Source organism: Thauera aromatica, from assembly GCF_023093595.1.
Lineage (GTDB): Bacteria > Pseudomonadota > Gammaproteobacteria > Burkholderiales > Rhodocyclaceae > Thauera > Thauera aromatica_A.
This window is the reverse complement of record NZ_JALLIK010000084.1, coordinates 1-43,731: the sequence shown is the minus strand read 5'-3', so window position 1 is coordinate 43,731 and position 43,731 is coordinate 1. Positions and strand designations below refer to the sequence as shown.

Below are 43,731 nucleotides of genomic sequence, written 5' to 3'. Positions count from 1 at the left end.
CGAAAGACGGCAGGAAAGCGCTTCATGCCAAACCACGCCGGGGTTCTTCAGAGTCGATTTTTTCCAGCCAAGCTGGAAGCCGAAGGTGATGACGCAATTTTCAACACCCTGCTAGACACCGCCGCAGACAGCGTGCGCCGCAAGGTTGCACCCGTACCGCGCAGTAACACAAAGCCGAGTTCGGCCAGTTCATGACGCCTTCGAGCGCGGCCTGCTTCATGGCGTCCGTTTTTCGGGGGCAAGCTCATAGCTATTTCATGGAGGCATCATGCCAAAAAAGAAAATGCTCAAAACAAATGGCAACTCAATTCAGAGTTTTAAGGTTTCTGAAAGCAAAATTAAGAGCACCCACTCAGACGCAAACATTGATGTAATTCTCTTGCACGTGAGCATAAATGACGACGAATACAGTTATCAAATACGCCGTGACACACGAGCACCTGACTTAAATCAGATAAAAACTCATATTGAAAGCTCTCTCCAAAGGGCAAAAGAAGAATTTCTAGACATTGAAATTTCAGAATATTCTGAACGGAATTACCTATTCTTCATAGTTCAAAGTATCGGGCAACAACAATACACAGGTCGACGCATCTGAAATAGCCGACCCTGCAGTCGAGTGGGCCAGCCAAAAAACTGCGCTTTTTTGTTCCCTCCGCGCCTCTACGTCAGGCGGCAAAGTATTTTCCTTCGCGGTCGCGTTGCCCGCTTTGCTTTCCGGCTTCGCGTGAGCTGCGCGCGTTGTGTTGCTTCTCTCTCGGTCTCCCGATGCGGCCGAAGTAAGTGCCATTCCTGTTGAGGCCAAGTAAAGTTGGGGCCGAAAAGCGGGTGCCGCTTGGTGTTCAACAATGGATAAGATAAGCGAATAAAAACCGCCAGTCCCATTGTCGGGAGTGGCGGTTTTTTGCCAGCCCTACTCCCTGTAAAACGACCAGGGAGCAGTTGCAGTGACTGCGAATTAACGCAGCAGCGACAGCACGCCCTGCGGCACTTGGTTGGCCTGGGCCAGCACCGAGGTACCGGCTTGCTGCAGGATCTGGGCGCGGGTCATGTTGGCCACTTCCACCGCGTAGTCGGCGTCTTCGATACGCGAACGGGCGGCGGACAGGTTGGTTTCGTTGGTCTTCAGGTTGGTGATCGCCGAATCGAAACGGTTCTGGATCGCGCCGAGGTCGGAGCGCAGCTCGTCGACGATCTTCAGCGCATCGTCGAGGGCGGCGAGCGGATCGGCCGTCGCGGTGCCGGCGGTCGCGGCATCGAAGGTCAGCGTGCCGCCAGCATCCTTGTACAGCTGTGCGCCCTGGCCGTCGGTGATCATGCCGTTAGCCTGCTCGTAATAGGTGGTGGTGACGGTGGTGTTGGCGTCGGTGGTCAGGGTGCTGTCGGAGGCACGGAACTTGACCGCAGCAGCATTGGCGGTCAGGGTCACGGCGCCACCGGCGGCGACAGAGTAGCCGTTGCTGGTGGAGTAGCCGGTGCCGGCCTGAGCCGCATTGAAAGCCGTAGCGCTGACGCTGGCGCCGGTCACGTCGATAGCTGCGCCACTATCAGTGAAGGTAGTGCCGCCCATGGTGATCGTGTCGGCATCGCTGGCATCAGCCGCAATTGCAGTGGCCAAGGTCAAGGTAGTCGCCTGGACCAGACCTCCGGCATTGTTGGTGGTCAGGTTGCCACTGCCATCAAGGTACAAGACTTGACCATCTTCGGAGGTCAGGTTGCCGGTTGCACCATCTACTACTGCATTGGCTTGGGCGCCACCGATCGTCGCGGTGATGGTGATGCTGCCGCCTGCCGCAGTCGCGGCGGCATTGATGTAAGTGGCTACACCAGCCGCCCCCGCCCCGGCAGCATTGAAAGTGAAGGAGTCCGATGCGGCATTATAGATGTAGTTGTTGCTATCGGCAACAACGCCCAGACCAGTGTTGGTGCCGGTATAGGTCACGGAGTTGGTGTCGACCAGGCTGGCCAGCACGTTTGCCGAAGTCGCTGCCACGTTGGCAGTGATCACATCCTTGCTCCATACGGTGGTGCCGTTGGCACCAGCGGCGGAGGTGAAGGTGGCTGCAGTCAGGTCGGTGCTGGTGGCGGCGGCATTGGCCACGTCGGCGTCGTTGATGTTGAAGCCGGTCAGACCGAGGGCGGTCTGGTTGATTTCCTTGAGCGAAATATTGATCGCTTCGCCGTCGTTGGCGCCGACCTGGATCTTGAGGTCCTGGGTGGAGGCGAGCACCTTGGTGCCGTTGAAGCTGGTTTCTTCGGAGATGCGGTTGACCTCGTTCAGGCGCTGGCCGATTTCGGCCTGGATCGAATCGAGGTCTTCCTGGCTGTTGGTGCCGTTCTGCGACTGCACGCTCAGTTCGCGGATGCGCTGCAGGTTGTCGTTGATCTGGTTGAGCGCGCCTTCGGCGGTCTGGGCGGCGGAGATGCCGTCGTTGGCGTTGCGCTGGGCCTGAACAAGGCCCTTGATCTGGCTGCTCATGCGGTTGGCGATGGCCTGGCCGGCGGCGTCGTCCTTGGCGCTGTTGATACGCATGCCGGAGGACAGGCGCTCCATGGCGGTGGTCAGCGCGTTCTGCGACTTGCTCAGGTTGGCCTGGCCGATCAGCGAGGTGATGTTGGTATTGATGACGGACATGTTGAATCCCCTGTGTTGGTAAGTCCAAAGTTGGCTGGTGCCGTGCCGCGGCTGCGCCGCATCTGCCCGCCCTGCCGCAACGGCGGTAACCACCGTTGCTAGGTGTATCGGGCGGCGGCGGGAAAGCTTTAGGGCGGGGGGCGAAAAATCTTGCGCGGCGGGCGCGGGGACGCAGGGGAGAGCCGGCGGGTCGCCCCTGCCGGGCCCGGGTCGGTTTGGGTGAACGGCAACGGGCGGATGAGCTTCAGCTTCGAGGGCGAGAACACTGTTTTGGTCGATATCCGCTTTTAGCGTACAATCTTGCGCATGGTCTTCGTTGAACTCCCCGTTTTCGTTCGCTGCACTCAAGGGCTGTTTCGGACGATGATCTGCGCGAGCTACAGACGACCTTGCAGGAGAACCCAGCTGCCGGGGATCTGATTCCCGGTGGTCACGGCCTTCGCAAACTGCGCGTGCCGTTGCCTGGACGAGGAAAGCGAGGCGGGGCACGGGTGATCTACTACCACTGGGGCCGCCATGGTCAGTGCTATCTGGTCTACGCCTATGCCAAAAATGTGGCGGCCGACCTGACCAAGGACCAGCTACGGCGGCTGGCCGATGTAATCGACGCGGAGGTGAGCCATGGACGATAAGCAATTCGACGCGCTGCTGGAGAGCGTTCGCGACATGGGGCGCCACATGCGTGGCGAAACGGTCGCGGAAGTGAAGGTGCACGAGTTTCCGGAACCCGACGTCAAGGCCATCCGGGAACGTACCGGCCTGAGCCAGACCCGTTTCGCCTACCTGATCGGGGTCAAGCCCAAGACCCTGCAGAACTGGGAACAGCACCGGGTTCGCCCGGCAGGGCCAGCCCGCGCTCTGTTGAGGATCGTCGAGGCCAATCCCGGCGCCCTGTCAGTGCTGCATACCTGACGGCTACCCATTCCGGGAGGGAAAAGGGGTCAGACCCCTGTTCCTCTACGAGTGCGGGGGGCGAAAAATCTTGCACGGCGTGCGCCGGTGGCCGGCGTCCGCCGGCGAAGACTTCCTTTACTCATTTTTGGGGGGGAAAGGGGTCAGACCCCTATTTCACCCTCTCTGGGGGTCGCATTCCCGGGCCGCAGATCGAAGGCCCCGCCCGACACCAAATAAGGGAAGGGGGAAAGGGGTCGCCCCCCTATTCACCTGGGTCGTGAGGGCGGTGTCAGCCATGCGGTGATACGCCAACTAGCGGTTTGAACTTCCGCCAGCCCCCGACCAAGAGGGTGGGCGGAGCCGAGCGGGTTGGTCGACCGGTAGTTGGCACCGGCAGGGCTTGCGCCCTCCCGCCCGGCCCGCCCATAAGAGCAACACCGAGCACGCACAAAAAAGCCGCGGAGAGAGGCGCGGCTGTGCGCCGACGTTTCCGGGCGACCAAGCCCGCACGCTGCTTGTTCGGCAGCGATGGCGCAAAGGTACGCTCGGGCGGAGGCACGTGCCAAGGATGTAGTTACAAAAATCACTTGATCCTCCTTTTGTTGTAACTACAATAATTCGTATGGAAATCGAGTTCGACTCCGACAAGCGCGACAAAACCCTGACCGAGCGGGGCATGGATTTCGCCCGAGCCGGCGAGGTGTTCGCAGGCAGGCACTTCACCGCCGAGGACACCCGCGAGGATTACAGCGAGCCGCGCTACATCACCGTCGGCAAGCTGGATGGCCGGATGGTGGTCATGGTCTGGACGCCCCGCGGCGAAGCCCGCCGCATCATCAGCATGAGGAAAGCCAATGAACGCGAACAAGCGCGCTACGCACACCGACTGGATTGACCCGGACGATGCGCCGGAGTTGACCGACGAGTTCTTCGAGCAGGCAGACGAGTATGTCGGCGACAAGCGGGTCCGCCGGGGCCGCCCGAAAGCTGGCAGCCCTAAGCTGGCCCTGACGGTCCGGTACGATGCCGAGGTCGTGGAAGCCTTCAGGGCCACCGGCAAGGGCTGGCAGACGCGCATGAACGCCGCCCTGAAGGACTGGCTCAAGACGCACTCCCCGGCGTAAGCCGTCGGCCTCATCAACCGGAAGTTCCGAAGAAATAGGAAAGGGGTAGGAGAGAAAAGGGGTCAGACCCCTGTTTCAGGGACGTAGGGGCGACCCACCGGGTCGCCCCTACCGCGCCCGAGTCGGTTTGGGTGCGCGGTGGAAAGGGGCGCGGACACTGACGATTGCGTCATTGATTTCAATCCACTAGATTGCAAGCGCCTACATCATAAAGAGGTTTTGAAAGATGCGATCCGTTACCGTCCGAAATGTGCCCGATGAAGTGCATCGCGCCATCCGTGTGCGGGCCGCTCAACACGGCCGCAGCATCGAAGCGGAGATGCGCGACATTCTGGAATCCGCTGTGAAGCCGCAAGGCCGGGTCAAGCTCGGTTCGATGCTGGCCGAGATCGGCCGCAAGCTGAAGCTGACCGAAGAAGAGTTCGCCATCTTCGAGAGCGTGCGAGACAAAACCCCGGCCCGGGCGGCAAGTTTCGAATGATCCTGCTCGACGCCAACGTCGTTTCGGAGCCGCTGCGGCCAGTACCCGGGGCCCGCGTCATTGAATGGATCGATGCGCAACCGCTGGAAACACTTTACCTGTCCGCACTGACCGTGGCCGAACTGCGCGCCGGCGTGGCGCTGCTGCCGGAGGGAAAGCGCCGGAACAACCTGCATGAGTACCTGGAGAAGCGCGTGCTGCCCATGTTCGTCGGGCGTGTGCTGCCGTTCGACCTGGCTTGCACGAACGCCTATGCCGAATTGCTCGCGACCGTGCGCAAGTCGGGCAGCGGGATCGAGACTGCCGACGCCTGCATTGCGGCGGTCGCCGTCGCCAACGGGTTTATCGTTGCCACACGCGATACAAGCCCCTTCCAGGCCGCCGGCGTGACCGTTATCAACCCGTGGGAGGCCGCATAGGGGCCACGAACAGAGCATGACTGTGGATGCAAGCTGCGTACCGCAGTGAGTGCGGGACGGAAGCCGGCACAAGACATTCGCCGCCGAACGATGCTACAGTTGTGTCGTCAGATTCAAAGCCGCCACCAGTGCGGCTTTTGCATGACTGGAGGTAAACATGAACCACCTGATGAACTGGATTGATGGCTTCGCCAGCGTCATCGAAAGCTACCTCTTTACAGGCCGCCGTTACGTTCGGCCCCGCAAGGGGAAAGGCTTCAAGGACGACAGAATGCGCTTGCGCGGCGACGTTCGACGCATAAGCACCGACATCAAGGCGAGCACCGCAGCATATGGCAACAAAGGCAGTTCAGGCGAAGGCTACAAATCGCAACGGTGACCAGCTGACGGTGCAATCGCATGAGTCTGATGCTCTGCTGCTGCCTGTTGAACAGTTGGAGCGCCTTCACCACTTTCGCCCCGATCTGGTTGATTTCGTCATCGAGCAAACCAGAACCGAAGCCGAGCACCGCAGGCGGCAGGACGTGATCGTCAACCGATTCATTTTTGTCGAGCGCGTGATCGGGCAGCTTTCGGCCATTGTCGTGGCCTCGCTCGGCATCGCCGGCGGCATTTATGCCGGGCTCAACGGCCAGCCTTGGCTGGGCGGCACGATCGCAACTGTCACGATCGGCACCCTGGGGGTCGCATTCCTGGGCCGCAGGTCGAAGGCCCCGCCCGACACCAAATAAGGGAAGGGGAAAAAGGGTCAGCTCCCTATTTCCTGTTCGCCGGGACGTAGGGGCGACCCGGTGTTCGACCTGGCTTGCACGAACGCCTATGCCGAATTGCTCGCGACCGTGCGCAAGTCGGGCAGCGGGATCGAGACTGCCGACGCCTGCATTGCGGCGGTCGCCGTCGCCAACGGGTTTATCGTTGCCACACGCGATACAAGCCCCTTCCAGGCCGCCGGCGTGACCGTTATCAACCCGTGGGAGGCCGCATAGGGGCCACGAACAGAATCACCGAAGCCCGAGAAGGGGGAAAGGGGTCGGGCACCTGTTTCACCTGGGTCGTGGGGGCAATTCACCGGGACGTAGGGGCGACCCGGCGGGTCGCCCCTACAGCCATGACTGTCGATCCGGGAGCCCTTCTCGACGCCAGGCGCAGCAGTTTCCATGGCGTGAGTTGAGTTGAAATCGACGTCCATTCGTAAGAATCGGACTAGAATTGAATTCCTTACTTCATTACTTTCCGAGATCGCCATGCTGGCCAAGCGCACGAGCAAGAACCAGATCACCCTGCCCAAGGCCATCGTCCAGACCGTTGGCGAGGCCGACTACTATGACGTCGCAGTTGAGGACGGCAAGATCGTGCTGACGCCGGTTCGTCTGCAGCAGGCCGATGCTGTGCGGGCAAAGCTGGAAGAACTGGGCATCACCCAGGACGATGTGGGTGACGCCATCGCCTGGGCCAGAAAGCGCGCATGAGCGTTCCGCGCGTTGTTCTCGACACCAACTGCCTAGTCTCCGCGCTGATCTTCTCGCGGGGCCGCTTCACCTGGTTGAGAGAGGCGTGGCAGGCCAAGCGCTTCGTCGCCCTGGCCAGCCGCGACACCGTCAGCGAACTGCTGCGGGTGCTGAGCTACCCGAAGTTCAAGCTCCGCCGCGAAGAGCAGGAATGCCTTCTGGCCGAATTCCTGCCCTACGTCGAGACCGTGGAGGTGGACGCCGCACCGCAAGGCCTGCCCGACGTGCGTGATGCGGACGACATCGTCTTCCTGGCGCTCGCTGCCGCTGCCTGTGCCGATGCCCTGGTCAGCGGCGATGGCGACATTCAGGCGGTCAGATCACAGTTTCACATCCCGATCCTCACCGTAGCGGAGTTCAGCGATTGGCTGCAGCGGAATTGATCTGGCATACGCCAAGTCTCGACCTGGACATGGAAAAAAGGGGCCAGCCCCCTACTTCCTGCAGCTTGTTGAGCTGCGGGATTCCCGTATAATTAGAGCATGCGCACCGTGATCGAAACCCCGACCTTCCAGAAGCAGGCCGACAAACTGTGGACCGAAGGTGAGCGGCTGGACTTCATCGTCTGGATTGCCGGGCACCCCGAGGCAGGCGACGTGATCCCCGGCGCAGAAGGAGCGCGCAAAGTGCGCTGGCAGCGCCAGGGGGCCGGCAAATCGGGCGGCGCCCGGGTCATTTACTTCAACCTGGCGGCCAACGAAGTACTGCTGCTGGTGGCGGTCTACGCCAAGTCAGCGCGTGAAAACCTGTTACCGAAAGACATTCGGAAAGGGCTGTGACATGAAAGACATCGACAAGATCGCCCGTGCCATCGAGGCCGACGCCGGCGAGGCACTGCCCGACTTGCGCCAGGCGCTGGCAGAGGCCCAGGCCGGGCTGGGACGGGTCACCACGCCGGCGCAGATGCTGCTGCGCCAGGCGCGCCAGGCGTCGGGGCTGACGCAGCAGGCCTTTGCCGAGCGCATCGATACGCCGGTGGCCACCCTGCGCGACTGGGAGCAGGGGCGCTTTGCGCCGCCGGGCGGGGTGCTGTGCCTGCTGCGCCTGATCGTGCGCCACCCCGAGCTGGCGCAGGAGCTGCAAGCAGCTTGACGGCGACTAGAAAAAAGGGGGCAGATCCCTATTTCACCTGGGTCGTAGGGGCGACTCGGCGGGTCGCCCCTACCGCCTTGCGCTGGCATGACTGAGCGGAAAAACCGGGGTCAAGCGGAAAAACCGGGGTCAGACCCCTGTTCCTGCGAGCAGAATCACCGAAGCCCGAGAAGAGGGAAAGGGGTCGGCCCCTGCTTCTGCTGTTTCTGCAGACGGAGGATCTGGCCATAGCCCGGCGGATCTGCGAGCCGAAGACCCTGCGGATGTTGCAGTTTTTTGACGCCTTCATCCTAAAGTTCGGCGCCCGGTTTCCGATAGACCACGAACAGCCTCGTCCGGCCCAGGCCGCACGCGGCGCGTTTTGCCACGGAGACTCCGATCGTCATGAACACGCTGCTGCACCGCCTTCCCCTCGTGTACAAGTTTGTCCTCGCCCTCGTGCTGCCCTTGCTGGCGACGGCGTATTTCGGCCTCGCCGGCATCCTCGAGCGGATGGACGCGATGCGCGCGGCCACCGGCCCGCAGGCCACTACCGCGCTCGCCCAGCAGGCCGCCGCCCTGCTCCACGAACTGCAGCGCGAACGCGGCTACTCCTCGGGGCACGTCGTCACCCAGGACGGTCGCATCCGCCCCAAGCTCGACGCCCAGCGCGTGCTGGTGGACAAGCAGCGCGAACAGTTCACCGTCTTCGTCAATCAGGCCGACCCCGACCTCATCGGCAGCGCGCTGCTCGAGCGGGCACGCGCGCTGCTGCCCTATTTCGCCGAAACGGTGGGGATGCGCAACGAGATCAACGAGCGCAAGATCAGCTCGTACGACGTCGTGCGCCGCTACACCGAACTCATCAGCGAGCTGATCACACTGATCGACGCCGCCACCGGCTTCGGCAGCAGCGACGCCGGGGTGCGCACGCCGGCGGTCTACAACGTCCTGATCCGCCTGAAGGAAACCGCCGGCATCGAACGCGCGGTGATCACCGCCGCACTCAACGCCGACACCATCCACGCCGAAGTCTACGAGCGCCTGGCCGCACTCAGCACCGACGAACGGACGTATTACAAGATGGTGGAGCTGATGGGCGAGTCCGCGGTGCGCGAGCGGCTGGCCGAAGCCTATTCCAGCGGCGAGCTGCAGCGCCGCATCAGCGAGATCCGCAACGCGATCACCCTCCACGGCGACGTGAAGAGCATCGACCCCTTCGAGTGGTTCGACCTCAAATCGCGCCAGATCGGCTTGGTGAAGGAGATCGAGGACGAGATGACCAACGCCCTCATCGCCCGCGCCGGCGAGCTGCATGCCGAAGCGCGCGCGGCGCTGATCAGCTACCTGGCGGTGGTCGTCCTCTCGGCCGTACTCGCCAGCATCGCCACGATCCTGATCGCGCGCAGCATCCTGAGTCCGCTCGCACGCACCCTGCGCGTGCTCGGCAGCGACCAGAACAACCTCACCCGCCGCCTCGACGTGCCCGGCAGCGACGAGTTCTCGCGCCTGAACCGCGCCTTCAACGACTCGCTCGCCAGCACCGAGCAGCTCGTTTCCAGCATCCGCCGCACCGCCCAGTCGGTGGGCATCGCCAGCCGCGAGATCGCCCAGGGCAACGACGATCTCGCCAGCCGCACCGAGCAGCAATCCACCGCGCTGGTCGAGATCGCCTCCAGCCTGGAAGAGATCACCGCCACCGTGCGCAACACCGCCGACCACGCCCGCAGCGCGCAGGCGGTGTCGTCCGAAGTCGCCACCCAGGCCGACGAGGCCACCCGGGTATCGACCGCGGCGCGCGCCGCGATGCAGCGCATCCACGAGGCCAACCAGCGCGTGACTTCGATCGTCGCCGCGATCGACAGCATCGCCTTCCAGACCAACCTGCTCGCACTCAACGCCTCGGTCGAGGCCGCCCGCGCCGGCGAACACGGCCGCGGCTTCGCGGTGGTCGCCGCGGAAGTGCGCAAGCTCTCGAGCCGCAGCGCCAACGAAGCCGAGCAGATCCGCAACCTCGTCGCCGACAACGTCGCCAGCATCGACGAAGGGCAGAAGCTGGTCGCCACCACCGGCGAGACGCTGGAAGCGATCGCCGGCCGGGTCAAGCAGATGGCCACCCAGATCGCGGAAATCTCGACCGCCGCCGACGAGCAGTCCGCCGGCATCGGCCAGATCAACCAGGCGGTGTCGCAGCTCGAGCAGATGATCCAGCAGAACGCCGCGCTGGTCGAAGAAACCGCCGCCGCCAGCCAGTCGCTCGACGACCAGGTCGCAGACATGAGCGACGAGATCGACCGCTTCAAGGTTTCCGACGAGATCACCGCCCACCACCCCGGCGTCGCGGGCGCGGAGGCCTACACCGCGGGGCAGAAGCTGCTGCTTTCCGGCGCGACGGCCTGAGTACGCCACCCGGCCCGCCACTACCGTGATTCGATGATCCTTCACCAGGACCCACGACCATGAGCTCACCGCTGATCGACGCCGGCGCCGCCCCTGCGGGGCCCGCCCTTTACGACCTCACTCCGCGCCAGCGCCTGGAGCAGGTGATGTCGCGCCTGCCACCGGCCACCAGCGTGCTGTCCGAAGACGGCGCCGCCGCACCCAGCCGCGGCGAGCTGGTCGAACCGCTGAAGCGGATCAACGAGGTGATGCGCGGCTACGGCCTCGAATTCAGCCTCGACGAGGACTCCGGGCGCTGGATCACCCGCGTCGTCGACCGCGAATCGGGCGAGCTGCTGCGCCAGATTCCCGCCGAGGAAGTTCTCGCCATTGCCCGCCGGCTCGACCAGAGCCAGGGCCTGATCCTGCGCTCCAGCGCCTGATCCGCCCCTGCCCGTTCACCCCGCAACCGGGTGCTGAGGCGGGGCGGGCAATCTACACCTGCATGTTCATGATGTCGCGGTAGGCCGAGATCAGCCGGTTGCGCACCTGCACGCCCATCTGGAACGCGAGGCTGGCTTTTTGCATGTCGACCATCAGGTCGTCGAGCTCGACGCCGGGGGCGCCGGACTGGAAGGCGAGCCCTTTCGCCCCGGCCTGCTGCTGCAGGCGGTTGATGCGGTCGATCGAGGCCGCCAGTTCGTCGGCAAAGCCGCCCGCGCCCACGCTGGTCTGCACGGATGCGGCCTTCGCCCCGCCCGCAGCCTGGGCAGCGAGCGTTTGCAGGGCCTGCAGGGAAGACTGGATGGGGGAGGACATTGGGTACACCGAAAGAAGAAGGGCCGGAGTGCAGCTTCACCCACCGAGGCGAGGGCTGCACGGGGTGGGCCGAGTCTAGCAGCGCACCCCCCCTGCCGGTGGGCACAATTGGCACCGAAAAGCGGAGCTGTTCCACTCTTTTGCTCTGTCCCCGACCATGATAATGAGCGGTCATCCAAATTCCGCCCTGCCGCCGCTTCCAGCGCAACCGGCACCCGAACATGCAAACACGGCATCCGATCAACCCGTTCCGTCTCCCGCACACGACCGTATCCGGGCCCGCCCATGAGTGACCAGGCCGCAGGCGCCCGCGGCGCGGGCGTGGCGCAGGCGCTCGGCTCGCTGCGTGCCCACCCCATGCTGGCCTTCGCCATTGCCGCCGCCGCCGTGGTGGCGGTGGTGGCGGTATTGCTGATGTGGGCCGGGCGCCCCGAATACCGGGTTCTGTTCAGCAATCTCGGCGAAGCCGACGGCGGGCGCATCATCGCCGCGCTCGACCAGCGCGGCGTGCCCTACCGCTTCAGCGAAGGCGGCCAGGCCCTGATGGTGCCGGCCAGCGAAGTCCACGTGCTGCGCCTGCAACTGGCCGAGGAAGGGCTGCCGCGCGCGGGCAACGTCGGCCTCGAAGTGATGGACCAGCAACGCTTCGGCGCCAGCCAGTTCGCCGAGCAGATCAGTTTCCAGCGCGGCCTCGAAGGCGAGCTGTCGCGCTCGATCGGGGCGATGAGCCCGGTGGCGAGCGCGCGCGTGCACCTGGCGCTGGCGCGCAATTCGGTGTTCGTGCGCGAACGCGAGCCGGCGAAAGCCTCGGTGGTGGTCGGCCTGCACCCCGGGCGCAGCCTCAGCGACGGCCAGGTGCGCGCGATCGTGCACCTGGTGTCGAGCAGCGTGCCCGAACTGGCGGCGGAGAACGTCACCGTGGTCGGCGACGACGGCCGCCTGCTGAGCACGCCGGCCGCCGGCGCGCGCGACATGGACAATACCCAGCTCGATTTCGTCGCCGAAATCGAACGCTCCTTCCAGCACCGCATCGAGAACATCCTCGCACCGCTGTTCGGCGCCGCCAACGTGCGCGCCCAGGTCGTCGCCGAAATCGATTTTTCGCGGCGCGAGGAAACCTCCGAGCGCTACGGCCCGAACCAGACACCGAACGAGGCCGCGGTGCGCAGCCGCCAGTCCACGCTCGACTACGGCGCCCGCGAAGACCTCGCCGGCGGGGTGCCGGGCGCGCTCAGCAACGTTCCGCCCGCTACCCCGCCGTCACCGATCGACGCCCCGGCCGAGGCCGCCGCCGAAGCCGGGCTCGCCCGCGACCCCGAACGGCTGCGGCGCGACGAGGTGGTCAATTTCGAAGTCGACCGCGCCATCGCCCACATCCAGTACCCGCGCGGCCAGCTGCGCCGGCTATCGGCCGCGGTGGTGGTCAATCACCGCGCCGAGACGGACGAGAACGGGGCCCTGCGCAGCGTCGCCCTGAGCGCCGAAGAGCTGGCCCAGGTGGACCGCCTGGTGCGCCAGGCGATCGGCTTTTCAGCGGCGCGCGGCGACCAGGTCGAAGTGGTCAACAGCCCCTTCATGCGCGCCGAGGATGAACCTCTCGCCCTCGACTGGTGGCAGTCGCCGTCCTTCGACAGCCTGATCCTGCCGCTGGTCCGCTACGGCCTCGTCGCACTCGCCGCCCTGCTGCTCTACCTGCTGATCCTGCGCCCGCTGCTGCGGCGGGCGGTGCCCGCCACGACGGCGGCCGCGGCGGAAAGCCAGGCCGCCGCCGAAGCGGCGAAAGCGGCAGAAGAAGAGGAGGAAGAGGTGGTCTACGAGCCGTCCAAGCGCAAGCGCCGGAATTCGGCCTACGAGGCCCACCTCAGCAGCCTGCAGGAAATGGCCCAGGACGACCCCCGCCTGATCGCGATGATCGTGCGCAACTGGATGAATTCAAGTGAGTAACCCGTCGCCCGGACAGTCGATCCCCGGCCTGCGCCGCAGCGCGATCCTGCTGCTGGCGCTCGACGAGGACGTCGCCGCCGAAGTCTTCAAGTTCCTGTCCGCCACCGAGATCCAGCGCGTGACCAAGGAAATGGCCGCGCTCGAGCAGGTCTCGCACGAAGAGATGCGCGCCGTGCTCGCCAGCTTCCACGCCGAGACCGAGGAATTCACCGCGCTCAACCTGAACTCCAGCGACCGCATCCGCTCGGTGCTGGTGAAGGCGCTCGGCAGCGAGCGCGCCACCAGCCTGATCGAGGACATCTTCGAGCAGTCCGAATCGTCTTCGGGCATCGATGCGCTGAACCTGATGGAAGCTTCGGTGGTGGCCGACCTGATCCGCGAGGAGCACCCGCAGGTGATCGCCACCGTGCTGATCCACCTCGAACGCCGCCAGGCGGCGCAGGTGCTCGAGCACTTCCCGGAAAAACAGCGCAACGACGTGATGCTGCGCGTGGCGACCTTCAGCGGGGTGCAGCCGAGCGCGCTGCAGGAGCTCACCGAGGTGCTCTCCGGCCTGCTCGACGGCCAGAACATCAAGCGCAGCAAGATGGGCGGCGTGCGCACCGCGGCCGAGATCCTGAACCTGATGAACTCGGCCACCGAGGAATCGGCGATCGAGACCGTGCGCGCCTACAACGAAGGCCTGGCGCAGAAGATCATCGACGAGATGTTCCTGTTCGAGAACCTGCTCGAACTCGACGACCGCGCGATCCAGCTGATCCTCAAGGACATCGACCCCAACGCGCTGTCGGTCGCGCTCAAGGGCGCGCCGTCGGAGCTGCTCGACAAGTTCATGCGCAACATGTCGCAGCGCGCCGCCGACCTCCTGCGCGAGGACATCGACGCCCGCGGCCCGGTGCGGCTGTCGCAGGTCGAGGCCGAGCAGAAGACGATCCTGCAGGTCGTGCGCCGCCTCGCCGAGAGCGGCGAGATCGTGCTCGGCGGCGGAGACGACGCCTATGTCTGACAAGCGCGGCGCCGGCTCGGCGGCCTGGCATCGCTGGCAGCTCGACGAGTTCGTCGCGCCCGCCACGGCCGCGCCGGGCGGACGCACCGCGCCCCCTTCCGGGCACGAGGCCGTGCTCGCGGCGCGGCGCGAGCGGCTCCGGCGCGATGCCGCCGAAGCCGAGCGCCGCGCTGGGTTCGAGGCCGGACGCAGCGCCGGCTTCGAGCAGGGACTGGCCGAAGGCCGCGCCCAGGGGCTGGCCCAGGGGCTCGCCGAAGGCCGCGCCGAGGCCGAGGCCGAACTCGAGCGGCGCTGCCGGGAAACGCTCGAACCCTTGCGCACCCTCGCCTGCGCATTCGGCGAAGCGCTCGGCGAACTCGACCGCATGGTCGCCGACGAGCTTGCCGAACTCGCCCTCGCCACCGGCCGCCAGCTCGCCTTCGACGCCCTGCGCACCCGCCCCCAGCAGGTGCTGGAAATCGTCCGCCTGCTGCTCCACAGCGACCCCGCACCCGCCGGACAACCGCGCCTGTGGCTCAATCCGCAGGACTGCCGCTTGGTCGAGCGCCACCTCGGCAGCGAGTTGCAGGCCGCGGGGTGGACGCTGCAGCCCGACGACGCCCTGCAGCGCGGCGATTGCCGCCTGGTCAGCCCGGGCGGCGAACTCGACGCCACCTGGGCGACGCGCTGGAAGGCGGTGAAGGCGCAGCTGCGCCGCCGCCGCCCCACCGAAGGCGGCAGCGAGCACGACGGCCATGATTGAATCCCCCGCCGCGCCGCCGCCCTCGCCCGCCGCCGCCGCTCACGGCGCGCGCTGGTGCGACACCCTGCGCCGCGTGCGTGCCCGCGTCGAGCACTGCCCGCAGGTGCATCGCAGCGGGCGCGTGGTGCGCGCCACCGGGCTGGTGATCGAAGTCATCGGCCTGCGCATCGCGCTCGGCAACGCCTGCCGCATCGAACTCCCGCCCGGCGCCGACGGCAAACCGCGCGCCGCCGCCGCCGAAGTGGTCGGCTTCGCCGGCGAGCGCCTGTTCCTGATGCCGCTTGCCGACACCGTCGGCCTGATGCCCGGCTCCCGCGTGTTTCCGCTCGAAGACGGCAGCGCCGCGCACGATGCGCGCCGCTTTCCGGTCGGCGAGGCTCTCCTCGGGCGGGTCGTCGACGGCAACGGCGAGCCGCTCGACGACGGCCCCGCCTTCGACGGCATCGCCCGCGCGCCGCTGTCGGCGCCGCCGCTGAACCCGCTCGCGCGCGCCCCGATCGAAGAGCCGATCGACGTCGGCATCCGCGCCATCAACGCCTTGCTCAGCGTCGGCCGCGGTCAGCGCATGGGCCTGTTCGCCGGCTCCGGGGTCGGCAAGTCGGTGCTGCTCGGGATGATGGCGCGCTACACCCGCGCCGATGTCATCGTCGTCGGCCTGATCGGCGAACGCGGCCGCGAAGTGCAGGACTTCATCGACAACATCCTCGGCGAAGAGGGGCGGCGCCGCGCCGTGGTCGTGGCCGCGCCGGCCGACACTTCGCCGCTGCAGCGCCTGCAGGGTGCGGCCTATGCGACCCGCATCGCCGAGCATTTTCGCGACGAAGGGCGCGACGTGCTCCTGATCATGGACTCGCTGACGCGCTACGCGATGGCCCAGCGCGAGATCGCCCTCGCCATCGGTGAACCGCCGGCGACCAAGGGTTACCCGCCGTCGGTGTTCGCGAAGCTGCCGGCGCTGGTCGAGCGCGCCGGCAACGGCCGCCGCGGCGCCGGCTCGATCACCGCGTTCTACACCGTGCTCACCGAGGGCGACGATCAGCAGGACCCGATCGCCGACTCGGCGCGCGCGATCCTCGACGGCCACATCGTGCTCGCGCGCTCGCTCGCCGAAGCCGGCCATTACCCGGCAATCGACATCGAAGCCTCGATCAGCCGGGTGATGACCGAGATCGTGCCTCCCGCCCATCTCGCCCGCGCGCGCCGCTTCAAGCAGCTGTTCTCGCGCTACCGGCGCAACCAGGATCTGATCGGGGTCGGCGCCTACACGCCCGGCCACGACCCCCAGCTCGACGAGGCGGTGGCGCGCTTTCCCGCGCTCGAAGCCTTCCTCCAGCAAGGCATCGACGACTGCGCCGCGCTCGAAGGCTCGCACCAGGCGCTCGCCGCGCTATTCGGAGAATCGGCCGGATGAGCAAACCGCCCACTACCCTCGACACCCTGCTCGAGCTCGCCCGTAGCGCCTGCGACCGCGCCGGCGACGCCCTGCGCCAGGAGCGCCGCGACGCCCAGCAGATCGAGGCGCGCATCGGCGCGCTCGAGCAGTACCGCCAGGAATACCTCGAGCGTCTGCAGCAGGCGATGGCGCGCGGCATCGATCCGGTGCTGGTGGACAATTACCGGCGCTTCCTCGCCTCGCTCGACAGCGCCCTCGAAGGCGCCCGCAGCGCACTCGCCGCCCAGCATGAAAAAGTGGAGGGCGGCATCCGCCACTGGCACAATGCCCGCCGCCGGGTCGCATCCTACGACACCCTGGCGAGCCGGCGCGTGCTCCAGCAGGCGGTGCTGGAACAGCGCGCCGAACTCCGCGCCAGCGACGAGCTGGTGACCGGACGCCTGGCCCGGCGCCAGGCGCAGCGCGGACGCTGACCCCATGCACGGCATGCGCGCCCCTTCCGGCGCCACCTTCGGATTTCGATGCGGGCCGAATGCCCGCGAGCACGGAGCAGGACAACCATGGCGATGATCGATCTTCACACTCTGCTCGGCATGGCCCCCACTCAGGGCGCCAACGGAGCCCCTGCTTCCCTTCTTCCCGGCGCCGGCAGCGGTGACAGCGCGGCACCCGCGACTTTCGCCAGCGCAATGAGCGCAGCGCTCGCCGGCCGCAGCCCGACACCGCCAAGCGCGCCGCCGGCCGCAGCGCCATCCATTCCCCCGGTGCCTTCCGCACCGGGCAGCCCCCCCCAGGACGGCCGGACGGCACTCGCCGCCGCCTTGCAGGCGGCGCTCGGCGCAGTCGCGCCCGGAACCGGGATGGAAACCCGCCTGCCCGCGCCGGAGGATCCGCTGGCGGCCGCTTCCCTCCTTCCGGAACAGCCCGTAGACGAAAGCAGCGAAGACGCGACAACCGATCTGTCGCAGCTTGCCGCCACCCTCCCGGCAGCCCCGCCCCTCCCCGTAGCCCCGCCCCTCCCGTCCGGGCACGTCTCCCTGCCCCCGGAAGCCACTCCCCCCGCCACGGCGGCAGGCGACAGCCTTCGGCTGGACGCGGCGGCGGCCGCACCGGGACGCCCCGACGATCCTGCAGCGGCGCTCGCGCCGGCCGACCGCGGTGCAGCCGGCGCCGCCATCGCAGCGGCGCTGCCGGGCACGACGCCCGCAACCCGCATCACCACGAACCTCCCCGCTACCCCCGCCGGCGCCGACAGCGCAGCGCCGGGACTACCCGGCACTGCCCCCGTCGTCGGCGAAACGGCGGCAGCCCGCACGGCGGCCTCCACCGCCAGCGCCCCGGCCGGAACCGTCCTGCCGGTCGCTACCCTTGCGACCGCAGCGGCCGACGAATCCGCCTCCCGCACCACCACGCCTGCGGACGGCGGCACGCCCGCTATGACAGCTCCGGCAGCCCCGGCAACGGTGGCACCGGCGGCCACCGACGCGCCTTCCCCGGCCCCCGCTCCGGCCGCCCCCGCTTCGTTCGGCTCGATCGCAGCCGAAGCGGTGTCGGCTTCCCCGCCGGCCGCCCCCCCTGCCTCCGTGGCTGGCGCAGCCCCTGCAGGCCCGTCCGCAGCACCGGCCAGCGCCACCCTCCACCATCTGCCCGGCAGCGCACAGTGGCCGATCGAACTCGGCCAGCAGCTGCTCGTGCACGGGCGTGACGGCGCGCGCCAGATCGAACTGCGCCTGAGCCCGCCCGAGCTCGGCCCGCTGTCGGTCACGCTGTCGATGACCGAGCGCAGCGCCCAGTTGCAGTTCGTCGCCCACCACGTGCAGGTGCGCGAAGCGCTCGAACAGGCCATCCCGCAGCTGCGCGAAGCGCTCGCCAGCCAGGGCATCACGCTCGGTGAAGCCGGAGTCAGCGACCGCCGCGGCGACTCGCAGGGCAGCGCCGGTTTCACTGCCGGCAACCGCGCCGGCGGTGAAGCGTCGGCCGATGACGGCGGCGAAGCCGGCACCGCGGTGCAAGCCGCCGCCGCCGCGGCACTGCTCGCCGCCGGACGGGTCGACATCCATGTGTGAGCGTTCGCCCGCCACAGCCAGCAAACCGGGAAGAACGGCGGCTGCAGTGCCCCTGTTCGGGGCATCGCCACGCGCTCCGGCACGCGATACTGCCGAGTTGATCCAGATATGATCAAGGGAACCCGATGAGTGCAACGAAGCTCGGCTCGAGCAAAATGCTGATGCTCGTGCTGGTCTTGGCGACACTGGCGTTGGCCAGCGCCGGCATGGCCTTGTATGTCCTGATGGGCGCGCGCAGCAGCGAAGCCGCCACCGCGGCCGCACCCGAGGCGCCGCCGCCGCCGCCGATCTTCGTTCGCATCGAACCGTTCACGGTGAATCTTCCCGAAGACAATTACGGGCCGCGCCTGCTCTACACCGGCCTCAGCCTGAAAGTCGCCGACGAGCGCAGCCGCCAGACCCTGGTCGAGCACATGCCGCAGGTGCGCAGCCGCCTGCTGATGCTGTTCCCGGGGCGCAAGGCCGCGGAGCTGACCGCTCCCGGCGGCAAGGAATCCTTGCTCACCGAAATGCGCGCGGTGCTGCAGGCGCCGTTCTCGAGCACTCACGCCGCCCCGGCCATCGAGGACGTGCTGTTTACCGAATTCATCGTGCAGTAAGCCCGGCCGCCCGCCATGTCACAGGACGATCTGCTGTCGCAGGAAGAGATCGATGCCCTGCTCAAGGGTGTCAGCGGCGACAACGAAGCCACCCCCAGCCCCGCCGCGGCCCGCCTGCGCCGCTACGATCCGGCCACCCAGCACCGCGTGGTGCGCGATCGCCTGCACACGCTCGACATCATCAACGAGCGTTTCGCGCGGCAGTTCCGCATGGGGCTGTTCAACCTCATGCGGCGCACCGTCGACATCACCGTCGATGGCGTGCGCTACCTGAGCTACAGCGAGTTCTCGCGCAACGTGCCGGTGCCGGCAAACATCAACATGGTCGCGCTCAAGCCCCTGCGCGGCTCGGCCCTGGTGGTGTTTCCGCCCAGCCTGGTGTTCATGGTGGTCGACAACCTGTTCGGCGGCGACGGACGCTTCCTGGCGAAGTCCGAAGGCCGGGAATTCACCAACACCGAGCAGCGCATCATCCAGCGCATCCTGGCGCTCGCCATCGAAGCCTACGGCGAAGCCTGGAAGGCGGTCTATCCGCTCGAGATCAGCTACCTGCGCTCGGAGATGCAGTCGCGCTTCGCCAACATCACCAACTCGCCCAACGAGATCGTCGTCAACACCGTGTTCAACATCGAGGTCGGCAACCTCTCCAGCAGCTTCAACATCTGCATGCCGTACACGATGATCGCGCCGCTGCGCGACCTGCTGACCAACCCGCTCAACGACGCCCGCACCGGCGACGGCAACTGGCGCCAGCGCCTGGCCGGGGAGCTGCGCCACTCGCAGGTCGAGCTGGTAGCCGAATTCGCCACCCTGCCGAGCCACATCGCCCAGGTGCTGGGGCTCAAAGCCGGCGACGTGCTGCCGCTCGAACTGCCCGAAACCATCCTTGCCAAGGTCGACGGCGTGCCGGTGATGGAATGCGAGTACGGCCGCCAGCGCGACCAGCGCGCGCTGCGCGTGCGCCGCCTCATCGACCATGTGCCCGACGGCCCGCAGGCCGGCACGCTGGCCGGCCTTGCCGCATCGAAACCCAAGGAAAGCCAAGCATGACTGATCCCGATCCCTCCCAACCGGACCTCAACGACGACTGGGCCGCGGCGTTTGCCGAGCAGGACCAGGGAGCGCCGGCGGCCGGTGCCGACGACGATCCATGGGCGGCGGCGCTCGCCGAGCAGCAGGGCACGGTGGAGCCCCCTGCAGCGCCCGCGCCGGCAGCGAACGCGCGCAGCGCCGGCGACGACGTGTTCCGCCCGCTCGCCCAGGGCGGTGCCGGCACCGCGCAGGCGCGCGACCTCGAGATGATCCTCGACATCCCGGTCCATCTGACGGTCGAGCTGGGCCGCGCCCGGATCACGATCAAGCAGCTGCTCGAGCTCGCCCAGGGATCGGTGGTCGAGCTCGAAGGCCTCGCCGGCGAGCCGATGGACATCCTGATCAACGGCTACCTGATCGCCCAGGGGGAAGTGGTGGTGATCGAGGACCGCTACGGCATCCGCATCACCGAGATCATCACTCCCTCCGAGCGCGTGCAGAAACTCAACCAGCGATGAGCGCCAGCCCCGCCGCGTCTGTCGCGCTCGAGGCCGGCGCTGCCGACTCGCTGTTCGGCCTGGCGCTGTTCGGCCGCAGCGCGGCGGCACTGGCCCTCGTGCTCGTGCTGATCTTCGCCTGCGCCGCGCTGCTGCGCCGCTTCGGCCCGGCACGGGTCGCCGGCGCCGGCTGCCGGCTGCGCCGCGTCGGTACGCTGGCGCTGGGCGGGCGCGAGCGCGTCGAAGTGGTGGAGGTGGAAGGGCGCTGGCTGGTGCTCGGAGTGGGCGCGGACGGCGTGCGCCTGCTCGAGCGCATCGAGCCCGCACCCGCTGCAGCGGGGGCACCGGCCCGGAGTTTCGCCACCGAGTTGCGCGAACGCATCGGCACCGGCAGCCCGCCGGAGGCGCCGTGAAGCGCTTCACCGCCGGCGGGCTGCTGGCGCTGACCCTGCTCCTGCCCCTGCCGCTGTTCGCCCAGCAGCTGCCCGGCCTCGTCAGCCAGCCGTTGAGCGGCGGCGCCCAGCAGTGGTCGATTCCGCTGCAGACCCTGCTGCTGCTGTCGAGCCTGGCCTTCCTCCCCGCGCTGGTGCTGATGATGACCGGCTTCACCCGCATCGTCATCGTGCTCAGCCTGCTGCGCATGGCGATCGGCACCCAGTCGGCGCCGCCGAACCAGGTCCTGCTCGGTCTCGCGCTGTTCCTGACCCTGTTCGTGATGTCGCCGGTGCTGGCCCAGGTCTACGACAGCGCCTGGCAGCCGCTGGCCGCGGGCACGATCGATTTCGGCGAATTCCTGCGCATCGCCCAGGGGCCGTTCCGCGAGTTCATGATGGCGCAGACGCGCGAACCCGACCTCGCGCTGTTCGCCCGCCTCGCCGGCGCCGGCCCGATGCAGGGGCCGGAGGACGTGCCGCTGCAGGTGATGGTGCCGGCGTTCGTGACCAGCGAGCTGAAGACCGCATTCCAGATCGGATTCACGATCTTCCTGCCGTTCCTGATCATCGACCTGGTGGTGGCGAGCGTGCTGATGTCGCTGGGCATGATGATGGTGCCGCCGGCGACGATCTCGCTGCCGTTCAAGCTCATGCTGTTCGTGCTGGTCGATGGCTGGCAGCTCGTCATCGGTTCGCTGGCGGCGAGCTTCCAGGTCTGAAGCGCCCACCGGAGACGCGTCCATGACTCCCGAAATGGTGATGACCCTGGCGTACAAGGCAATGCAGACCGCGGTCCTGCTGGCGGCGCCGATGCTCCTGATGGCCCTGCTCACCGGCTTGCTGATCAGCCTGTTCCAGGCCGCGACGCAGATCAACGAGATGACCCTGTCGTTCATCCCGAAGATCCTCGCGGTGTTCGCGGTGCTGGTGCTGGCCGGACCCTGGCTGCTCGAACTGATCACCACCTACACCCGCGAGCTGTTCACCAGCCTGCCGACACTGGTGCGCTGAGCGCCCGCTCGCGATGTTCACCGTCGACGCGGCCCAGCTCGAGCTCTGGATCACGGCCTTCCTGTGGCCGTTCGCGCGCATCACCGGGTTTCTCGCCGCATCGCCGCTGTGGGGCCACAGCAGCGTGCCGACGCAGGCGAAGATCGGGCTCGCCGCCCTGGTGTCGATCCTGGTTGCCCCCACGCTGCCGCCCCTGCCCGCAGGCGGACCGTTTACCTGGACGGGCGCGGGCATCGTGCTCGAGCAGATCCTGATCGGGGTGGCGATCGGCCTCGTGATGCAGGTCGCTTTCGCCACGGTGCAGGCGGCGGGGGAATTCATCGGCCTGCAGATGGGCCTGGCCTTCGCCACCTTCTTCTCGCCCGACACCGGCACCAACACGATGATCCTGTCGCGCCTGCTGCACATGGTGACGCTGCTGCTGTTTCTCGCCTTCGACGGCCACCTGGTGGTGCTGGAAATCCTCGCCGCCAGCTTCACCACCCTGCCGGTGGGGTTCGGCGGACTCGAACCGGGCGCCTTCGCGATGCTGGCGCGCTACGGCGCGACGATCTTCGCCAGCGGCCTGCTGCTGGCGCTGCCGCTGGTGGCACCGCTGCTGATCATGAACCTGACGCTGGGCATCCTGAACCGCTCCGCGCCCCAGCTCACCGTGTTCAACATCGGCCTGCCGGCCTCGCTCAGCGTCGGCCTGGTGCTGCTGGCGGTGCTGATGATGGACCTCGGCCGCTTCGTGCAGTCGCACTTCAGCGCCGTGCTCGGCTTCCTGCGCGAACTGCTCGACCTGCTCGCCCCGCTGGCAGGATGAAGCGCCCTCGCCCGAGGGGCGGGAAGGATGTCCCTCTGCCCCCCCTTACATGCGGCTGAACAGGGACATGGTCTTCATCGTGGTGAACACTTCGTACGACGCCTGCAGGCCGACCTGGCGCAGGCTGTAGTCGGCAGTGGCCTGGACGTAGTCGAGATCGACCAGGTCGGACAGGGTCTGCTCGTAGTTGAGCATGCGGTTGGCGCCGACCGAGTCGACGACGTCGAGTTCGTTCAGGCGCGCCCCGGCCGAAGCGCGCACGGTGAGGACGTTGTCCTGGGCGTTGGCGAACTCGCGCATCGACGTGTTCAGGGTGTTGCGCAGCGCGGCCTTGGCCGCCGGGGTGTCGGCGGGCGTTTCGAGCGCGGCGAGGACCTGCTCGAAGCTGCGGAAGATATCGGGGTCCATCTTCTGCGCGGGGGCGAGCTCGAAACGGTCGCCGTCCGCGGGATCGCCTGCGAAGGCCATGCTCAGGCCGGCGAAGGTGACCGGCTTGCCGCTTTCGTAGGCGAGATCTTCGAGGCCGGGCACGGCGGCCCAGGTGCTGGTGGCCTCGTCGTAACGCGACACCGTATAGGTCTGTGCGCCGCCGGCATCGATTGCAAACTCCACCCGGTGCCGGTCACGATGCCCGCTTTCAGTGGCATCGACCACGCTCGGCCCGGTGAAGGTGACGCTGCCGGCATTACCCTCGTCGGCACGGGCGAGATGACCGGCGGTACCCGGCACGCGGAGGAACACGTTCTCGCCGTTTTCCGCGACCTGCATCAGGCGCGAGGCGTCGATGCGCAGCGCGCGGGCGTTGTCGTCGCCGTTGTATTCGATGTTGCCGCTACCGTCCTTCTGGAACGGCGGGCTGCCGTCCTGGTAGCCGCCGAACAGGTAGCGGCCGTTGCCGTCGGTGGCGTTGGCTTGGCCGATCATCACTTCGTAGAGGCCGCGCAGTTCGCTCGCCACCGACTGACGGTCGGCATCGCCCAGCGTGTCGCTCGAAGCCTGCACCAAGAGGGTGCGGGCGCGCTCGAGCACGCTGCTGGCACTGTCGAGCACGCTTTCGGTCTGGGCCAGGCTGTTGCGGGCGCTGACGCGGGCATCGGCGTACTGCTCGGTGACCGCCATCGCCTGCGACACGCCGACCGCGCGCGAGGCGGCCTGCGGGTCGTCCGACGGATTGACCACGCGGCGCCCGCTGGCGATCTGCTGGCCGGTCTTGAGGAAGCCGGCCTGCTGCCGGTTCATGGACGAAACGCTCTGTTCGTAGACGGTGACGGTGCTGATGCGCATGGCGGGCGGTCCGGTGGGATCAGGCCTTGAGGCCGAGGACGATGTCGAGCACCGTGGTGCCGGTTTCGATGACTTTGGCGTTGGCCTGGTAATACTGCTGGTAGCGGATCAGGTTGGCCGCCTCCTCGTCGAGGTTCACTCCCGACTCGGCCTGCTGCAAGCCCTGGAGCTGTTCCCTGAGACCGCTCATGGCCTGGAGGTTGACCTCGACCACGTTGGCGCGGTTGCCGACGTCACCCACCATCGCGGCATAGGCCTGGGTGACGCTGGCGCGACCGCCGACGATGCTGGCACTCTGCAGATCCTGCAGCTTCAGGGCGTTGCGGTTGTCGCCGCTGCCAGCGGCCTCGCCGGCAGCAATCTGGTCGATGTCCGCGATCGCGACGTTGATGTTGCCGGCACCGCGACGCACCGGCTGGATCTCGAACCGGTCGCCGGTCTGCAGGAGGGCAGGATCGTCGAACGTCAAGGTGATGCCGCCGAAGCGCAGCGTATCGGTCCCGTCGTACTGCACTTCGCCGGCGTCGAGCGAGGCCCCGGTGTCGCGGCGCACCACGGTGAAGTCGGGCGTCGCAGCGTTGGTGACCCGGACCGTGTAGTCGGTCGCACGCAGCGCCGTGTAATCGTCTTCGACATAGGCGGTGCCGACGATCTCGGCCGTGCCCTGGTTGCGCGCATCGGCATAGGCTTGCGGGGTGCCGAGGGTGAAGAAATCGCCCCCCGCAGCGTCGTTGAGATCGACCCCTGCGGCATGCTGCGCGTTGAAGGCGAGCGCCAGGGTCACGGCGAGCTGGCCGAGCTGGTTCTGGGTGCGGTCGAGGGTCTCGCTGCGGAACGTGAGCACGCCGCCGAGGCTGCCGCCGGTGATGACGTCGTCGGGAAGCGCCGACAGGCCTCCGCCGCCATCGCGGTAGGCGACCGCGAGGCGCTGCGGGTCGGTCTTCGAGGTCACCGCCTCGAGCCCGTAATGACGGGTGCCGGCCACCAGCGGCTGGCCGTTGGCGAGGCTGACGTTGTAGGTGGTGCCGTCCTGGATTTCCAGGCGCAGGTCGATGCGCTCGGCGAGCTGCGCCACCATGTGGTCGCGCTGGTTGAGCAGGCTGTTGGGCGCCTCGCCGTTGCGTGCCCGCGCCAGCGCGATCTCGCGGTTGAGCGTGGCGAGCTGTTCGGCGAGGTTGTTGATCTGGAACACTTCGTCGCGGACCATGCCGTCGACGCCTTCCTGCATGTCCTGGAGGTAGCCGTCGAAGCCGCGCAACTGCGCAGTCAGGGTATTGGCCGTGCCGAGCACGCCCTGGCGCGCGGCGGGATCGGAGGGCGCGGCGGCCAGATCCTGGAGTGCGGAAAAAAAGCTCTGCATCAGCGGCGCGAGGCCGGCGTCGCGGTCGGCGAGCAGGTTGTCGATCTGCGCGATCTGGGTCTGATAGGCCTGCAGCGCGTTGACCGAGGACACCGTGCCGTTGAGCTGCGTGGCGACGAACTGGTCGAACTGGCGCTCGACGTCGCCGACCTTGACGCCGCCGCTGCCGGTCTCGGCGAAGCTGACCACTTCGCGGTTGTAGCCCGGGGTATAGACGTTGCTGACGTTGTTGCTGGTGGCGACGAGGGCGATTTGCGCCGTACGCAGGCCGGTGATGCCGATCGATTGAATGTCCATCGCTGTGTCCCGAAGTCTTGGTTGAATCTATCGGCCGTGCGCCGGGGTTCTTGAGCCCTTCGCGGCTCCGGCCGCACCGGCGCCGCCGGGATCGCGCCGTGCCCGCGCGCTCAACCGTCCGGGAGCGTTCCCGGGCGGAGCGCGGCCAGCGGAGCGCGGCCCGCGGCCAGGCCGCGGCCGCCGCCGATCCGGTCGAGGATCGCACCGAGCTTGTCGGCGTAGGCGGGGTCGGTGGCATAGCCGCCCTGCTGCAGCGCGCGCGCCGCGGCATGGGCGTCGGGTGCGCTGCGCACCGCGGCGTAGCGCGGACTGCGTGCGATCAGGCGGGCGTAGTCGGTGAAGGCCTGCTCGTAGGACGGGTAAACGCGGAAACGGGCGGTCTGCGCCTGACGCTTGCCGTCGATGTACTCGTGGGTGCGCACCTCGGTGACCGCCCCCTTCCACTCCGCTCCGGCCTTGATCCCGAACAGGTTGTGGCTGTCGCGGCCGTCGGCGGCGGGAATGCGGCGCTGCCCCCAGCCGGTTTCGAGCGCAGCCTGGGCGATGATCAGCTCGGCGGGGACGCCGCTGGCGCGGGCGGCGGCGCGGGCCGGGGTGGCGATCCGGTCGATGAATTCGCGCGCATGCGCGGGCAGCGCGGCGAAGGAAGCGGCGGGCGCGGCCGCGGGCGGCATGGGCTCACGGCCCTGGCCCCACGGCGCAAGGGCCGCCTGCGGCGGCGCCCGATATTGCGGTGGAAGCGCGGGCGCCGGATCGATGGCGGGAACGAGGCGTTCGCCGCCGCGCCAACGCGCGCGATCGCCGCCATCACCGGGCGCCGGTGCCGGGACCGGCGCTTCCACGGGAGCCGGAAGCGGCGCCTGGAGGCGGGCGTCGAGCCGCCGCGGCGCGGCCGGAGGCGCGGCGCCGGCCGCACCGTCGGGGCTGGCCGCGGGCTGCGCGCCGGACGGGCGCTGGGCCTGGAGCTGGGCGCTCAGCATGCGGGCGAGACCGATGCCGCGGGCGGCGATGTTCTGCGCCTGCTGCTGGTCGAGCAGGGCAGTGTAGAACCGGCCGTTGCGCTCGTCGTAGAGACCGGATTCGGGAATCGTCGCCCGCATGCCTTCGAGCATCTTCTGCACGAACAAGGCCTCGAACTGGCGCGCGGCCTCGTCGACGGCCGCAGCTGAATCTTCGCGCGCGGTCCGCTTCAGGCGCTGCAGTCCGTGCACGTCGAGGGCGAGCGAGGCGCGATCGGCGGGCAGGCTCATCAGATCACCTCGAGCTCGGCGCGCAGCGCGCCGGCCGCCTTCAGCGCCTCGAGGATCGACATCAGGTCCTGCGCATTGACGCCGAGGGCATTGAGCGCGCGCACCACTTCGCCCAGCTCCGCGCCCTCGACCAGGCGCAGGGTGCCGGGCTGCTGTTCGATGCTGATCTTGCTGTCGGGCACGACCACGGTCTGTCCGCCGCTCAGCGGGGGCGGCTGCGACACCCGGTTTTCGGTGTCGATGACGATCGACAGGTTGCCGTGGGCCACTGCGGCACGGCCGAGGGTCACCGCACGGTTCATCACCACCGAGCCGGTGCGCGAGTTGATCACCACCCGCGCCGGGGCATCGCCCGGCGTCACCCGCAGGCTTTCGATGCGGGCGATGAAGCGCACCCGCTCATCGTCCTCGAGCGGGCCGTCGAGGGTGATGACGCGGCTGTTGCGGGCGGAAGCGACCACCCGCCGGAATTCGATGTTGATCGCGTTGACCACGCGCTGCGCGGTGCCGAAGTCGGCCTCGCGCAGTTCGAGTTCGAGGCGGCCGTCGTCGCCGCCGAGTGCGAGTGCGACCTCGCGCTCGACCGTTGCGCCGCGAGCGATGCGCCCGCTCGCCTGGTGATTGACCTGCACGCTGCTGCCGCCGGCGGCGGCGCCGGCCCCGCCGACCAGCAGGTTGCCCTGGGCGATGGCGTAGATCTCGCCATCGACGCCCTTCAGCGGCGTCATCAGCAGGGTGCCGTTGCGCAGGCTGCGGGCATTGCCGATCGAGGACACGACGACGTCGATGCGCTGGCCGGGGCGGGCGAACGGCGGCAGATCGGCGGTGACCATCACCGCGGCGACGTTGCGCAGCTGCATGTTGGTCCCCGGCGGCACGGTGACGCCGAGCTGCGACAGCATGTTGGCCAGGCTCTGGGTGGTGAACGGGGCCTGAGTGGTCTGGTCGCCGCTGCTATCGAGGCCGACGACGAGGCCGTAGCCGACGAGCTGGTTGTCGCGCACGCCGGCGAAGCTGGCCAGTTCGCGGATGGTTTCGGCCTGCGCCGGCAGCACCCCGATCGATGCGGACAGGCACAGCAGGACCGCCGCGGCGCGGCACAGCCGGCGCATCAGCCGGTACCCGGGCAGTTCAGAAAGGAGTGACATTCAGGAAAAACCGCTGCAGCCAGCCCATCGTCTGGGCTTCGTTGATGTAGCCATCGCCGGTGTACTCGATGCGGGCGTCGGCGACCTGGGTCGATGCCACGGTGTTCTGGGCGGTGATGGTGCGCGGATTGACGACGCCGGAGAAGCGGATGAATTCGACGCCCTGGTTGATCGCGATGCGCTTTTCCCCTTGCACGCGCAGGTTGCCGTTGGGTTCGACCTCGGCGACCCAGACCGTGATCGTGCCTTCGAACTTGTTGTTCGCCTTGGCCGCGCCCTTGCCTTCGAAGTCATTGCTGCCCGACAGGTCGAAACCGAAATCGGAGAGTTTTTTCAGCTTGTCGGGAACCTGCGCCGGAACGAAGTCGGCACCGCCCTTGCGGTTGGCGCTGGCGCTGGAGCTCTTGCTCGCGCTGACTTCCTCGTCGAGGACGATGGTGAGGATGTCCCCCGGGCGGCGCGGACGGCGGTCCTCGAACAACGGTTGCAAGCCGTGCGCGGACTGGAAGATGGCGCCGTTGGCGGGCGCCGCCACGACCGGCGTGGCGGGGGTGCGCTGGAGGTCGCCGACCACCGAAGGGCGCGGCAGCTGGGCACAGGCGCCGAGCGCGAGGGCCGCCAGCAGCGCAGGCAGAACGGTGCGCCGGGGCCGGGCGCGGAGCAACGGCACCGGCATCACAGCTGGGCGAGGCGGGCCAGCATCTCGTCGCTCGTCTTCACCGCACGGCTGTTGATCTCGTAGGCACGCTGGGTCTCGATCATGTTGACCATTTCCTCGACCACATTGACGTTGGAGACTTCGACGTATTCCTGGAACAGGCGGCCGGCGCCGTTCACGCCGGGAATGGTGTCGTTGCGCGCACCCGAAGTCGCGGTTTCGCGGTACAGGTTGCCGCCGATGCTCTCCAGCCCGCTCGGATTGACGAAGGTGGAGACGGTGATCTGGCCGACCTGGTTGGCTTCGGTGATGCCGGGCTGGGTCACCGAGACGATACCGTCCTCGCCGATCGACACCGACAAGGCGTTTTCCGGGATGAAGATCGCGGGTTCGAGCGGATAGCCGTTGGCCGTGACCATCTGACCGTTTTCGTCGAGCTGGAAGCTGCCGTCGCGGGTGAACGCGGCCGAGCCGTCGACCAGGCGGACCTGGAAGAAGCCCTGGCCGTTGATCGCCAGGTCGCGCGAGCTGCCGGTGTGCTGCAGGCCGCCCTGGGTGTGCAGGCGCTCGGTGGCCACCGGGCGCACCCCGGTGCCGACCTGCATCCCCGAAGGCAGGCGGTTCTGGACGTCGTTCTGGGCGCCGGGCTGGCGCAGGTTCTGGTAGAGCAGGTCCTCGAACACCGCGCGCGAGCGCTTGAAGCCGTTGGTGCTGACGTTGGCGAGGTTGTTGGCGATGACGTCGAGCTTAACCTGCTGCGATTCGAGGCCGGTCTTGGCCGTCCACAAGGATTTGATCATGGTGAGTGCTCCTGTTCTGTCCTCAGCCCTGCAGGGACAGCAGGCTGTTCGCGCGTTGGGCGTTTTCGTCGGCGGTGCCGATGACCTTCATCTGCATCTCGTAGCGGCGGGCGAGATCGATCATCGACACCATGGTTTCGACCGCGGAGACGTTGCTGCCTTCGAGCGCGCCGCTGGTCACCCGCAGCGTCTCGCTCGCGGGGAGCGGGACGATGTTGCCGTCGGCCCCCGGTGGCGGGCGGAACAGGCCGTCGTCGCCGCGCTGCAGGCCGGCGCCGCGGCCATCGACGAGCTTGATGCGCCCGACCGCGACCAGCGCCTTGGCGTTTTCGCCGACCCCGATCACGCTCACCGTGCCGTCGCTGCCGATGAAGGTGTCGGCCCCCGGCGGCACCATCAGCGGCCCGCCTTCACCCATCACCGGGCGGCCGTTGCTAGTCAGCATGCCCGCGCCGTCGAGCTGGAGGTCGCCGCGGCGGGTGTAGGCCTCGCCGCCGCCGGCCGCCTGCACCGCGATCCAGCCTTCGCCTTCGAGGGCGATGTCGAGGGCGCGCCCGGTGCGGGTGATCGGCCCGGCGCGGAAGTCCGCGCCCGGCGTCGATGCCACCGTGGACACCCGCGTCGGCAGGGTGCCGACGCCTTCGACCGGTACCGCACGGGCGGCGTGGAGCTGGGCGCGGAAGCCGCTGGTCGACACGTTGGCGAGGTTGTGGCTGACCACTTCCTGCTGCGCCATCGTCTGGCTGGCACCGCTCATCGCGGTGTAGAGGATTCTGTCCATGGCGTGCGCCCGGCCCCGTCGCGTGCGCGTCAGCGCAGGTTGATCGAAGTCTGCAGGAGTTCGTCCTGCGTTTTGATCGTCTGCGAGTTGGCCTGATAGGCGCGCTGGGTGACGATCATGTCGACGAGCTGCTTGGCCAGATCGACGTTGGACGTTTCCACCGCACCGGACTGGAGGGCGCCGAGCGAGCCGGAGCCGGCGATGCCGACGAGCTCGCTGCCGGCACTCACCGTGGGCTGCCACATGTTGTCGCCGATCGGCGACAGGCCTTCGGCGTTGCGGAAGCTCGCCAGCACGATCTGCCCGGCGGAGGCCGAGCGCTCGTTCGAGTACTTGCGCATCACCGTGCCGTCGGCCTCGATGGAAAGACCGACCAGCGTGCCCGAGGTGTAGCCGTCCTGGGTCAACGCATTCTGCGTCGAGGTGTTGGAGAACTGGGTTGAGCCGTCGAGGATAAACTCGAAGCTCAGCGGGCTGGGCTGGCCGCCCAGTTCAGCGCTGGTGAAGTCGATCGTGGCACGGTCAAGGGTGGGGTCGCCATCAAGGCTGACGAGCTTGCCGCTGGAGTCGAACTCAAGCGTAAAGTCGTTAGTCGGTGTGTTGTTGTAATAACCGTCGATCGCCACCTTGACATCCCATGCATTATCACCCGTTTTTTCATAATAAACGGTGACGTTGTGCGCCGTGCCGAGCGAATCGAACACGGTGAAGCTGTTCGAGTAGTGGTAATCCAGGTCGATGCTTGCCGACTCGTCCGCCGGTGTCGCCGGATCGTCAGGAGTGTTCGTGGTCGCCACCCGCGCCTGGCTCAGCAGATCAGCATTGCTTTCATCGATGCGCGCGTCGAGGTTATAGGTCGCACTGACACTCGTCGTCGCTGCCGCCGGCATGTCGTCGGGATAGATCCGGAGCGCTACCGGGGAGCCGCCGGTGGCCGGGTCGGAAAACGCGTCGTTCGGGTCGTTGAGCCCGTAGCCCATGATCTTCGCGCCCTGCGAATTGACCAGGTAGCCGTCGGCGGTCATCTGCAACTGGCCGTTGCGCGAGTAGCCGATTTCGCCGCTGGAGAGCTGGAAGCGGAAGAAGCCGTCACCGGCGATGGCGACGTCCAGTCCGCGGCCGGTGGTTTCGAGGTTGCCGGTTTTGAAATCCTGCACCGTCGACCCGACCTGGGTCCCCAGGCCGATCTTGCTGCCGGCGCCGGCGAAGATGTCGGCGAAGGTGATCGAGCTCGACTTGAAGCCCACCGTCTGGGTGTTGGCGATGTTGTTGCCGAGCACGTCCAGCTTGGCCGATGCGGCATTCAAGCCGCTGAGAGCCTGCGAAAAACCCATTTATCGCTCCTCGATGCGGAGAACCGGCTGGCCATCCATGGGCCGCCGATCCGTCCCCGACTGCATTGATGAAAAAGACCGGCTTCAGAGAATCTGCTTGACCGCGCCGAATTCGACCTGGCCGTAGATCGCGCCCAGATCGAGCAGGAAGCCGCCCTGGTCGCCCACCGGCACCACGCCGCCGACCAGGGCGTAGTTGAAGGTGCTGACCTCGACCGCCTTGTCGCCCTGCAGGGCTTCGACCTGCACCCGGTAGGCGCCCGGCGCCGCGGCCGTTCCCTGGCTGTTGAGGCCGTCCCAGGTGAAGGTTTCCATCCCGGCACCGACGGCGCCCAGTTCGTAGCGATTGACCACCTGCCCGCCCGCATCGATGATCGAAACGGCGAGATTGTCGGCCGGTCCGGCCAGTTCGATGCCGAACGGCGTGGACGCCGGGACGCCATCGGCGTCGTGATCGAGCAGCACACGGTCGCCCGGCACGAGCACGCCCTTGCCGATCAGGGAGGCCGCTTCGAGCATGCCGCTGGCCTCGATCTGGGTGGAGATCAGCTCCAGGGTGCGATTGAGCTCCTCGATGCCGCTGACGGTGTTGATCTGCGCGAGCTGCGAAGTCATCTCCGCGTTGTCCATCGGATCGAGCGGGTTCTGGTTCTTCAGCTGGGTGGTCAGCATCGTCATGAAGCTGTCGCGCAGCTCCGCAGACTGACGGGCAGAGGCCGTTGCGCTCTGGTTGAGCGTGTTGAGGACGGAAGTGTCGATGGTGGTGCTCATGGGAATCAGCCCTCGCCGAGAGTCAGGGTTTTGAGCATCAGCTGCTTGCTCGTGTTCATGATTTCGACATTCGCCTGATAGGCGCGCGAAGCGGAGATCATGTTGACCATTTCATGCACCGGATCGACGTTGGGCATGGTGACGTAGCCTTCGCCATTGGCCAGCGGATGCTCCGGACGGTACTCCATGCGCATCGGCGAGGGGTCGTCGATGACTTCCTTGACGCGCACGCCGCCGACCCCGGCCTGCGCCGCGACGGTCTCGAACACGACTTGGCGGGCACGGTAGGGCTGGCCGTCGGGGCCGGTGACGCTGTCGGCGTTGGCAAGGTTGCTCGCCGACACGTTCATGCGCTTCGCCTGGGCCGACGGCGCCGAAGCGGAAATGTCGAATATCGAAAACATCGTCATGGCAACGATTCCCCTCTAGGTTGATCTCATTCGGGCGCCATCGCGCCCTTGAGGCCCTGGATACGTTGATTGAGCAGCGTCAGCGCGGCCTGGTAGCGCACCGAGTTATCGACGAACGCGCTGCGTTCGCGGTCGATATCGACGGTGTTGCCATCGAGGCTGGGCTGGTCCGGCACCCGGTACAGCACTTCGCTCACCGCCGCCGGCGCGCCACGGCGGGCAAGGTGGCCGGGCGCGGTGGCGGCGAGTTCGAGACGTTCGCCGCGCCGCCCGAGGGCGAAGGCGAATTCGGCGCGGAAGTCGATATCGCGCGCCTTGAAGCCGGGCGTATCGGCGTTGGCGATGTTGGCGGCGAGGATCTTCTGCCGCTCGTGACGCAGCGACAGGGCTTGTCGATGGTGGTTGAGCGCTTCTTCCAGGCGGTCGGTCACGACGAACCCCACGTTGCACAAAATTTCGGTTCAGCCAGAATAGCCGTCGCAGCGCCAAGCCAAAGACGGGAACAGCCCGGGTTTGCAGGAGCAGTTCGGTGCTTTTGCATCCGCTGCCGCCACTGGCACAATGGCGGTCTGTTTTCCCTCGCCGCCCTACTCCGACAAGCCCGTGCGCGCTCCTCGCCGAGGCGCTCCCGCACGGCCCGCGCCGTCCGTTCGATGCCCCATCCGCCCGCCTCCCGATCGCCCGAGCTGCCGATGCCCGCCCGCGCCCTTCCCGCCCTCCGCCCGGTGCGGCGGCTCGCGTGGCCGATCGCCGCGCTCGCGCTGTGCACCGGCGCGGTGGCACAGGATCCCGAGGCGGAGCACACCCTCGCCGCCCGCGTGCAGGCGTTTCTGATCGAGCGCGCAGCGGATGAGGGCGACGAAGTCGAAGTCGAAGTCTTTCCGTCCGCTGCCAGCCTGCCGCCGTGCACGGCCCCCGAGCCGTTTTCGCCGACCCCCGGGCAGCGCGTGCACGGGCGGGTGACCGTGGGCGTACGCTGCGACGGCGAGCCCCGCCATGTGCGCTACCTGCAGGCCGAAGTGCGGATCAACGGCCGCTACTTAGCCGCCGCCCGCGACATCGCCGCCGGTGAGATCGTGACCGCCGACGCCCTGCACGAACGGCGCGGCGAGTTGTCGGCGCTGCCGCGCGACATCGTGCGCACCGCCGAAGAAATCGTCGGCCATCAGGCCCAGCGCCAGCTCGCCGCCGACACACCGCTGCAGACCCACCAGTTCCGCTCCGTGCCCCTGATCGAACGCGGCCAGCGCGTCATCGTGGAAGCCCGCGGCGAGCGCTTTCACGTCCGCCGCGAAGGCACGGCGCTCGAGCCGGGCGGACGCGGCGAGCGGGTGCGGGTGCGCTTTGGCAAGGACGAAATCGTGCACGCCGAAGTCGTCGACGCCGGCTTGCTGGCGATCGCGTTTTAAGCCCGCGGTGGCTACGTCGGTGGATATGCCTGGCACGAGCCGCAGCGATCGCCTAAAGTTCGGGGGCACCTTGCCGATGAACGAGATCGACAACACTGCGAATTACGGGGCTTCATCTTGAAGATCAACTCTCAAAGTCCACTCGTCCGCGGCGGCCAGGGCGTACAGCCGGCCGACGATGCGGCGCGCACGCGCGGTACCGCGGCCGCACCGTCGCGCGAAGCCGGCACGCCTGCCGCGATCTCCCACCTCGGCCAGCGCGCCACCGACGGCCGCCAGGACATCGACCCCGTCCGGGTCGCCGAACTGCGCGCAGCGATCCGCGAAGGCCGTCTCGCGATCGACCCCGCGCGCATCGCCGACCGCCTGCTCGAAAGCGTCAGCGAACTTCTTCAGGGCAAGAGCGGGGCGTGAGCCTGCAGCGCCTTCTCGTCGAACAGCGCCAGCGCGTCGACGCCCTGATCGCCCTGCTCGAAGAAGAGCAGCGCGCGCTCGCCGCCGAGCAGGTCGACGGCGAACGGATCCTGGAACTCGCCCGCACCAAGCAGGCGGTGCTCGAGCCCCTCGGCCAGACCGAGACGCGGCGCCAGGCCGTGCAGCAGCATCTGGGCTATGGCGCCGGCCTCGACGGCGCTCTCGAGGCGGCACGGGAAGCGGGCTGCGAGTCCGACTGGGTCGCCCTCCAGGAGCGGGCCGGACACGCCGCCCGCCTCAACGCTCTGGGCGGACAGCTGTTGCAGATCCGCATGCGCGGCAACCAGCGCATTCTCGATTTCATCCGCGAACTGGCCGAAAAGACGCCTTACAGCCCCGATGGCCAGCCCGGCCGGCGCCCGGGGCGGGTCGACGTTTCGGCCTGAACTCTCCGCCCCGGGCGACGGCCCGCCCGCATCCTCACCGCCATAACGTCCGCACCGCGGCTTCCGCCCCGAAGTGGCGGGAATCTGCGCCTGCAGCGATGCGGTGCAGGCCAGTGCGTCGGTGCGCACATGGTGGGCGCGGTCGCGCGGCAGTGCACAACGGCGCGACCGGCGAGCACCGCCACTCCAAACCCGACGCCATCGAACGCAGACTTGCGCCGGGCCGCTGAACGCACCGTTCTCGTCACTTCGGCACGGCTCTCGGCGACTCGGCTAAAATCATGCCCGGCGGAGAGACGACATGATCGGCATTTTCCTGATAACCCACGGCACCCTCGGCGAATCCCTGATCCAGTGCGCCTGCCACGTGCTGAACCAGCGTCCACCGCAGATCGCCCAGCTCGGCCTGTCGGCCCAGGACGACCCGCTCGATATCCTTCCCACTGCGCGCACGATGCTCGGCTGGGTGAACGACGGCGATGGCGTATTGATGCTCACCGACATCTACGGCGCCACGCCCTGCAACGTCGCGGCCAAGCTGCGCGAACCCGGGCGCATCGAACTGATCGCGGGAGTGAACCTGCCGATGCTGCTGCGCGCGCTCACCTACCGCGAGCATGCCCTGCCCACCCTGGTCGCGCGCACCATCACCGGGGGCTGCGACGGGGTGATGCAGGTTCGCACGAACTAGTAGCCACGAAGCGCCGCCCCACCCGACCGGAAAAAGGACACCCGGATGCCCACCGCAGAAGCCCCGATCATCAACAAGCTCGGACTGCACGCCCGCGCATCGGCCAAGCTCACCCAGCTCGCGAGCAGCTTCCCGTGCGAAGTCTGGCTGGAGCGCAACGGTCGCCGCGTCAACGCGAAGAGCATCATGGGAGTGATGATGCTGGCTGCCGCCAAGGGCAGCTCGATCACCATCGACACCCACGGCGAGCACGCCGAAGAAGCCTTGCAGGCGTTGCAGCGGCTGATCGCCGAGCGCTTCGGCGAGGAGGAGTGAGATGCCGTTTACCGTCCATGGCCTCGCCGTCTCCCAGGGCATCGCAATCGGGCATGTGCATCTGGTTTCGCGCGCCCTGCTCGAAGTCAATCACTACCACGTCGCACAGAAATACCTCGCCGAAGAGCTCGTCCGCCTTGACGAGGCCGTCGCCACCGTCCAGGGCGAGCTGATGGGGCTGAAGGCCGCCGCCACGTCCGGCCACACCCACAGCGAAGTCGGTGCCTTCGTCGACCTGCAGCTGATGATGCTGACCGACCCGCTGCTGATCGACGCCGCCCGCGAGCTCGTCGAGTCTCGCCGCTGCAACGCCGAATGGGCGCTGGTGCAGCAGATGGAGCACCTCGTCGACCAGTTCCGCCAGATCGAAGACCCCTACCTGCGCGAGCGCCAGGCCGACGTCGTGCAAGTGGTCGAACGTCTGGTGAAAGTGCTCCTCGGCCATCCCGGCCATCTGCCGCCCAAGCGCCGCGACGGCTTGGGCACCATCATCGTCGCCCACGACCTGTCGCCGGCCGACACCATCGGCTTTCGCGACCACAACATCGCCGGCTTCGTCACCGATGTCGGCGGCCCCACCAGCCATACTGCGATCGTCGCCCGCAACCTGAAGATCCCCGCCGTGGTCGGCCTGCACCACGTGCGCGACCTGGTCGAGGACGACGAGCTGGTCATCGTCGATGGCAGCCGCGGCCTGATCATCGTCGCCCCCGACGAACGCATCGTCGAGGAATATCACCTGCGCCGCAGCGAACTCGAGATCGAGCGCTCCAAACTCAACCGCCTACGCGACGCACACGCCGCCACCCTCGACGGCGAAACCATCCACCTGCTCGCCAACATCGAAGGCCCCAAGGACCTGCCCGCAGCCAGGGCCGCCAACGCCGACGGCATCGGCCTGTACCGCACCGAGTTCCTCTTCCTCGGCCGCGACACCCTGCCCGGCGAAGAAGAGCAGTACGAAGCCTATCGCGCTGTGGTGAAGGCGATGCCGAACAAGCCGGTCACCATCCGCAGCTTCGATGTCGGCGCCGACAAGGCGCTCAACGGCAGCCACAGCCGCATCGAACCGAACCCCGCACTCGGCCTGCGCGCGGTGCGCTACTCGCTGGCCGAACCGAAGATGTTCCTCACCCAGCTGCGTGCCCTGCTCCGCGCTTCGGCGCACGGCCGGCTGCAGATCATGATCCCGATGCTGTCGCACGCGCAGGAAATCGACCAGAGCCTGGCCCTGGTGGAAAAGGCCAAGGCCGAGTTGCGCGCGGAAAAGATCAAATTCGACGAAGGCATCCGCATCGGCGGCATGATCGAAGTCCCCGCCGCTGCGCTGTCGCTGGGCATGTTCACCCGCCGCCTGTCCTTCCTGTCGATCGGCACCAACGACCTGATCCAGTACACCCTGGCGATCGACCGCTCGGATGAAGCCGTCGTCCACCTCTACGACCCGCTCCATCCGGCCGTGCTCAAGCTGATCGCCGGCACCATCGCCACCGGCGCCCGTTACGGCCTGCCGGTCGCGGTGTGCGGCGAAATGGCAGGCGACCCCAACTACACCGCGTTGCTGCTCGGCATGGGGCTGCGCAACTTCTCGATGCATCCGGGCAACATCCTCGAGATCAAGCAGCAGGTGCTGCGCAGCAACCTCGGCGAGCTCGCTCCCCGCGTCCAGCGCATCCTCAAAATGGACGAACCCGCGCGCATCCGCGAAGCCGTCGACCGCCTGTGCGCCTGAAACGATCGACAGCGTTGCGCTCGGACCCGCGCCACCAGTAGAATGGCGCCCTGTCGCAAGGTGGCACCGGCCACCCTCGCGGGTGTCGTATAATGGCTATTACCTCAGCTTCCCAAGCTGATGACGAGGGTTCGATTCCCTTCACCCGCTCCACTGCATCATTCTGCGGACTTCCGCAGAAGTCCAAGAGAGTCTGCAAGTCGTTGCCACACAAGGACTTTTCCTCTCTTTGACGTTCTGCCGCAGTCCACTGCGATCCATCTACAGCCGGGACTTTTAAGTCCACAAACAAGTCCATTTTTGCGGGCGCGGCTGATTCCGGATTGTTGATGGAGGGGCGAGGTCGACGTGACCAGCATCTGGTTCCTGACTCATGTTCAGGAGCAAGAGCATGGCACTCTCAGACCTGGCCGTTCGACAGGCCAAGGCAACTGGCAAGGCATACACCCTCCCTGACTTGGATGGCCTCTCCTTGGCCGTCACGGCTGCAGGGGGCAGGACTTGGCACTTCCGCTACTACTGGGCGGGCAAGCAGAAGCGGATGTCGCTCGGCACCTACCCGGAGGTGACGCTTCGCGAGGCCCGCAGCCTGCGCGACGAAGCGCGCGCCCTGCTGGCCAAAGGCACCAATCCTCGCGTTCACCGCAAGCAGAAGCGCACCGCTGTCCGGCTCGCCGACGAAAACACCTTCGAGGCGGTGTATCGCAAGTGGCTCAAGCATCGCGGGCTCAGCCTCAAGGAAGGCCGGCAGACGACCCTCTCGATCCTTCCGCGCATCTTCGACAAGGATGTGCTGCCGACCTTGGGCAAGCGGTCGGTCTATGAGATCAAGCGTCCCGACCTCTTGGAGGTGATCGCCAAGATCGAGAAGCGCAAGGCGCTCTCCGTTGCCGAGAAAGTCAGGACGTGGTTCAACCAACTGTTCCGCTACGCGCTGGTGATCGTGCCGGGCCTGGAGCAGAACCCCGCCTCCGATCTCGATGTGGTGGCGCTGCCGCTGCCACCCGTCAACCACAACCCATTCCTGCGCATGGCCGAACTGCCGAAGCTGTTGCAGCGGCTGCGCAGCTATCGCGGCAGGCGGCAGACCCAGCTCGGGCTGCGGCTATTGCTGCTGACCGGCGTGCGAACCGGCGAGCTGCGACAGGCGACGCCGGATCAATTCGATCTGGACCGCGGGCTGTGGATCATCCCGCCCGACGTCGTGAAGCAACTCCAGTTGGATATGCGCAAGAAGCGGCAGCAGCCGAAGGACATCCCGCCCTACATCGTGCCGCTGTCGATTCAGGCCATGGAGATCGTCCGGCACCTGCTGGATGAGTTCAAGCCGGCCCAGCGCTACCTGTTCCGGCACGACAGCGACTTGAAGAAGCGCATCAGCGAGAACACGCTCAATGGTGCCCTCAAGCGCATGGGCTATCAGGAACGCCTGACGGGGCACGGCATCCGCGGCACGATGTCCACTGCGCTCAACGAGATCGGCTACCCGAAGGTCTGGGTGGATGCACAGCTCTCGCATGTCGATCCCAACAAGGTCAGCGCGACCTACAACCATGCCGAGTACGTGGAGCAGCGTCGCCGCATGATGCAGGACTGGGCCGATCGGCTCGACCTCTTCGAGCAGAACCAGGTCGAGGCGGCCAGCATGCCGCTCACCGTGCATCTGGAAGGCGTGCCCGCGTTCCCGAATGAGCAAACCGCAAGCGTACCCTCCACGCCGGTTGCCGCTTCGCCAATCCTGCTCGTGACGAAGCCGGGTGACGCCATGCCGTTGGTTTCTGCCGCCGCACATCGGCTGCCGGCGGTTCCGCCCCCTCGATCGGCAGCGCCGCTGGTGCCTTCGGACATTCAGCGCGAGAGGATGGAACTGTTCGATGTCTTCGAAGCGCCGCACAACCTTCCCGTTGCGGCGTTTGCCAAGATGGCGGGCAAGTCCCGCAGGTGGATCAGCTACGAGATCAAGGCGGGCAACTTGCTGGCGTTGAACGTGGGCAACCGCGGCCAGCGCGTGCCGGACTGGCACCTCGACCCACTCAAGCACGAGCTGATCCAGTCCGTCCTGAAGCTGACCAGGGGTGCGGACCCTTGGCAGATCTACCATGCACTGCTGCAACCGCGCTCGATGCTGCGGGGGCATTCGGCACTGGAGGGCGTGACGGCCGGCAATCTCGACAAGCTCGTCATGGCAGTGAGCACAGCCGTGAAGGAAAGCGAATGGACCCCGCTGCGAGTCGGAGTCGCCTAGCAGCAGGAGTACGGGATCGTGGCGAAACCGCGATCCCCGCGCGTCTGTCAGGACACCAAGCGCGCGCGGCGGGCGAATCTTGCCTGGGTGTCCGACATGGAAGCGTTGCGGCGCAGGAGGAAGGCCATCACGATCGTTGGTGCGCCGGCCAGCGGCCGCACGGCGATGCCTCGGCGTAGGTAGCTCGCCAGTCTCGCGGCAGGTGCAATGGCGATCCCGTACCCGGCGGCAACCAGCGTCATCGCCACATCGAATGTCTCCACCGTTTGCTCTCGCTCTTGCAGCGCGTTTTCGAACACACGCTGCACGGTCATGCGCCATGGTTCATCGGCCGTGGACTGCGAGCAGATCAAGGGCTGCTTGAGCACTTCCTGGCACGGCACTTCACGGTAGGCCAGCAGGTGGGAGCGCTTGGCCACGGCGACCGCCAGCGTGTCATGCCACAGCGGTTCGCATACCCAGCCAGGCCACTGCCGGGCAACCGCAGACAAGGCGAAGTCGAAGCCGTCGTCCGGCATCTCCGCGCCTCGACCGGGATCTGTCCAGCCGGCCAGGATGGCATGGGTCTCCGGCTCTTCGGCACGCTGCAGGGCGAGCACGTCGGCGAGCTGCGGAGGCACCCATTCGCCGAGGACGGCCATGCGAATTTCGGCGGTGATGTCACTCGATTCCACGTCCAGCTCCCCCCAGGCGGCGAACTCGTGGCAACTGATCTCGAAGCCGTTAGATGAGTTAAGTTTAACGTGGTTTAAATCGTGACCGTGTTCGACGCTCTTGGCAATGCCAAAGCGTTCGATCCAAAGGGGCCGCCCCACCGGCACCACTACCTACGAAGCGGAACCAGCCATCGCGTTTGGGGCTACCGTGCGGGAAGAAAGAACCAACCAGGGCATCGCTCAGGAAACGCTGGCCCACATGGCCGGCATCGAACGGTCGCACATGGGCAAGATCGAGCGCGGCGAGCATGTCCCCACGCTCCCTCTCATCCTCAAGATTGCCCGTGCGCTGAAATGCAGTTCCGCCCACTTGATGACTCTGACCGAAGCCAAGCTGGCGGAGTCGGCCCCATCCGCAGATTGAAGCCGGCCCGCACAGCGGTCGCATGCCTACGCCTGATCGTCGTCCTTGCCCCCAAGGGCTGAATCTTCGCGCTTTGCGGCCTCGTTGAGGAGCCGCAGGTATGGGTTGTCTGGCGGCGTCTCCTGGAACAGCGCATCCGGGCTGGCGAGTAGGTAGCCGTGCAGCCGGCGCGACTTGCGCGGCCCCGTGACTTCGCAGGTCCAGATGTTCAGCCCGCTCGGCTGCTTGCGGTGCTGTCCCAGCTTCTCGAAGCGCTTCTGCACCCACTGCCACCCCTCCAGCTTCTCCTGCTTGGCCAGGGCGGCGACTTGAAGGTACTCCTGCGCGTAGCGCTGGAACACGCCGGGGCTGACGAGGTAGGTCGTACCGGCGACGGTATGCACCAGGGCCTTGGCGTCGTTGATGATGAGCTTGCGCGTCTGGACGCTCCGACGCAGCCAGGCCATGAAGTGCGCCCCAGAGGGCTCCGCGCGATCCTGGGAAGGCGCGAGGCCCATCTGCGGCGGGGGCATGGTCGAAGGGGCCGGCTCGGGCTCGGCAACAGGGGAACTCGGGATCTCCGGTGTCGCGGGTGGAGCGGTGTCGCCCAGCAGGTCGAGCAGCGCTGCGACGCCGGTGTCCATGGCTGCGGATGCGATCGGCGCCGCGCTCGCGGGTGCAGCTTCGGTGCCTTCCACGCGCGGCCCATCAGCCACCGCCGGCGCCTGCGGCTCCGCCTGTTCCTCTTCGACCTGCACACAGCCTTCGAACGGCGCCGGCCGGTCGGCGGCATCCCAGATCATCGCCGGCGAGAGTTTCAGGAAGGTGAATGCGTGCGACCAGCCGGCGTCGCTGGTGACGGTAGCCTTCCAGATCGCCTTGCCATCCGGCGTCGGTTGCACGATGCCGTGATCCTGCAGCACGTTGAACACCGCCGTATTGCTGGCCGGGATGCCGTCGATGCCCTGTGACAGCAGATGTGCGCGCAGCTTGTCGGAGACGGTCTTGCTCACCAGCCACAAGGCGTCTTGGGTCAGCCAACCGTCCGCCGGGCCGGCCTGGTTCAACTTGAACGCTTCCTTGAGCAGATAGCGCAAGCCGTCGAGCAATTTGCGTTGCAGCGCATGCTTGGGCGCCGCCAGCGCCTTGCTGGGATCGCCGCCGAGTTCCTGGGCGACCGATGCCTGGTCGGCCTGCACGACCAGTTCGCCGAGCGTGCCGGCGTGCTCGTACTGGCCGGCCAGCACGTACAGCAGCGCGGCCCAGAGGTCGGGATAGCCGCTGAGCCAGTCGAAGATGTCCCGATCGAGAAGGCGCGCGTAGAGCAGCCCGGTGGCGGCGCTGTGCAGGCGGTACTCGCGCTCCTTTCGGTAACGGAAGCGGTAGGGCTTTCGCAGCGGGCCGTGCCAGGGATGCCAGACGCTGCCGTCGGCATGTTCGACGTGCAGATCGACCGCAATCTTGCCGATGTCGTGCAGCAGGGCCGCGTAGGCCGTGCCTGCGGTCCAGGCTTCGGCCTGGGCCGCCTGTGCCTCCGGCGTGACGCCCGCAGGCAGCAGGTATGACTGCCGCAGCTTCAGCGCATAGGCGACGATCTCCAGGCCGTGGTCCAGCATGCCGCCCGGATAGGCGTGGTGGTGGTTCTCGGAGGCCGGGAACTGCTGGACCAGCTCGGCGTAGCGCTCCAGTGGGGCGAGGTAGAGCGTGGCGAACTGCCGGCGCGAGAGCGATGTGCGCTGCCAGATGTGTTCCAGCAGTTTCTGCCGGCGCGGCGTGGCCAGCAGCGATGCGGCCGACTCCGGCCGCATCGACCCTTTCGGAGTTTCGGTGGCGGAGGTGGGCGGCGTGCCGGCGGTGGGTGGCACCCGTTTGCGCTGGAACAGCGAGAGCATGGCGAACCCCGGATGACGGGCTGCTCGGGGCGCCTTTTGGCCTTTTCAGGATAGGGCCTTTCCCCTTGGCACCCTTCCTTTGCCCCTTCCCAGCCCTTTGGCCTTTGTCGGAAACCTTTGGGTATAGGGCCGCTGTTTCGCGGGTGCCACGATGAATGCGGCATGGGGCAATCCCGGCAAGTGGGGCGCTGCGGGACGTTCGTCAGCTCTGGCCCAAGCCGGTGTCGAGGGCGGCGGATTGCGCTGCGAAGTCGTCGGGACGGCGCTTGCGGAAGGTTTCGAGATTGGCGAGCTTCCAGCGCAGTGCCGGCAGTTGAGCGGCGTGTTGGCATTGCACCAGCGACCAGTCCGGTTCTGCGCGCACCAGCCCGCTCAGAAACTGCTTGTGCGCGGTGCTCAGTCGCTGTGGCAGCTCGCGCCGCACCCTGGCGCGAGCTTCGAGCAGTGTCTCCAGGGAGCAGTCCACTTCGGTCATGCCGACAAAGGCCCGCTCGTACTCGCCGGCGATGTCCTTGTCGTTGCCGAACAGCACTTCGTGGGGCGGCCGGTTGTGGCCCGCCAGATAGATCACGA

The 43,731-nt window shown here is 67.2% G+C and carries 52 protein-coding genes, 1 tRNA gene and 2 pseudogenes; 39 read left to right on the top strand and 16 right to left on the bottom strand.

Features of this window, described 5'->3' with window-relative positions:
- Positions 1-195 (top strand): annotated as a pseudogene (locus MXC99_RS04175) (hypothetical protein); the annotation flags it as partial.
- Between the two features lie 73 nt (positions 196-268).
- Positions 269-598, top strand: coding sequence for a hypothetical protein (locus MXC99_RS04170; RefSeq protein WP_247724295.1), 330 nt, complete (start codon positions 269-271; stop codon positions 596-598).
- A gap of 360 nt (positions 599-958) precedes the next feature.
- On the opposite strand, the gene MXC99_RS04160 is transcribed toward MXC99_RS04170, so the two are convergent.
- Positions 959-2,635, bottom strand: a complete 1,677-nt coding sequence (locus MXC99_RS04160) for a flagellin (RefSeq protein WP_282100131.1) — start codon at positions 2,633-2,635, stop codon at positions 959-961.
- Between the two features lie 389 nt (positions 2,636-3,024).
- Between MXC99_RS04160 and MXC99_RS04155 the strand changes: the two genes are divergently transcribed.
- The 15 genes from MXC99_RS04155 (at position 3,025) to MXC99_RS04085 (ending at position 10,954) form a co-directional block, all read left to right on the top strand.
- A complete protein-coding gene (locus MXC99_RS04155) occupies positions 3,025-3,267 on the top strand; it encodes a type II toxin-antitoxin system RelE/ParE family toxin (RefSeq protein ID WP_247724294.1) in 243 nt (80 codons plus the stop codon).
- Positions 3,257-3,547, top strand: coding sequence for a helix-turn-helix domain-containing protein (locus tag MXC99_RS04150; RefSeq protein WP_247724293.1), 291 nt, complete (start codon positions 3,257-3,259; stop codon positions 3,545-3,547). The genes MXC99_RS04155 and MXC99_RS04150 overlap by 11 nt, the downstream gene beginning before the upstream one ends.
- Before the next feature lie 604 nt (positions 3,548-4,151).
- Positions 4,152-4,424 carry a BrnT family toxin gene (locus MXC99_RS04145; RefSeq protein WP_247724292.1) on the top strand — a complete coding sequence of 91 codons (273 nt, stop codon included), beginning with the start codon at positions 4,152-4,154 and terminating at the stop codon, positions 4,422-4,424.
- Entirely contained in the window at positions 4,384-4,653 is a 270-nt protein-coding gene (locus MXC99_RS04140; RefSeq protein ID WP_075146911.1) for a BrnA antitoxin family protein, read from the top strand. The genes MXC99_RS04145 and MXC99_RS04140 overlap by 41 nt, the downstream gene beginning before the upstream one ends.
- Before the next feature lie 226 nt (positions 4,654-4,879).
- Positions 4,880-5,134 (top strand): FitA-like ribbon-helix-helix domain-containing protein, encoded by a 255-nt coding sequence (locus MXC99_RS04135; RefSeq protein WP_432654226.1) that lies wholly within the window; start codon positions 4,880-4,882, stop codon positions 5,132-5,134.
- Positions 5,131-5,553, top strand: a complete 423-nt coding sequence (locus tag MXC99_RS04130) for a type II toxin-antitoxin system VapC family toxin (RefSeq protein ID WP_247724290.1) — start codon at positions 5,131-5,133, stop codon at positions 5,551-5,553. Before MXC99_RS04135 ends, MXC99_RS04130 begins: the two co-directional genes overlap by 4 nt.
- A gap of 157 nt (positions 5,554-5,710) precedes the next feature.
- Positions 5,711-5,932, top strand: a complete 222-nt coding sequence (locus MXC99_RS04125; RefSeq protein ID WP_247724289.1) for a hypothetical protein — start codon at positions 5,711-5,713, stop codon at positions 5,930-5,932.
- Positions 5,886-6,284, top strand: a complete 399-nt coding sequence (locus tag MXC99_RS04120) for a hypothetical protein (protein WP_075146910.1) — start codon at positions 5,886-5,888, stop codon at positions 6,282-6,284. Before MXC99_RS04125 ends, MXC99_RS04120 begins: the two co-directional genes overlap by 47 nt.
- A 60-nt stretch (positions 6,285-6,344) precedes the next feature.
- The gene (locus tag MXC99_RS04115; RefSeq protein ID WP_247724288.1) at positions 6,345-6,539 is read left to right on the top strand and encodes a PIN domain-containing protein; all 195 of its coding nucleotides are present in this window, start codon (positions 6,345-6,347) and stop codon (positions 6,537-6,539) included.
- A gap of 258 nt (positions 6,540-6,797) precedes the next feature.
- Positions 6,798-7,022: an AbrB/MazE/SpoVT family DNA-binding domain-containing protein gene (locus MXC99_RS04110; protein ID WP_075146905.1), complete on the top strand. Its 225-nt coding sequence runs from the start codon at positions 6,798-6,800 to the stop codon at positions 7,020-7,022.
- Positions 7,019-7,444, top strand: a complete 426-nt coding sequence (locus MXC99_RS04105) for a putative toxin-antitoxin system toxin component, PIN family (protein WP_247724287.1) — start codon at positions 7,019-7,021, stop codon at positions 7,442-7,444. Before MXC99_RS04110 ends, MXC99_RS04105 begins: the two co-directional genes overlap by 4 nt.
- Before the next feature lie 99 nt (positions 7,445-7,543).
- Positions 7,544-7,840: a DNA-binding protein gene (locus MXC99_RS04100; protein WP_247724286.1), complete on the top strand. Its 297-nt coding sequence runs from the start codon at positions 7,544-7,546 to the stop codon at positions 7,838-7,840.
- Between the two features lies 1 nt (position 7,841).
- Positions 7,842-8,153 carry a helix-turn-helix domain-containing protein gene (locus MXC99_RS04095; protein ID WP_107219744.1) on the top strand — a complete coding sequence of 104 codons (312 nt, stop codon included), beginning with the start codon at positions 7,842-7,844 and terminating at the stop codon, positions 8,151-8,153.
- Positions 8,154-8,537: 384 nt separating this feature from the next.
- Positions 8,538-10,532, top strand: coding sequence for a methyl-accepting chemotaxis protein (locus MXC99_RS04090; protein ID WP_247724285.1), 1,995 nt, complete (start codon positions 8,538-8,540; stop codon positions 10,530-10,532).
- A 59-nt stretch (positions 10,533-10,591) separates the two neighbouring features.
- A complete protein-coding gene (locus MXC99_RS04085; protein ID WP_247724284.1) occupies positions 10,592-10,954 on the top strand; it encodes a flagellar protein FlaG in 363 nt (120 codons plus the stop codon).
- Positions 10,955-11,006: 52 nt separating this feature from the next.
- On the opposite strand, the gene fliE is transcribed toward MXC99_RS04085, so the two are convergent.
- On the bottom strand, positions 11,007-11,330 hold the full coding sequence (fliE, locus tag MXC99_RS04080; protein ID WP_247724283.1) for a flagellar hook-basal body complex protein FliE: 324 nt from the start codon (positions 11,328-11,330) through the stop codon (positions 11,007-11,009).
- A 285-nt stretch (positions 11,331-11,615) separates the two neighbouring features.
- Between fliE and fliF the strand changes: the two genes are divergently transcribed.
- The 13 genes from fliF to fliR all read left to right on the top strand — a co-directional run bounded on the left by fliF (position 11,616) and on the right by fliR (position 22,862).
- A complete protein-coding gene (gene fliF / locus MXC99_RS04075) occupies positions 11,616-13,274 on the top strand; it encodes a flagellar basal-body MS-ring/collar protein FliF (protein WP_247724282.1) in 1,659 nt (552 codons plus the stop codon).
- Complete coding sequence (gene fliG, locus MXC99_RS04070) at positions 13,267-14,280, top strand: flagellar motor switch protein FliG (protein WP_247724281.1); 1,014 nt, start codon at positions 13,267-13,269, stop codon at positions 14,278-14,280. Before fliF ends, fliG begins: the two co-directional genes overlap by 8 nt.
- Positions 14,273-15,022 (top strand): flagellar assembly protein FliH, encoded by a 750-nt coding sequence (locus MXC99_RS04065; protein WP_247724280.1) that lies wholly within the window; start codon positions 14,273-14,275, stop codon positions 15,020-15,022. The genes fliG and MXC99_RS04065 overlap by 8 nt, the downstream gene beginning before the upstream one ends.
- On the top strand, positions 15,015-16,433 hold the full coding sequence (gene fliI, locus MXC99_RS04060) for a flagellar protein export ATPase FliI (RefSeq protein WP_282100130.1): 1,419 nt from the start codon (positions 15,015-15,017) through the stop codon (positions 16,431-16,433). The genes MXC99_RS04065 and fliI overlap by 8 nt, the downstream gene beginning before the upstream one ends.
- Positions 16,430-16,888, top strand: a complete 459-nt coding sequence (fliJ, locus tag MXC99_RS04055) for a flagellar export protein FliJ (RefSeq protein WP_247724279.1) — start codon at positions 16,430-16,432, stop codon at positions 16,886-16,888. The genes fliI and fliJ overlap by 4 nt, the downstream gene beginning before the upstream one ends.
- An 87-nt stretch (positions 16,889-16,975) precedes the next feature.
- The gene (locus MXC99_RS04050; RefSeq protein ID WP_247724278.1) at positions 16,976-18,481 is read left to right on the top strand and encodes a flagellar hook-length control protein FliK; all 1,506 of its coding nucleotides are present in this window, start codon (positions 16,976-16,978) and stop codon (positions 18,479-18,481) included.
- Positions 18,482-18,606: 125 nt separating this feature from the next.
- Complete coding sequence (gene fliL / locus MXC99_RS04045) at positions 18,607-19,080, top strand: flagellar basal body-associated protein FliL (RefSeq protein WP_247724277.1); 474 nt, start codon at positions 18,607-18,609, stop codon at positions 19,078-19,080.
- 15 nt (positions 19,081-19,095) lie between these two features.
- Positions 19,096-20,130 (top strand): flagellar motor switch protein FliM, encoded by a 1,035-nt coding sequence (gene fliM, locus MXC99_RS04040; RefSeq protein WP_247724276.1) that lies wholly within the window; start codon positions 19,096-19,098, stop codon positions 20,128-20,130.
- Positions 20,127-20,630: a flagellar motor switch protein FliN gene (fliN, locus tag MXC99_RS04035; protein WP_247724275.1), complete on the top strand. Its 504-nt coding sequence runs from the start codon at positions 20,127-20,129 to the stop codon at positions 20,628-20,630. The genes fliM and fliN overlap by 4 nt, the downstream gene beginning before the upstream one ends.
- A complete protein-coding gene (gene fliO, locus MXC99_RS04030; protein ID WP_247724274.1) occupies positions 20,627-21,022 on the top strand; it encodes a flagellar biosynthetic protein FliO in 396 nt (131 codons plus the stop codon). Before fliN ends, fliO begins: the two co-directional genes overlap by 4 nt.
- On the top strand, positions 21,019-21,762 hold the full coding sequence (gene fliP, locus MXC99_RS04025) for a flagellar type III secretion system pore protein FliP (RefSeq protein ID WP_282100129.1): 744 nt from the start codon (positions 21,019-21,021) through the stop codon (positions 21,760-21,762). The genes fliO and fliP overlap by 4 nt, the downstream gene beginning before the upstream one ends.
- 22 nt (positions 21,763-21,784) lie before the next feature.
- Entirely contained in the window at positions 21,785-22,054 is a 270-nt protein-coding gene (gene fliQ, locus MXC99_RS04020; protein WP_247724273.1) for a flagellar biosynthesis protein FliQ, read from the top strand.
- A gap of 13 nt (positions 22,055-22,067) precedes the next feature.
- Entirely contained in the window at positions 22,068-22,862 is a 795-nt protein-coding gene (fliR, locus tag MXC99_RS04015) for a flagellar biosynthetic protein FliR (protein ID WP_247724272.1), read from the top strand.
- A 45-nt stretch (positions 22,863-22,907) separates the two neighbouring features.
- Here fliR and flgL read toward each other — a convergent pair whose 3' ends face one another.
- From flgL to flgB, 11 genes are all read right to left on the bottom strand, one after another.
- A complete protein-coding gene (gene flgL / locus MXC99_RS04010; RefSeq protein WP_247724271.1) occupies positions 22,908-24,146 on the bottom strand; it encodes a flagellar hook-associated protein FlgL in 1,239 nt (412 codons plus the stop codon).
- A gap of 19 nt (positions 24,147-24,165) precedes the next feature.
- Positions 24,166-25,803 (bottom strand): flagellar hook-associated protein FlgK, encoded by a 1,638-nt coding sequence (flgK, locus tag MXC99_RS04005; protein WP_247724270.1) that lies wholly within the window; start codon positions 25,801-25,803, stop codon positions 24,166-24,168.
- A gap of 110 nt (positions 25,804-25,913) precedes the next feature.
- Complete coding sequence (flgJ, locus tag MXC99_RS04000; protein ID WP_247724269.1) at positions 25,914-27,053, bottom strand: flagellar assembly peptidoglycan hydrolase FlgJ; 1,140 nt, start codon at positions 27,051-27,053, stop codon at positions 25,914-25,916.
- Complete coding sequence (locus MXC99_RS03995) at positions 27,053-28,201, bottom strand: flagellar basal body P-ring protein FlgI (protein ID WP_282100128.1); 1,149 nt, start codon at positions 28,199-28,201, stop codon at positions 27,053-27,055. The genes flgJ and MXC99_RS03995 overlap by 1 nt, the downstream gene beginning before the upstream one ends.
- On the bottom strand, positions 28,185-28,877 hold the full coding sequence (locus MXC99_RS03990; RefSeq protein WP_247724268.1) for a flagellar basal body L-ring protein FlgH: 693 nt from the start codon (positions 28,875-28,877) through the stop codon (positions 28,185-28,187). Before MXC99_RS03990 ends, MXC99_RS03995 begins: the two co-directional genes overlap by 17 nt.
- Positions 28,877-29,659: a flagellar basal-body rod protein FlgG gene (flgG, locus tag MXC99_RS03985; RefSeq protein ID WP_247724267.1), complete on the bottom strand. Its 783-nt coding sequence runs from the start codon at positions 29,657-29,659 to the stop codon at positions 28,877-28,879. The genes MXC99_RS03990 and flgG overlap by 1 nt, the downstream gene beginning before the upstream one ends.
- A 22-nt stretch (positions 29,660-29,681) precedes the next feature.
- Entirely contained in the window at positions 29,682-30,440 is a 759-nt protein-coding gene (locus MXC99_RS03980) for a flagellar basal body rod protein FlgF (protein ID WP_247724266.1), read from the bottom strand.
- 29 nt (positions 30,441-30,469) lie between these two features.
- Complete coding sequence (gene flgE / locus MXC99_RS03975; protein ID WP_247724265.1) at positions 30,470-31,774, bottom strand: flagellar hook protein FlgE; 1,305 nt, start codon at positions 31,772-31,774, stop codon at positions 30,470-30,472.
- Positions 31,775-31,858: 84 nt separating this feature from the next.
- Complete coding sequence (locus tag MXC99_RS03970; RefSeq protein WP_247724264.1) at positions 31,859-32,545, bottom strand: flagellar hook assembly protein FlgD; 687 nt, start codon at positions 32,543-32,545, stop codon at positions 31,859-31,861.
- Between the two features lie 5 nt (positions 32,546-32,550).
- Positions 32,551-32,955 (bottom strand): flagellar basal body rod protein FlgC, encoded by a 405-nt coding sequence (flgC, locus tag MXC99_RS03965; RefSeq protein WP_247724263.1) that lies wholly within the window; start codon positions 32,953-32,955, stop codon positions 32,551-32,553.
- A gap of 26 nt (positions 32,956-32,981) precedes the next feature.
- Entirely contained in the window at positions 32,982-33,398 is a 417-nt protein-coding gene (gene flgB, locus MXC99_RS03960; RefSeq protein WP_247724262.1) for a flagellar basal body rod protein FlgB, read from the bottom strand.
- A 249-nt stretch (positions 33,399-33,647) separates the two neighbouring features.
- Here flgB and flgA point away from each other — a divergent pair, with 249 nt between their 5' ends.
- From flgA to MXC99_RS03920, 8 genes are all read left to right on the top strand, one after another.
- The gene (gene flgA, locus MXC99_RS03955) at positions 33,648-34,364 is read left to right on the top strand and encodes a flagellar basal body P-ring formation chaperone FlgA (RefSeq protein ID WP_247724261.1); all 717 of its coding nucleotides are present in this window, start codon (positions 33,648-33,650) and stop codon (positions 34,362-34,364) included.
- A 117-nt stretch (positions 34,365-34,481) separates the two neighbouring features.
- Complete coding sequence (gene flgM, locus MXC99_RS03950) at positions 34,482-34,778, top strand: flagellar biosynthesis anti-sigma factor FlgM (RefSeq protein ID WP_107219710.1); 297 nt, start codon at positions 34,482-34,484, stop codon at positions 34,776-34,778.
- Entirely contained in the window at positions 34,775-35,224 is a 450-nt protein-coding gene (locus tag MXC99_RS03945) for a flagella synthesis protein FlgN (RefSeq protein ID WP_247724260.1), read from the top strand. Before flgM ends, MXC99_RS03945 begins: the two co-directional genes overlap by 4 nt.
- A gap of 301 nt (positions 35,225-35,525) precedes the next feature.
- Positions 35,526-35,915 (top strand): PTS sugar transporter subunit IIA, encoded by a 390-nt coding sequence (locus tag MXC99_RS03940; protein ID WP_247724259.1) that lies wholly within the window; start codon positions 35,526-35,528, stop codon positions 35,913-35,915.
- Positions 35,916-35,960: 45 nt separating this feature from the next.
- Positions 35,961-36,230: an HPr family phosphocarrier protein gene (locus MXC99_RS03935; RefSeq protein WP_247724258.1), complete on the top strand. Its 270-nt coding sequence runs from the start codon at positions 35,961-35,963 to the stop codon at positions 36,228-36,230.
- Between the two features lies 1 nt (position 36,231).
- Positions 36,232-37,962, top strand: a complete 1,731-nt coding sequence (ptsP, locus tag MXC99_RS03930) for a phosphoenolpyruvate--protein phosphotransferase (protein ID WP_247724257.1) — start codon at positions 36,232-36,234, stop codon at positions 37,960-37,962.
- A 78-nt stretch (positions 37,963-38,040) separates the two neighbouring features.
- Positions 38,041-38,115 (top strand) — tRNA-Gly (locus tag MXC99_RS03925).
- A gap of 238 nt (positions 38,116-38,353) precedes the next feature.
- Entirely contained in the window at positions 38,354-40,207 is a 1,854-nt protein-coding gene (locus MXC99_RS03920; RefSeq protein WP_235375469.1) for a tyrosine-type recombinase/integrase, read from the top strand.
- Positions 40,208-40,254: 47 nt separating this feature from the next.
- Here MXC99_RS03920 and MXC99_RS03915 read toward each other — a convergent pair whose 3' ends face one another.
- Positions 40,255-40,881 carry a LysR substrate-binding domain-containing protein gene (locus MXC99_RS03915; RefSeq protein WP_247724256.1) on the bottom strand — a complete coding sequence of 209 codons (627 nt, stop codon included), beginning with the start codon at positions 40,879-40,881 and terminating at the stop codon, positions 40,255-40,257.
- 106 nt (positions 40,882-40,987) lie between these two features.
- Here MXC99_RS03915 and MXC99_RS03910 point away from each other — a divergent pair, with 106 nt between their 5' ends.
- Complete coding sequence (locus tag MXC99_RS03910; RefSeq protein WP_031285717.1) at positions 40,988-41,287, top strand: helix-turn-helix domain-containing protein; 300 nt, start codon at positions 40,988-40,990, stop codon at positions 41,285-41,287.
- 26 nt (positions 41,288-41,313) lie between these two features.
- Here the strand turns inward: MXC99_RS03910 and mobH are convergent, their stop codons facing one another.
- Both mobH and MXC99_RS03900 read right to left on the bottom strand, forming a co-directional pair.
- A complete protein-coding gene (mobH, locus tag MXC99_RS03905) occupies positions 41,314-43,158 on the bottom strand; it encodes a MobH family relaxase (RefSeq protein WP_247724255.1) in 1,845 nt (614 codons plus the stop codon).
- Positions 43,159-43,360: 202 nt separating this feature from the next.
- Positions 43,361-43,731, bottom strand: a pseudogene (locus tag MXC99_RS03900) (nucleotidyl transferase AbiEii/AbiGii toxin family protein); the annotation flags it as partial.

Excerpts from the sequence above, each read along its gene's own strand:
- MXC99_RS03990 (WP_247724268.1), bottom strand. The coding sequence starts at position 28,877 with ATGCCGGTGCCGTTGCTCCGCGCCCGGCCCCGGCGCACCGTTCTGCCT.
- MXC99_RS04170 (WP_247724295.1), top strand. The coding sequence starts at position 269 with ATGCCAAAAAAGAAAATGCTCAAAACAAATGGCAACTCAATTCAGAGT.
- MXC99_RS03970 (WP_247724264.1), bottom strand. The coding sequence starts at position 32,545 with ATGAGCACCACCATCGACACTTCCGTCCTCAACACGCTCAACCAGAGC.
- MXC99_RS03920 (WP_235375469.1), top strand. The coding sequence starts at position 38,354 with ATGGCACTCTCAGACCTGGCCGTTCGACAGGCCAAGGCAACTGGCAAG.
- fliR (WP_247724272.1), top strand. The coding sequence starts at position 22,068 with ATGTTCACCGTCGACGCGGCCCAGCTCGAGCTCTGGATCACGGCCTTC.
- fliE (WP_247724283.1), bottom strand. The coding sequence starts at position 11,330 with ATGTCCTCCCCCATCCAGTCTTCCCTGCAGGCCCTGCAAACGCTCGCT.
- MXC99_RS04135 (WP_432654226.1), top strand. The coding sequence starts at position 4,880 with ATGCGATCCGTTACCGTCCGAAATGTGCCCGATGAAGTGCATCGCGCC.
- flgJ (WP_247724269.1), bottom strand. The coding sequence starts at position 27,053 with ATGAGCCTGCCCGCCGATCGCGCCTCGCTCGCCCTCGACGTGCACGGA.
- flgA (WP_247724261.1), top strand. The coding sequence starts at position 33,648 with ATGCCCGCCCGCGCCCTTCCCGCCCTCCGCCCGGTGCGGCGGCTCGCG.
- MXC99_RS03910 (WP_031285717.1), top strand. The coding sequence starts at position 40,988 with ATGCCAAAGCGTTCGATCCAAAGGGGCCGCCCCACCGGCACCACTACC.
- MXC99_RS03940 (WP_247724259.1), top strand. The coding sequence starts at position 35,526 with ATGATCGGCATTTTCCTGATAACCCACGGCACCCTCGGCGAATCCCTG.
- MXC99_RS04090 (WP_247724285.1), top strand. The coding sequence starts at position 8,538 with ATGAACACGCTGCTGCACCGCCTTCCCCTCGTGTACAAGTTTGTCCTC.
- flgK (WP_247724270.1), bottom strand. The coding sequence starts at position 25,803 with ATGGACATTCAATCGATCGGCATCACCGGCCTGCGTACGGCGCAAATC.
- MXC99_RS04160 (WP_282100131.1), bottom strand. The coding sequence starts at position 2,635 with ATGTCCGTCATCAATACCAACATCACCTCGCTGATCGGCCAGGCCAAC.
- mobH (WP_247724255.1), bottom strand. The coding sequence starts at position 43,158 with ATGCTCTCGCTGTTCCAGCGCAAACGGGTGCCACCCACCGCCGGCACG.
- fliJ (WP_247724279.1), top strand. The coding sequence starts at position 16,430 with ATGAGCAAACCGCCCACTACCCTCGACACCCTGCTCGAGCTCGCCCGT.
- fliF (WP_247724282.1), top strand. The coding sequence starts at position 11,616 with ATGAGTGACCAGGCCGCAGGCGCCCGCGGCGCGGGCGTGGCGCAGGCG.
- flgL (WP_247724271.1), bottom strand. The coding sequence starts at position 24,146 with ATGCGCATCAGCACCGTCACCGTCTACGAACAGAGCGTTTCGTCCATG.
- MXC99_RS04100 (WP_247724286.1), top strand. The coding sequence starts at position 7,544 with ATGCGCACCGTGATCGAAACCCCGACCTTCCAGAAGCAGGCCGACAAA.
- MXC99_RS04130 (WP_247724290.1), top strand. The coding sequence starts at position 5,131 with ATGATCCTGCTCGACGCCAACGTCGTTTCGGAGCCGCTGCGGCCAGTA.
- fliI (WP_282100130.1), top strand. The coding sequence starts at position 15,015 with ATGATTGAATCCCCCGCCGCGCCGCCGCCCTCGCCCGCCGCCGCCGCT.
- fliM (WP_247724276.1), top strand. The coding sequence starts at position 19,096 with ATGTCACAGGACGATCTGCTGTCGCAGGAAGAGATCGATGCCCTGCTC.
- fliL (WP_247724277.1), top strand. The coding sequence starts at position 18,607 with ATGAGTGCAACGAAGCTCGGCTCGAGCAAAATGCTGATGCTCGTGCTG.
- ptsP (WP_247724257.1), top strand. The coding sequence starts at position 36,232 with ATGCCGTTTACCGTCCATGGCCTCGCCGTCTCCCAGGGCATCGCAATC.
- flgC (WP_247724263.1), bottom strand. The coding sequence starts at position 32,955 with ATGACGATGTTTTCGATATTCGACATTTCCGCTTCGGCGCCGTCGGCC.
- MXC99_RS03935 (WP_247724258.1), top strand. The coding sequence starts at position 35,961 with ATGCCCACCGCAGAAGCCCCGATCATCAACAAGCTCGGACTGCACGCC.
- MXC99_RS04110 (WP_075146905.1), top strand. The coding sequence starts at position 6,798 with ATGCTGGCCAAGCGCACGAGCAAGAACCAGATCACCCTGCCCAAGGCC.
- MXC99_RS04145 (WP_247724292.1), top strand. The coding sequence starts at position 4,152 with ATGGAAATCGAGTTCGACTCCGACAAGCGCGACAAAACCCTGACCGAG.
- flgE (WP_247724265.1), bottom strand. The coding sequence starts at position 31,774 with ATGGGTTTTTCGCAGGCTCTCAGCGGCTTGAATGCCGCATCGGCCAAG.
- fliN (WP_247724275.1), top strand. The coding sequence starts at position 20,127 with ATGACTGATCCCGATCCCTCCCAACCGGACCTCAACGACGACTGGGCC.
- MXC99_RS03980 (WP_247724266.1), bottom strand. The coding sequence starts at position 30,440 with ATGGACAGAATCCTCTACACCGCGATGAGCGGTGCCAGCCAGACGATG.
- MXC99_RS04065 (WP_247724280.1), top strand. The coding sequence starts at position 14,273 with ATGTCTGACAAGCGCGGCGCCGGCTCGGCGGCCTGGCATCGCTGGCAG.
- MXC99_RS04105 (WP_247724287.1), top strand. The coding sequence starts at position 7,019 with ATGAGCGTTCCGCGCGTTGTTCTCGACACCAACTGCCTAGTCTCCGCG.
- MXC99_RS04120 (WP_075146910.1), top strand. The coding sequence starts at position 5,886 with ATGGCAACAAAGGCAGTTCAGGCGAAGGCTACAAATCGCAACGGTGAC.
- MXC99_RS04095 (WP_107219744.1), top strand. The coding sequence starts at position 7,842 with ATGAAAGACATCGACAAGATCGCCCGTGCCATCGAGGCCGACGCCGGC.
- flgG (WP_247724267.1), bottom strand. The coding sequence starts at position 29,659 with ATGATCAAATCCTTGTGGACGGCCAAGACCGGCCTCGAATCGCAGCAG.
- MXC99_RS04125 (WP_247724289.1), top strand. The coding sequence starts at position 5,711 with ATGAACCACCTGATGAACTGGATTGATGGCTTCGCCAGCGTCATCGAA.
- fliQ (WP_247724273.1), top strand. The coding sequence starts at position 21,785 with ATGACTCCCGAAATGGTGATGACCCTGGCGTACAAGGCAATGCAGACC.
- MXC99_RS03995 (WP_282100128.1), bottom strand. The coding sequence starts at position 28,201 with ATGTCACTCCTTTCTGAACTGCCCGGGTACCGGCTGATGCGCCGGCTG.
- MXC99_RS04140 (WP_075146911.1), top strand. The coding sequence starts at position 4,384 with ATGAACGCGAACAAGCGCGCTACGCACACCGACTGGATTGACCCGGAC.
- MXC99_RS04050 (WP_247724278.1), top strand. The coding sequence starts at position 16,976 with ATGGCGATGATCGATCTTCACACTCTGCTCGGCATGGCCCCCACTCAG.
- MXC99_RS04085 (WP_247724284.1), top strand. The coding sequence starts at position 10,592 with ATGAGCTCACCGCTGATCGACGCCGGCGCCGCCCCTGCGGGGCCCGCC.
- fliO (WP_247724274.1), top strand. The coding sequence starts at position 20,627 with ATGAGCGCCAGCCCCGCCGCGTCTGTCGCGCTCGAGGCCGGCGCTGCC.
- MXC99_RS04150 (WP_247724293.1), top strand. The coding sequence starts at position 3,257 with ATGGACGATAAGCAATTCGACGCGCTGCTGGAGAGCGTTCGCGACATG.